This is a genomic window from Sphingomonas sp. Ell38C01 (assembly GCF_055231975.1).
Genome location: NZ_JBUYVA010000001.1, coordinates 1,101,962 through 1,159,632, shown reverse-complemented (window position 1 = coordinate 1,159,632; position 57,671 = coordinate 1,101,962). Strand labels below are relative to the sequence as shown.

Genomic DNA, 57,671 nt, shown 5'->3' with positions numbered 1-57,671 from the left:
GCATGGATCGTCAGCACCGTCGCGTCGCACGGCGCGTAGAGCGTGTCGCCGGTCGGGTCGATCGCGACGCCCGCGCCCATCATTCCGCCCGCGAACACCGGATCGGGCACCTCCGCCAGCGGCATCAGCCAACCCGCCAGCGGTGCGCGCAGCATCGTATCGGCCATCATTCCCCCTTTTGCGCGCCGGCATCGCCCAGCGACACCGGCCCCACGATCCCCGATTCGCGCGCCGCGACGGACTCGACGATCAGGACGATCGTGCGCGCCGCCGCCCCCGGCGGCATCGCCGCGACGATCGCGCCCGTTCCCGGATCCGCCTTCGCCGCGACGCGCCGCCCGTCGATCCACACCTCCGCCGGTCCCGAAACCGCGCGGAACGCGAGCGTCCCGCCCCGCTCCACGACGCGCCGACGCGGCGTCACCACCGCGCGATAGACCCGCCACCCCGCGGTCGCGTCCGCCGGCGTCGGCACCCCGCTGCGCACGAAGGCCCAGCTGTTGTTGTCCCCGTCCGCGGGCGCCAGCGACGCGTCGGGCCGCGGGGCGAGCAGCGGCGAGCGCCGCCACCCCGCCACCGCGGTTTCCGCCGGCACCACCGCCACCTGCGCGCGCGGCGCGGTCGCCACCCGATCGACCCGCAGCGTCGCGGGCGCGAGCCCTGCCGCCCGCGCCACGATCGTCACCGCCCCGCGCCCGACATCCGCCTGCACGATCGCCTGCGCCAGCCCGTTGAACAGTGCGCGCGCGGGCGCCTTCTCGCTCTCATGGCTGTTCGGATCGCCATTGCCGACGCCCAGCAGCGTGCCGCCCTCGACGGTGAACGTCGTCGCGAGATTCGCGGTCGGCACATGCCGCCCCGCCGCATCGACCGCGGAGATCGTCACCGGCTGCGCATCCTCGCCGTCGCCCGCCATCACCATCCGTGCCGGCATCAGCCGCAACGCCACCGGCGCGCCCGCGGTCTCGTGCACCGCGCGCGCGACTTCGCGTCCACCGCGATACGCGATCGCCTCCAGCCGCCCCGGCGCATACGGCACCGACCAGCTGGTCCCCATCACCCGGTCGACCGCCTGCGCGCCGATCGCCTTGCCGTTCAACCGAAGCTCGACGCGCTCGGCATTCGACATGACGAGCACGTCGATCGCCTGCCCCTCGCGCCCCGGCCACGTCCAGTGCGGCGCGATCGACACGACCGCGACGTCGTCGATCCAGTGCGCGCGGTGGATATCGAACGCGGTCTTGGGAAACCCGCACAGGTCCATCGCGCCGAAAAAGCTCGAGATCGTGGGCCACGCATAGGGCGTCGGCTCGCCATGATAGTCGAACCCGGTCCACACGAACGTCCCCGCGACGAAGCGCCGCGCGACGATCGCGCCCCATGTCCGGCGATGCGTATCGCCCCAGCTCGCCGCCTCGACGTCGTACGAACTCGCGACATGCCGCGCCGGATCGCTCACGAACGCGCCGCGCGTCTCGAACGCGCTGGTGTCCTCCGAACTCGTGATCGGCAGCCGCGGGTTCAGCGCGTGGAATTTGTCGTAGTCTCCCTGATAGTAATTGAACCCCATCACGTCGACGACCTGCGAGACGTTGACGGGGTCGTAGAACGCGCCGTTCATCGCCGCGGTCACCGGGCGGCTGTCGTCCAGCCGCTTCACCGCCGCCGCCATCCGCCGCACCATCGCCACGCCCGCGGGCGTCCCCTGCATCGGCTCCTCGTTGAACACCGACCACAGGATGACGCACGGGTGGTTGCGATCGCGCCGCACCATCCATTCCAGCTGCGCGAGATAATCGGGCGCGGGATTGAACTGCCGGTTCTCGTCCATCACGAGGAACCCCATCCGGTCGCCCAGATCGAGGAATTCGGCGGCCGGCGCGTTGTGCGAACAGCGTATCGCGTTGCACCCCATCGCCTTCAGCCGCTGCAACCGCCACGCCACCAGCGCATCGGGCACCGCGACGCCCACCCCGGCATGATCCTGATGGACGCACACGCCCTTCAGCTTCACCGGCGCGTCGTTGAGGAAGACCCCCTCGTCCGCATCGAACCGGATCGTGCGGAACCCGATCGGCACCCGCCGCTCGTCCACCGTTACCCCATCCCGTCTCACGCGCGCGCGCACGGAGTATAAGGTAGGCCGCTCGACCGACCACAGCGCCGGCACGCCCGCCGCCAGCGACAGCGTCGCCATCCCGCGGTCGAGCGCCCCGACCGACGCGTCCGCCGACGCCGTCGCGACCACCCGCCCCGCGGGATCGAGCAACGTCGCCTCGACCGTCACCGTCGCGGCCGCCGCCTCCGCGCTCGCCAGCGTCACGCTCACAGGCACGCGCCACGCGCCGTCCGCTTCCCGCCGCGGATCGCAATGCACCCCGTCGGTCGCGATCGAGACGGGCGCGCGCACCGCCAGCCACGCATGGCGGTACAGCCCGGCGCCTTCGTACCACCAGCCCTCCATCGCCTCCGCATCGACGCGAACCGCGATCACGTTCGCCTCGTCGCCGAACCGCGCGAACGGCGTCATGTCGATCTCGATCGCGGTATAGCCAGACCAGCTGTGCGCGACGACGCTGCCGTTGATCCACACCGTCGCATGCGTCGCGATCGCGTCGAACGTCAGCGCGATCATCTTGCCGCGATCGGCGGGGTCGAGCCGCAGCGTCCGCCGATACCAGCCGATCCCGCGCGGCCGATAGCCCTGGCTCGCGTTCGCGCTTGCGACGAAGGGCTGCGCCGACGCCCAGTCGTGCGGCAGCGACACGCGCGCCCAGTCGCTGTCATCGAAATCGACCGCCGCCGCGCCGGGCGCGGTCCCCGCCTTCACGCTCAGATACGTCTCGTGATGCCCCTTGGGGGGCACCGGAACAATGTCGCCCTCGTGGAACAGCCACCCGCGATCGAGCAGCGTCCGCGACGGATCCTGCACCGGCAGCGGCGGCGGCAACGCGGTTTCGGGCGCAGGCATCGGAAACCCGCCCGGCACGCCCGTCGCTGCCCGCCCGGCGACCGCGACCGACGGCGCCAGCGTCGCCCCCGCCGCCCCCGCCAGCCACTGCCGCCGATCGATCCTCACGCGATCCGCACCCCGCCGATCCACGTCGCCACCGCGCGGAAATCCGCATCGAGCTGCACCCAGTCCGCGCGCCGCCCGGCCGCGAGCACGCCGCGCTCGGCGCTCAGTCCCAGGAACGCCGCCGGGTTGGTCGCCGCCATCGCCGCCACCGTCGCCGGCCCGACGCCCAGATCCGCGACCGCGTTCGCCACCGCCTGTGCCATGTCGAGATCGGACCCCGCCAGCGTGCCGTCGGCATACATGCACACGCCGTTCTCGACACGGATCGCGCGTCCCTGGAGCACGAAGTCCTTGTCGACCGCGCCGACCGACGACATCGCGTCGGTCACCAGCATCATCCGCTCGCTCCCTCGCGCACGAACCGCCACGCGCAGCACCGCGGGGTCGACATGCACCCGGTCCGCGATCAGTCCGCACCACGGCCGCGCATCGTCGAGCGCGGCGCCCACCAGCCCCGGCGTCCGCTGGAGCATCGCGGGCATCGCGTTGAACAGGTGCGTGACGCCCGACAGCCCCGCGTCGAACGCCCCGATCGCCTCGTCATAGCTGGCTTCGCTATGCCCCGCCGACACGCGCACGCCCGCCGCGACCAGCGCCGCGATCGTCGCCACATCGGTCAGCTCGGGCGCGATCGTCACCATCACCCGCCCGCGCCGCGGCGTCGTCAGCAGCGCGATCGTCTCCGCGTCGAGCCGGCGGAACCGCGCCGCGTCGTGGATGCCCTTGCGCGCGACGTTCAGGAACGGCCCCTCGATATGGACGCCGACCACCCCCGGAACGCCCGCCGCGATCGCCGCGTCGACCGCGTCGAGCGCCAGCGCGATCCGGTCGGGCGTGTCGCTGATGAGGGTCGGCAGGAACGCGGTGGTGCCGTATCGCGCATGCGCCGCGCCGATCGCGGCGATGCCCTCCACGCTCGTCTCGTCGTTGAACAGCACGCCGCCGCCGCCGTTCACCTGCGTGTCGACGAACCCGGGCATCAGCCAGCCGCCCGCCAGATCGATATCGCCGCCATCGGCCCAGGGCGTGATCGCCGAGATCCGGTCGCCCTCGAGGTCGATCGCGGCGCCGGCCCACACCGCGTCGCCCGCGACGACGTTGCCGTTCGTGAAGCGCAGCATCGTCATAGCGTGCGCGTCACCTTCGCCAGGAACGGCGGCGAATCGGGATCGAGCCCGCGCCGCCGCGCCAGCTGCTCGGCCATCCCGTAGAAGCTGGCGAGCATCAGGATCGGCTCGATCGCGGGATGCGCCTTTATCGCGGGCAACAGCGACGGGCCGCCCGCGCGCGCCAGCAGCACGTTCGCGCCGCGCGCGGCGAACTCGTCGGTCACCGCGACCACGTCGTCGCCCGCGGCATCCGACGTCGCCAGCGCCAGCAGCCGGAACCCGTCGCGCACGATCGTCATCGGCCCGTGGCGGACCTCGGCGGCGCTGAACGGCTCGGCCTGGATCGCGCAGGTCTCCTTCAGCTTCAGCGCGCATTCCTGCACCACGCCAAATCCGTAGCCGCGCCCGATCACGAACATCTGCGACACGTCCGCCAGCGGCTCGACCGCCGTGCTCCAGTCCTGCGCAACCGCCACCGCCAGCGCCTCGGGCAGCCCAGCCACCGCCGCGGCCAGCGCCTCGTCGCCCGACCACGCCGCGACCAGCCCCGCCAGTCCCGCCATCGCCGCGATGCACGATTTCGTCGCCGCGACCGACCGCTCCGGCCCCGCGCACAGCGCCAGCAGCGTGTCCGCGCGCTCGGCGAGCGGCGACGTCTCGTCGTTGACCAGCGCCGCGACATGCGCGCCGCCCGCCGCATGCGCCGCGACCGTCGCCAGCAGATCCGGGCTGCGCCCCGATTGCGAGATCGCGATCGCCAGCGCGCGCCTGGTCGTCACGGTCCCCTCGAACAGCGACACCACCGATGGCGCGGCGGAGGCGACCGGCACCCCCGTCATCGTCTCGATCAGGTATTTGCCATAGGTCGCGGCATGGTCCGAAGATCCGCGCGCGCAGGTGACGACGACATCGGGCGGTTCGCGCCGCAGCCGCTCGCCGAGCGTCCGGAACGCGTCAGCGTTGCGCGCGAGCAGATCAGCGATCCGCGCGGGCGCCTCCTGCGTCTCCGCGCGCATCAACGTGGTGGTGTCTGCAAGCGTCATGGCGTGGTCTCTCAAAGGTCGGAAAGCTCGGCGACGAAATCGTACGAATCGCCGCGGTAATAGGATCGCGTGAACTCCACCGCGCGGCCGTCGCGCAGGAAGCTGTGGCGCTCGATCAGCAGCCCGGGATGCCCGGTGTCGACCCCCAGCATCCGCGCGTGTTCCGCCCCGAACGGCACCGCGCGCAGCCGCTGGAGGGCGCGCACCGGCCGGTGGCCCGACGCCTCCAGTGCGGCGTAGAGCGAGGTGTCCACCGCCTCGATCGCAGACAGGCAGAACCCCGCGATCGTCGAGATCTCCAGCGCCATCGGCACCTCGTCCGCCAGCCGCAGTCGCTGGAACCGGAACACCCCCGCCCCCGGGGACAGCCCCAGCGCCATCGATTCCTCCGGGCTCACCGCGCCCGCCGCGCGCGATACCCACACGCTGCCCGGCACCCGCCCGCGCGCGATCATGTCCTCGGTGAACGACGACAGCTTCGCGAAGTTCTTCTCGACGCGCCCCGCCACGAACGTTCCCGCGCCGCGTCGCCGGGTCAGGAGCCCGTCCTCCACCAGCCCCTCGATCGCCTTGCGCACCGTGATCCGCGAGACGGCATAGTCGCTCGCCAGATCGCGCTCGGGCGGGATCGCGTCGCCGCGCGTCACCTGCCCCTCCGCGATCGCGGTCCGGATCAGCGCCTGGAGCTGGAGGTACAGCGGGGCCGGATCGTCCTCCCTGAACCTGCCGATCCTGTCCGATAACGCCATCGGCGCCGCCCCCGCTCGCATATCCGCTGGATGAAACCCCGCCGCCGCGCCCGGGCACGTCGGCAGATGATTGGTACTTAATGTCTTGGATTGGTCCTGTTGTCCAATCCGTTCTTGAGCGCACACACCACGCCCGCATCGGTTCGTCGCCGCGGCGCGATCGCGAACCCCATCGACGCGATCACCGGCGCTTCCGGCGCGGCAAGTACGCTGGCCGACGCATGCACCTCGCGCACCCCGGTCGTGTCGAGGATCGCGTCGAGCGTCTCCGGCCGCACCCCCGATCCGGCAAGGATCGCGCATCGCTCGCCGGCCTGCGCGACCATTGCCCGGATCGTCTCCGCCCCCGCAAGCGCAGCCGGCGCGCCACCCGAGGTCAGGATCCGATCGAACCCCAGTGCGACCACCGCATCGACAGCCGCCACCGGATCGTCGACGACGTCGATCGCGCGGTGGAAGGTCAGCGCCACCGATGCGTCGATCGCGATGTCGTCGCGCCACCGCGCGACGCCCACCCAGTCGATCTCGCCGCCCGAACAGGCGCCGAATACCAATCCGTCGACCCCCGCCGCGACCAGCGCGCGCGCCTCCGCGATGGCGGTCGTCAGGTCATCCGCGTCATAATCGAACCCGCCGGCGCGCGGGCGTACCATCGCGTGGACGCGCACGCCCGCGCGCCGGCATCGCGCCACCGATTCCGCGACCAACCCGGCGGAAGGCGTCAGTCCGCCCAGTTCGAGCGCGGAACACAGTTCGATTCGATCCGCACGCCCCGCGATCGCCGACTCGACCCCCGCAACCGAATCGACGCAGATCTCGAGCAGAAAATCCTGACTTCCCCGGCCCCTCGCCTGTTCACCCACCCGCTCGATCATCCCGTTCCCCGCCCCGAAACCGGGGTCCCATATCCGCCAACCGTCTGCAAGCACGATACTATTCATATATGAAACATACTTGCAATTTTTTGTTGGTATCTATGGTCTAGATTGGTTATCCATTGCTCCGTCGACGCGATGCGAACCCCTGCCGCCGTAACGAGCAGGGATCGGCGGGATCGCGGCGACCGCCTCCAGCGACGAGGCGAGGATTTCAGGGGATCGGCGCTGCTGGGCGGATCCCGAGGGGTGGGGCTGACCAATGCACGTACGACACATGATCCTGTTCACGACCGCGCTGACCGGCGCGCTGCCTGGCTTCGCCGGCATCGCGCAGGCGCAGACGACCGCGCCAGGCGGCCAGTCGGCGACCGAAGAGGCCGGCGGCGACATCGTCGTCACCGGCTATCGCAAGAGCCTGACCGACGCGATCGAGATCAAGCGCAACGCCAATTCGATCGTCGACGTCATCAGCGCCGAGGACATTGGCAAGCTTCCCGACAGCAACATCGCCGATTCGCTCGCGCGGCTGCCCGGCATCACCGTCGATCGCCAGTTCGGCGAGGGCGAGCAGCTCTCGATCGCAGGCGTCGAGCCCGCGCTCAACCGTCTCCTGATCGACGGCCATTCGATCGCCTCGGCCGACTGGGGCGGCAACCCCTCGGATCGCTCGAGCCGCTCGTTCAACTATTCGCTGCTGTCGCCCACGATCATCAGCTCGGCGATCGTCTACAAGACCCCCGAGGCGCGTCTCCAGGAAGGCGCGATCGGCGCCACCGTCGACGTCGTCACGCGCAAGCCGCTCGATCTGAAGCCCAACACGATCGCGGCGACCGGCGGCTACGAGTATAACGATCGCGCCAACCGCGGCAGCTTCCGCGGCTCCGCGCTGTACAGCTGGCACAACGACGCCGGCACGATCGGCATCCTGGGCGCGGTCAACTACGACAAGGAACAACTGAGCCGCGCGGGCGTCGCCTCCTACTGGTATCGCACCGGCGCCGCGCTGCTGGAGAACTACCCGAAGGACGCCAACGGCAACATCGTCTATGCCGGCGCGGGCGGCACCGTCGCCACCGGCCCGACGATCAACGGCGCGCGCCCCAACGCCGCCACGATCGCCGCGTTCAGCAACGCGCGCTACGCCTCGTTCCTCGCGCGCGAATTCTTCCGGCAGGAGCGTGAGCGGATCGGCTTCTCGGGTGCGATCCAGGTCAAGCCGACCGACAACCTGACGCTGACGGGCACCGCGCTCCTCATCCGCGGCAACTACGACAACCTGTCGAACTCCGAATATACCTACGGCTTCGAAGGCTCGCGGATGACCGCGGCGACCTTCACGCCGGCGTCGGGCAACAGCCCAGGCATCGTCACCTCGGCGACGTTCACCGGCATCACCTCGGGCACCGGCGCGACCGGCCAGCTCGACACCAACTTCCGCCGCACCCGGATCAAGAACGACACCTATACCGGCCTGCTCGACTGGAACCCGGACGGCTGGAAGATCACCGGCAATGCGGGCTACACCCGGGCGACCGGCGGCAAGCAGCCCGAATATCTGCTCGATTTCCGGACGCAGCAGGGCTTCACCGCGGGCGCCAACGGCCGCGAGACGCTCGTCAACTGGCAGTTCCCCGCCAGCGACGCGACGAAGTGGCTGAGCAACTTCTCGGCCGCCGGCGGTGAGAACATCACGGATGGGAACCGCAGGTTCTTCGGCCGGCAGATCGGCGGAATCCCGCTCCAGTCGGGGTTCACGCTCGATCGCGAGTTTTTCGGCGAGCTGAACTTCAAGCACGAGGTCAGCTTCGGCCCCGTCACCGAGCTGCTGTTCGGCGGCCGCCTGTCGGATCACAAGAACGGCAACACGACGTTCAGCAACGCGATCTACACCAACCAGAACTTCACGCTGAACGACCTGAACCCGTACGTGCTCGATGCCGATCTGTACAACGGGCTCGGCACCTCGGGGAATGGCACGCCCTATGCCACGCTCGATCGCAACGGCATCATCGCCGCACTGCAGAAGTACGGCAACTTCACGGTCGATCGCGGCCTGTCGAAGAGTGAATACTGGCGTGTGAAGGAGAAGATCGCGTCGGGCTATGTCCAGGCGAACTTCGAAATGGGCAAGCTGCGCGGCAACCTGGGCGGCCGCTACGTCTTCACCCGCGACGAATCGACCTTCTACCTTCAGAGCAACGGCATCTTCGGGCTGACCCGCGTCAACAAGGATGACAACCGCTTCCTGCCGTCCGCCAACCTGATCTTCCAGGCGGGCGACGACGTGGTCCTGCGCGGATCGGCGGCGAAGGTCATTGCCCGTGCCCGTTACGGCGATCTCGCCGGATCGCTCTCGCTCGACGACGCGACCCGTTCGGGCAGCGGCGGCAACCCGGATCTGAAGCCCTATGCGGCGACCAATTTCGGCGCATCGGCGGAATGGTATTTCGCACCGGGCAGCTTCCTGTCCGGCGAGGTGTTCTACCGCGACATCTCGAACTATATCGGCAACCAGGTCGATAACGGTCCCGACGGCAACGGGGTCGCCTTCACGAACGTCGTGACCGGCCAGACGCTTCGGTACGCGATCTCGCGCCCGGTCAACGGCGGCAAGGCCTCGGTCACCGGCTTCTCGGTGTCGGGCAACACCGCGCTGAAATGGGGCTTCGGCATCCAGGCGAACTACACCTTCTCGGATGCGGACACGCCGTTCGCCAACGGGCTGCCGTTCCTGTCGCGCAACGTCGTGACGGTGGTGCCGTATTTCGAGAGCGGGCCGTTCCAGGGGCGCGTCAGCTACAACCGCCGGTCGAAATATTTCTACCGCTTCGGTCGCCAGCAGTCGTCGGACTATACGGACGCCTATCGCCAGCTGGACCTGTCGGCCTCCTACTCGATCACCAAGAACGTCCAGCTGACCGCGCAGGCGTCCAACCTGCTCGACGAGACCTATTACCAGTACAGTTCGACGCCGGACGCACCGACGTCGATCTACAAGAACGGTCGCGTCTTCTCGATCGCGGCGTCGGCGCGGTTCTGACGCGGCATCCTTCCCCCGAGGGGCGCGGTCGTCGCGCCCCCCGCTCCTCCAAGGGTTCCGGCTTCGGCCGGAACCCCTTTTTTGCCTGCGCGCCACGGGCATGGCAGGCGATCGCACACGGTGCGATACACGCGGGCCCGCCCCGCCTGGACCGAGGACACGACGCATGATCCGCTCCCTCACGATCCCGTTCGCCCTCGCCTCGACGATGCTTTCGGCCGCTCCGGCCCTTGCGCAGTCCGCGCCCCTTCCGCTGATCCCGATGCCGCAGAGCGTCACGCGCGCCGCGGGCGGGTTCACCGTCGCCGATGGCATGCGCATCGGCACCCCGCAGGGCGATGCCGGCGCCGCCGCCGCCGCCCGCATCCTCGCCGCGCATGTGAAGACGGAACGCGGACTGACGCTCGCGCCCGTCGCCGGCGCCGCCTCCATTGCCTTCGTCCGCGATACCGCGATCGCGGGTGCCGAGGCCTACCGTCTGACGGTCGCCCCCGCGGGCATCCGCATCGCCGCCTCCACCGATCGCGGCCTGCTCTACGGCGCGATGACGCTGGCGCAGCTCGTCAGTCCCGATCGCGCCTTCGGCCGCCCCGCGCTCATCCCCGCCGCCACGATCGACGACGCCCCGCGCTTCGCGTGGCGCGGGCTGATGATCGACCCCGCGCGGCACTTCCAGCCCGTGTCGGTCGTGAAGACGATGGTGGACCAGATGGCGGCGGTGAAGCTCAACACGCTCCACCTCCATCTCACCGACGATCAGGGCTGGCGCGTCGAGATCCGCAAATACCCCAAGCTCGCCGAAATCGGCGGCTGGCGCACCCCGCCCTCGACCGGCGGCACGCCCCCCGCCGCGAAGGTCGGCGGCTTCTACACCCAGGCCGAACTCCGCGACCTCGTCGCCTATGCCGCGGAGCGCGGCATCACGATCGTGCCCGAGATCGACCTGCCCGGCCACGCGCAGGCGCTCGTCGCCGCCTATCCCGAGCTCGGGCTGCTCGGCGACCGCCCCGCGGTCAGCAACAACTGGGGCATCATGCCCTATCTGTTCAATCCGGGGCCAAAGGGCATCGCGTTCGTCAAGGACGTGCTCGACGAGCTGATGGCGATCTTCCCCGGCACCTATATCCATCTCGGCGGCGACGAGGCGGTGAAGGACCAGTGGGAGCGCAGCCCCCAGGTGCAGGCGCAGATCAGGGCGCTCGGCCTCAAGGACGAGAACGCGCTCCAGAGCTGGATGATCGACCAGTTCGGCACCTATCTCCAGTCGAAGGGCCGCCGCCTGATCGGCTGGGACGAGATCCTCGAGGGCGGGCTTCCCGCCTCCGCCTCGATCATGTCGTGGCGCGGCGAGAAGGGCGGCATCGACGCCGCCAATCAGGGGCATGACGTCGTCATGTCCCCCGGCGGCCCGCTGTACCTCAACCAGACGCAGAGCGACCTCGCGGACGAGCCCCCCGGCCGGTTCGGGCTCAACACGCTGGAGGCGGTCTACAAATACGATCCGATGCCCGCCGAGATCGCGCCCGATCGCGCGAAGCATGTGCTGGGCGCACAGGGCAACCTGTGGAGCGAGTATATCGTCACGCCGTACCAGTTGCAGCACCACGCCTTCCCCCGCGCGGCCGCGCTCGCCGAGATCACCTGGACGCCGAAGGGCACGAAGGACTTCGCCGCGTTCCTCCCGCGCCTCCAGCGCCAGTCGGACCGCTGGACCCGCGCTGGCGTGCAGGTCGCCGACAGCGCCTTCGCGGTCGATATCCAGGTCGACGGCACCCGCGGCGACGCGCTGCGCAAGGGCAAGGTGCCGCTGACGATGGCGACGCAAGCCCCCTACGGCACGATCCGCTATACCACGAATGGCACCGCACCGACCGCGCGGTCGATCGCCTATGCGAAGCCCCTCGCGGTCAAGCCCGGCACCGTCGTCCGCGCCGCCGCCTTCGATGCCACGGGCGAAGCGACCGCCGCCCCGCGCGCGTTCGACACCGCGCGCACCGCGCTCCTCTCGCGGATCAGTTCGCAGATGGTCGCATGCCCCGACGGCGCGCTCGGGCTGCGCGTACCGCTCACCTCCGAGTCGCGGGACAATGCGCCGGTGTTCAACATCAACCTGTTCGACACCTGCACGCTCTATCCCGACGCCCCGCTCGACGTCGCGCGCGGCTACCGGGTCGAGGTCGCGCGGCTGGCGCGGCATTACGGGCTGGCGCACGAGGCACGGATGCTGCGCGAGCATTACAACGTCTCCGATCACGGCGAGCTGCTCGTCCAGGTCGGCTGCATCGCCGCCGCCGAGAAGCGCAAGGCCGGCGACAAGACCGCGCACCCGATCGCCGCCGGCGCCTTCCCGCTCCCCGATCCGAAGACCGCGCCGCAACGCTTCGCGTTCGAGGGACAGCTCCCGACGATGGCGGGCGACCGGGACGTCTGCTTCCAGTTCACCTCCCCGCTCGCCGATCCCTATTACACCGTCGAGCGCGTCCAGCTGAGCGAAGGTACGAAATGAAGCCACTCGCGGTCCTGCCGCTCCTCCTCGCCTCCGCGGGCGCGGTCGCCGCCCCCAAGACGGTCGTCCCGCTCGATCGCGGCTGGCAGGTGCGGATCGATCCCGCCGACGCCGCCGCTGCGAAGGCCCACCCGAAGGAAGCGCGCTGGCTCGCCGCCACCGTCCCCGGCAGCGCCCAGCAGGATCTGATCGCCGCCCGCCGCGTCCCCGATCCGTTCACCGGGCTGAACGAGCGCGCGATCCAGTGGGTCGGCCTCGCGGACTGGCAGTACCGCACCACGCTCGACGTCACCCCCGCGATGCTGGCGCGCGATCACCTCGATCTCGTCTTCGACGGCCTCGACACCTTCGCCACGGTCACCGTCAACGGCCGCCCGCTGCTCACCGCGGACAACGCGCACCGCCGCTGGCGCGCCGACGCGAAGCCACTGCTCCGCGCCGGCCGCAACGACGTCCTCGTCATGATCGCGGCGCCCATCCGCCGCCTCCAGCCGATGGTCCTCGCCGAAAAGCACCCGCTGCCCGGCGAATATGACAGCGCATTCGGCGACGAGCCCAAGGGCGTCCAGACTTCCCCCTATATCCGCAAGCCCAAATATCATTACGGGTGGGACTGGGGACCCCGGCTGATCGCGAACGGCATCTGGCAGCCCGTCCGCGTCGAGGCGTGGGACGACGCCCGGATCGACACGCTGCGCGTGACGCAGGAGGCGCTGACCGATGCGGAGGCGCGCCTGACCGCGACGCTCGACATCGTCGCGGACACCGCCGCCACCCGCACCGTCCGCGCCACCGTCACCGCCCCCGACGGCACCACGACCACCGCCGAGCGATCCGTCGCGCTCGCCCCCGGCGCCAACAGCGTCACGATCCCGCTCGCGATCGCGAACCCGCAGCGCTGGCAGCCGGTCGGCTACGGCGCACAGCCGCTCTACACCGTCGCGACGACGCTCGGCACCGACGACACCGCCGCCCGCCGCACCGGGCTGCGCAGCGTGGCGCTGATCCGCGGCGGCGGCGCGTTCGGCTTTCGCGTCAACGGCACCGCGATCTTCGCCAAGGGCGCGAACCTGATCCCGTTCGACAGTTTCCCCGCGCGCGTCACCGCCGCCTCGATGCGTCCGATCCTGCAAGGCGCGCGCGACGCCAACATGAACATGATCCGCGTCTGGGGCGGCGGCACCTATCTCGACGACGCCTTCTACGACATGGCCGACGAACTCGGGCTGATGATCTGGCAGGATTTCATGTTCGGCGGCGCGGTCACGCCCCCCGACGCCGCGTTCCGCGAGAATGTCCGTATCGAGGCGGAGGAACAGGTCGCGCGGCTCCAGGCGCATCCCTCGATCGTGATCTGGGCGGGCGGCAACGAAGTGCTGTCGGGCTGGGAGAACTGGTCCGATCGCAAGGCGTTCAAGAAGGCCATCGGCGCGGACGGGCAGGAGCGCATCGGCACCGGCATGGCGGTGCTGTTCGACCGCGTCCTGCGCGACGCGGTGCTGACGAAATCGCCGGGCGTCCCCTATTGGCCCGGCTCCCCCTCGACCGACTATGAAGGCCCCACCGACACCGACACCAGCGGCGACCGCCATTTCTGGGACGTCTGGTCCGGCTCCAAGCCCGTCGAGCGTTATCTCGACAGCTGCCCGCGCTTCATGAGCGAATACGGCTTCCAGGCGATGCCCGACCTCGCCACGATCCGCGACTTCGCTGGCCCCGGCACCCTCGCCGCCGACAGCCCGGTGATGAAGGCACACCAGAAGTTCCTCGCGGGCGAGGGCAATGCCCGCCTGCAACTCTATCTCGATCAGCGGCTGCGCCCCGCGACGGACTTCGCCGACTTCGTCTACCTGACGCAGGTCAACCAGGCGCAGGCGATCGCGATGGCCGCCCTCCACCACCGCGCGTGCCGTCCGGTCACGATGGGCTCGCTCTACTGGCAGCTCAACGACGTCTGGCCCGCGATCTCGTGGTCGAGCATCGATGACGCAGGCCGCTGGAAGCTGCTCCACTACGCCGCGCGCCGCTTCTTCGCACCCCAGGCGATCGTCGCGGAGCGCAAGGGCGCGATCACCACCGTTACCGCCATCTCGGACGCGACCGCGCCGATCGCCGCGCGCTGGCGCATCCTCGTCCGCGACATGGCCGGCCGCACGCTCTCCACGCGCGAGGAGCCGGTGACGCTCGCCCCCCTCGCGACGACCCCCGTCGCCACGCTCGACGACGCCGCGCTGTTCGGCGACGCGCTCCCCACCGCCAGCTACGCGGTCGCGGACCTCCTGATCGACGGCCGGTCCACCAGCCGCGCGATCGTCGAGCGCGCGCTCCCCAAGGACATGGCCTATCCCGCCCCGGCGCTCACCGCGACATGGCAAGGCAAGCGCGTCACGATCGCCGCGACCACGTTCGCGCGCGCGGTGATGCTCGATTTCGGCGACGTCGCCGCGCACCCGTCCGACGACGGCTTCGATCTCCTCCCCGGCGAGAGCGTGACGCTCGACATCGCCTCCCCCGCCTCCGCCGCGACGCTCGCGAAGGCGCTCACGCTCAGGACGCTCGCCCGATGATCTGGCTCTTCCTCGCCGCTGCTGCCGCCGCCGATCCGATCGCCGTCGCGATCGCGCAGATGACGATCGAGGAAAAGGCCGCGCAGCTGCAATCCAGCGCCCCCGCGAACGCGAAGGCGAAGCTGCCCGCCTATGACTGGTGGAACGAGGGGCTCCACGGACTCGCGCGCAGCGGCCCCGCCACCGTCTTCCCGCAGGCGATCGGGATGGCCGCGACATGGGATCCGCCGCTCGTCCAGCGCATCGGCGACGTCGTCGCGACCGAGGCGCGCGCGAAGTTCAACGCGAAACCCGTCGGTGCGGATCGTCGCATCTACGAGGGGCTGACGATCTGGTCCCCCAACATCAACATCTTCCGCGATCCGCGCTGGGGCCGCGGGCAGGAAACCTATGGCGAGGACCCGTATCTGACCGGCCGGCTCGGCGTCGCCTTCGTCACCGGCCTGCAAGGCCCCGACCCCGATCACCCCAAGACGATCGCGACGCCCAAGCATCTCGCGGTCCACAGCGGCCCCGAGGCGGGGCGCGACGGGTTCGACGTCGATCCCTCCCCGCGCGATCTCGAGGCGACCTACCTCCCCGCCTTTCGCATGGCGGTGACCGAGGGGAAGGCGCGCTCGCTGATGTGCGCGTACAATGCGATCGCGGGCACCCCGGCCTGCACCGCGTCGCTGCTGATGATCGACCGGCTGCGCGGCGACTGGGGGTTTTCCGGCTTCACCGTCTCCGATTGCGACGCGGTCGCCAACGTCCATCTCTATCACCATTACCGGCTCGACGCGGCCGGAGCGGCGGCGGCCTCGATCCGCGGCGGCACCGATCTCAACTGCGGCACCGCCTATGCCGCGCTCCCGCAGGCGGTGAAGCGCGGGCTGGTCGAGGAGCGCGAGGTCGACGTCGCGCTGACGCGTGCGCTGACGGCGCGCCGCGATCTCGGCATCGCGTTCGGCGCCGCCTCGCCCTGGTCGCGGATCCGGCCGTCCGAAGTCGGCACGCGCGACCACCGCGCCCTCGCGCTGGAGGCCGCGCGCAAATCGATCGTCCTGCTCAGAAACGACGCCGACCGCCTGCCGCTCTCCACCACGAGCAAGATCGCGGTGATCGGTGCGAACGCCGACGATCTCGGCGTCCTCCAGGGCAATTACCACGGCACCGCGATCGCGCCCGTCACCCCGCTGGAGGGCATCCGCGCACGCTTCCCTCAGACCACCTACGCGCAAGGGTCGGTCCTCGCCGACGGCGCGCCCGTCGTCGTCCCAGAAACCGCGTTCGCCGATCTGGCCGCCGAGTATTTCGCCACCCCCACCGTCACCGGCACCCCCGTCGTAACGCGAAGCGAACGCCGCATCGACGCGGACTACAACCGCGCCGCCCCCGTCCCGCAAGTCTCCGCCGACGGCTTCGCGGTGCGCTGGACCGGCCGGTTCGTCCCCCCCGCCCCCGGCCGCTACACGCTCGCGATCGACGTCCCCGCCTGCTGGAAATACTGCAAGGCTCACGACGCGGTGCGGCTGTGGATCGGCGACGTCCCGCTCGCCGCCGGCCCGGTCGCCAAGGGTCGCGTCGAAGTGACGTACGACAGCGACGGCACCCCGGCCCCGATCCGCCTCGAACTCGATCACACCAGCGAGGACGAAGGGGTCCGCCTGCTCTGGACGCCCCCCGCCGACGCGCTGCTCGCACAGGCGGTCGCCGCCGCGAACGCCGCCGACGTCGCGGTCGTCGTCGCCGGCCTGTCGCCCGATCTGGAGGGGGAGGCGTTGCAGGTCCAGGTTCCCGGCTTCGTCGGCGGCGACCGTACCGATATCGCGCTGCCGTTCGCGCAGCAGCGTCTGCTCGCCGCGATCCGCGCGACCGGCAAGCCCGTCGTGCTCGTCCTCACCAGCGGCAGCGCGGTGTCGGTCGACCCCGCGCAGGCCGACGCGATCCTTGCCGCCTGGTATCCGGGCGAGGCGGGCGGCACCGCGATCGCGGACACGCTGGCGGGCCTCAGCAACCCGTCCGGCCGGCTCCCCGTCACGATCTACAAGGCGACGACCGACCTGCCCGCCTTCGTCGATTACGGCATGAAGGAGCGCACCTATCGCTACTTCACCGGCACGCCCTTGTGGGCGTTCGGCCACGGCCTCAGCTACACAAGCTACGTCTATGACGAGGCGAGCGCGAAGGCCGGCGACACCGCCGCCCCGATCGCGGTCACCGCGCGCGTCGCCAACACCGGCGCGCGCGCGGGCGAGGAGGTGGTGCAGGCCTATCTCGTCCCCCCCGCGACCGGCGAGGGCACCAGCTCGACCGATCCCGTCCTCCAGCGCCAGCTCGTCGCCTTCACCCGCGTCGCGCTCAAGCCCGGACAGGCGCGTGCCGTCTCGCTCTCGATCGATCCGCGGATGATGAGCGTCGTGCTGCGCGACGGCACCCGCCGCGTCCTGCCCGGCGCGTATCGCCTCTGGGTCGGCGGGGGCCAGCCCGGCATCGCCGCCGGCCAGTGGGTCGACGCCACCGTCACCGGCGCCGCGCGGGACCTGCCGAAATGACCCCCGACCGCCGCACCGTCCTCGCCGCGGGACTCGCGCTCACCGCAAGCCCCACATTCGCCGCCCCCCCGCGCTACCCGGACCGCCGCCCCCCGCTCGCCAAGCGCGCCTTCGTCTCCCCCGCGGTCGAGCGCGAGACCGCACGCGTCGCCGCGCACGTCGGCGACGCCAAGCTGCGCGCGATGTTCGTCAACTGCTACCCCAACACGCTCGACACCACGGTCCGCATGGGCGGCACCCCCGACGCGCCCGACGCCTTCGTCATCACCGGCGACATCCCCTGCCTGTGGCTGCGCGACAGCGCCGCGCAGCTCAAACCCTATCTCCACCTCGTGAAGCGCGATGCCAGGCTCGCATTGCTCTTCCGCGGCCTGATCGCGCGTCACGCGAAGTCGATCCTGATCGATCCCTACGCCAACGCGTTCATGGAAGACCCGACCGCGCCCACCAATCTCGGCTGGGCGCTCAAGGACGAAACCGAGATGAAGCCCGGCGTCGCCGAGCGGAAATGGGAGATCGATTCGCTCTGCTACGCGGTCCAGCTCGCGCACGGCTACTGGACGCAAACCCATGACAAACGCCCCTTCGACGCGACATGGCTCGCCTCCGCCCGCGCGATCGTCCGCACTTTCCGCGAGCAGCAGCGCAAGGACGCGCCCGGCCCCTACAGTTTCCGCCGCGCATCGAACCAGCCGACCGAGACTCTGCTGTGGGGCCATGGCAACCCCACCCGCCCGGTCGGGCTGATCCATTCGGGCTTCCGCCCCTCCGACGACGCGTGCCTCTATCCCTTCCTGATCCCCGCCAACCTTTTCGCGGTCCAGTCGCTGCGCCATCTCGCCCAACTCGCGACCGAGGCCGCGAGCGACACCGCGCTGGCCGCCGACGCCCGCGCGCTGGCCGACGAGATCGCCGCCGCCCTCGACAAGCACGGCCGAATGCGCCGCCCCGACGGCCGCGCGGTCTGGGCCTATGAAGTCGACGGCTACGGCAACGCGATCTTCATGGACGATGCCAACGTCCCCTCGCTCTCGTCGCTCAGTTGGCTCGGCTGCGTCGCCCCCGACGACACGCTCTGGCGCACCACTGCCGACGCGGCATGGAGCGACGCCAACCCCTGGTTCTTCAATGGGTCCGCGGGCCAGGGCATCGGCGGCCCGCATGTCGGCGCGGGCCAGATCTGGCCGATGTCGCTGGTCATCCGCGCCTTCTCGGCCACCGACGACGCCGTGATCCGCGCCTGCCTGCGCACGCTGCGCGACACCGATGCGGATACCGGCTTCATCCACGAGGCGTTCGACAAGGACGATCCTGCCAGGTTCACCCGCAGCTGGTTCGCCTGGGCCAACGGCCTGTTCGGCGAGCTGATCGTCCACCTCGCCGACACCCGCCCGCACCTGCTGAAGGCCCCCCTATGATCCTTGACCGCCGCACCCTGCTCGGCACCGCATCGCTCGCCACCGTCGCGCACGCGCTGCCCGCCAGCGCCGTCTCCGCCCCGTCGGCCCCGGCGAACCTGTTCATCGGCACCGGCGGCCACGGCCACACCTATCCCGGCGCGACGCTGCCGTTCGGGATGGTCCAGCTCTCGCCGGACACCGATGTGGAGCGGTGGGACGCGTGCTCGGGCTATCACCGCACCGACACCTCGATCATGGGGTTCAGCCATACGCACCTGTCGGGCACCGGCATCGGCGACATGCTCGACGTCCTCGTCGTGCCCACGACCGGCCCGGTCCAGCTCGTCCCCGGCCCGCTCGCCGATCCCGATGCCGGCTATCGCCAGCGCTTCTCCGCCGAGCATGCGGAGCCCGGCTATTACCGCGTCACGCTCGAATCGGGCGTCGCCGCCGAACTGACCGTCACCGAACGCACCGGCTGGCACCGCTATCGCTTCCCCGCCGGCGCGGCGCACATCCTCGTCGACCTCTCGCACCTGATCCACGACACCTCGGACACGCAGCCGCTGATCGACGAGGCATCGCTCGCGATCGATTCCGACGGCACGCTGACGGGGTCGCGCCGCGTCTTCCGCTGGGCCAAGGGCCGCCGCATCCACTTCGCGATGCAGCTCTCGCGCGCGCCCAGTCGTGTCGTCTTCTATGGCGACGGCGATGCGGAGCAGCCTGCCGGCACCCGCGCGGTCAAGGGCAAGCGCCTGAAGGCCGCGCTCCACTTCGACGATGCCGGCGCCGCCCCCGTCCTCATCCGCTGCGGCATCTCGGGCGTAGACGTGGCGGGCGCGCGCGCGAACCTCGCCGCCGAGGCCGCGCACTGGGATTTCGACCGCACCCGCCGCGCCGCCACGCGCCGCTGGGCCGATACGCTCGGCGCGATCCGCGTGACCGGCGGCACCGCGGACCAGCGCACGATCCTGGCCTCCGCGCTCTACCACGCGCAGCTGGCGCCGACGCTCTTCTCCGACGTCGACGGGCGCTATCCCGGCATGGACGGCACGGTCCATACCGTCCCCGCGGGCAGCGCGGCGTACAGCACATGGTCGCTGTGGGACACGTATCGCGCGCTCCACCCGCTCGTCACGCTCGTCGCGCCCGCGCGCGCGAAAAGCCTCGTCGACGACCTCATCCGCCAGACGCGGCAGTCGCGCTACGGCCCGCTCGTCTGGCCGTTGCAGGGCAAGGAGACGGGGACGATGATCGGCTGGCACGGCGTCGTCCCGCTCGCGGAGGCGCAGGCCAAGGGCATCCCCGCCGACTATGCCGCCGCCTGGCCCGCGATCCGCAAACGCAGCTTCGATTTCGCCGCCCCCGACCAGGACAACAGCCGCGGCCGCGATCTCTACGACGCGCTCGGCTACGTCCCCGCCGACAAGGTGTTCGAAAGCGTCAGCCGCACGCAGGAATATGCGTATGACGACTGGGCCGCATCGCACCTCGCGCGCGCCGCGGGCGCGACCGCGGACGCCGATCGCCTGCGCAAGCGCTCGGGCAACTGGAAGAATGTCCTCGACGCGCGGATCGGCTTCGCGCGCCCGCGCTTCGCGGACGGTTCTTGGTGGACGCCCTATGATCCGATCCAGCTCGGCCACATGCCCAAACCCTGGTGGCGCGACTATACCGAGGCGAACGGCTGGCAGGCCACCTTCCTCAACCAGCACGACATCTATGGCCAGATCGCGCATTTCGGCGGCGACACCGCGTTCGAGGCGCGGCTCGACGCGCTCTTCACCGTCCCCTCGACGCTCCCCGCCAACGCGCCCCCCGACATCGCCGGCCTCGTCGGCCAGTATGCGCACGGCAACGAGCCCGACCAGCACGCGCCCTATCTCTACGCCTATGTCGGCGCGCCGTGGAAGACGCAGCGCATGGTCCGCCGGCTGTGCACAGAGATGTACCGGAACGACCCCGATGGCATCATCGGCAACGACGATTGCGGGCAGATGAGCGCGTGGTTCGTCCTCTCCGCGCTCGGCTTCTATCCGGTCGATCCGGTCGAGGCGGTCTACGTCCTCGGCTCCCCGCTGTTCGAACGCGCCGAGGTGCAGGTCGGCGCGGGGAAGCGCCTGACGATCCAGGCCCCCGGCAACACCGACGCGACCCCCTATGTCCGGTCGGTGACGTGGAACGGCCGCCCCTGGACGAAGAGCTGGATCGCGCACCGCGACCTGATCCGTGGCGGCACGCTCCGCTTCGCGATGGGCGCGAAGCCGAACCCCGCCTTCGGACAGGCGCTCGCGGACCGCCCCCCGTCGAACGGCCGCATGCCCGGGTGACCGCCCGCCCCCTGATCGAACAAGGACCGCCCCGATGCCCGATCTCTCCCGCCGCACGCTGATCGCCACCGGCCTCGCAGGGACCGCCGCCGCCGCGGTCCCCGCGCTCGCCGCCCCCGGAGCGCCCGCCCCATGGGGCGCGACCCCCTCGCCGCGCCAGCTCGCCTGGCACGCGCTCGAGCAATACGCGTTCGTCCATTTCTCGATCAACACCTTCACCGACAAGGAATGGGGTTACGGCGACGAGAGCCCGTCGCTCTTCGATCCGTCCGATTTCGACCCCGACCAGATCGTCGGCGCGGCGAAGGCGGGCGGGATGCGCGGCATCATCCTCACCGCAAAGCATCATGACGGCTTCTGCCTGTGGCCGACGATGCTCACCGAACACTGCATCCGCAACGCGCCCTACAAACAGGGCAAGGGCGACATCGTCGGCGAGATGGAGAAGGCCGCGCGCCGCGCCGGGCTGAAGTTCGGCCTCTATCTCTCGCCGTGGGACCGCAACCACGCGGACTATGGCCGCCCCGCCTATATCGACTATTTCCGCAAGCAGATCGTCGAGCTGTGCACCCGCTACGGGGAACTCTTCGAATTCTGGTTCGACGGCGCGAACGGCGGCGACGGCTACTACGGCGGTGCGCGCGAGACGCGGAAGATCGACGCGCCGAAATATTACGACTGGCCGTCGATGATCGCGCTCGTCCACCGGCACCAGCCGATGGCGTGCACCTTCGATCCGCTCGGCGCGGACATCCGCTGGGTGGGGAACGAGGACGGCATCGCGGGCGATCCGTGCTGGCCGACGATGCCCAACCACCCCTATGTCCAGTCGGAGGGCAATTCGGGCGTCCGCGGCGCGCCGCTCTGGTGGCCTGCGGAGACGAACACCTCGATCCGCCCCGGCTGGTTCTACCACGCCGACGAGGACGCCAAGGTCAAGTCGCCCGAACGGCTGGTCCGCTATTACGACGAGTCGGTCGCGCGCGGCACCAACATGCACCTGAACCTGCCGCCCGATCGCCGCGGCAAGCTCGCCGATCCCGACGTCGCCTCGCTCCGGTCGTTCGGCGACGCGATGCGCGCGACGCTCGCGACCGATCTGGCGAAGGGTGCGGTCGCGTCGGCCAGCCATGTCCGCGCGCCCGCCTTCGCGGCGGCGAAGGTGCTAGACGGCGATCGCGACACCTACTGGTCCGCCCCGGACGGGGTGACGACGCCGTCGCTGACGCTCGACCTGCCGCCGGGACGCAGCTTCGACCTGATCCGAATCCGCGAGTATCTGCCGCTCGGCGTGCGCGTCACAAAATTCGCGCTCGACGCGTGGCTCGACGGGCGCTGGCGCGAACTCGCGGTCCACGAATGCATCTCGGCGCAGCGCATCGTGCGCCTCCAGCAGCCGATCGCCGCGCGCCGTATCCGGCTGCGCATCCTCGACGCCCCCGTCTGTCCGGCGATCAGCGAGGTCGCGCTGTTCCGTCAGGTCGCGCCCGCCCCGGTCCCCGTCGTCGCCTCAAGCGATCCGACGATCCTGCCCACCGCCGCGTGGACGATCGCCGCCGCCAGCGCGCCCGGTGCGCAGGCGCTGCTCGATGGCGACGCCGCGACCGCGTGGGTCTTCCCCGCCCCGGACGCCGCGCACCCCGCCACGGTCACCGTGGACCTCGGCGCCACGCATCCGCTCGCCGGGTTCAGCCTCACCCCGTCGCGCGCGGTGATGACCGGCGCGGTGCCACCGCGCGACTACACGGTCGAAACCAGCCTCGACGGCCAGGCATGGAGCGCGGGCGCGGCGGGCGAGTTTCCCAACATGGCCTACGCGCTCGCGACGCAGCGCATCGCCTTCGCCACCCCGCGCGACGCCCGCTTCCTCCGGCTTCGCTTCACCGCCCCCGCGGTCCCCGCCCCCCGCCTCGCGATCGCAGGCATCGGCGCGTTCACCTCGCGACGTTGACGCTTGCAGTAAAATCTATTTTGACTGATAAAAGTGATCGAGGGGGAGCGCGATGCGGTTGCAGGGCAAGACGGCGGTGGTCACCGCCGCCGCACAGGGGATCGGCCGCGCGACTGCCGCGCGCTTCCGCGACGAGGGTGCGACCGTCTGGGCGCTCGATCGCGATGCCGAAGCGCTCGCGCTGATCCCCGGCGTCGAACGCCTCGCGATCGACCTGACCGACCCGGCCGCGATCGCCGCCCTGCCCGCGCGGATCGGCGCGATCGACGTGCTCGCGAACGTCGCCGGCTTCGTCGCGGCGGGCGACATCCTGACCGGCAGCGACGAGGACTGGGCGCTGTCGTTCGATCTCAACGTCCACGCGATGCACCGTACGATCCGCGCCTTCCTGCCCGACATGCTCGCACGCGGCGGCGGCTCGATCGTCAACATGAGCAGCATCGCCTCCAGCGTGAAGGGCATCCCGAACCGCTACGCCTATGGCGCCTCCAAGGCCGCGGTCATCGGCCTGACCAAGGCGGTCGCCGCCGATTTCGTCGCGCGCGGCGTCCGCTGCAACTGCGTGTGCCCCGGCACCGTCGAGACCCCGTCGCTGGAGCAGCGCATCGTCGCGCAGGCGGATGCGCAGGGCGTCGCGCTCGCCGAGGCGCAGCGCGCGTTCGTCGCGCGCCAGCCGATGGGCCGGCTCGGCCGTGCGGACGAGATCGCCGCGCTCTTCCTCTATCTCGCCAGCGACGAGTCCGCGTTCACCACCGGCGCGGTCCATGTGATCGACGGCGGCTGGGTCAATTGAGAGTCACACGATGAAGTTGCTGCGATACGGCCCGAAGGGCGACGAGAAGGCCGGGATGCTCGATGCCGACGGCGCGATCCGCGCGCTTCCCGCCGCGCTCGGCGACCTGGCGGGGGCGCGCCTGACCCCCGCCGGCCTCGCGACGATCGCCGCGCTCGACGTCGCCGCGCTCCCGCGCGTGCCCGGCTCCCCACGGATCGGCGCATGCGTCGCCGGGGTCGGCAAGTTCGTGTGCATCGGGCTCAACTATTCGGACCATGCCGCCGAAAGCGCGATGGCGATCCCCGCCGAGCCCGTCATGTTCGGCAAGTGGACCAGCGCGATCCAGGGCCCCGACGACGATGTCGAGATCCCGCGCGGATCGGAGAAGACCGACTGGGAGGTCGAGCTGGGCGTCGTCATCGGCGCCCGCGCCCGCCACGTCGCGAAGGAGGACGCGCTCGCGCATGTCGCGGGCTATTGCGTCGTCCACGACGTGTCGGAACGCGCGTTCCAGCTGGAGCGCGGCGGGACGTGGGACAAGGGCAAGGGCTGCGACACGTTCGGCCCCATCGGCCCGTGGCTCGTCACCGCGGACGAAATTCCCGATCCGCAGGCGCTGCGGCTGTGGCTCGAGGTCGACGGCCATCGCTATCAGGACGGCACCACCGCGAACATGATCTTCGACGTGGCGACGATCGTCTCCTATGTCAGCCAGTTCTGCACGCTCGAGCCCGGCGACATCCTCTCCACCGGCACCCCCGCCGGGGTCGGCCTCGGCCAGAAGCCGCCCGTGTATCTCCGCGCGGGGCAGGTCGTCCGCCTTGGCATCGACGGGCTCGGCGAACAGCGCCAGACGATGGTCGCCGCCGCATGACGACGATCACCGGCCTCACCACCTACGATCTCCGCTTCCCGACCAGCGCGTCGCTCGACGGGTCGGACGCGATGAACCCCGATCCCGATTACTCCGCCGCCTATGTCGTGCTGGAGACGGACGCCCCAGGCCTGTCCGGTCACGGCCTCACCTTCACGATCGGCCGCGGCAACGAGATCTGCGTCGCCGCGATCGAGGCGATGCGCCATCTGGTGATCGGGCTCGACCTCGCCTGGATCGCGGAGGAACCCGGGCGCATGTGGCGCCACCTGACCGGCGACAGCCAGCTGCGCTGGATCGGCCCCGACAAGGGCGCGATCCACCTCGCGACCGGCGCGATCATCAACGCGATCTGGGACCTGTGGGCCAAGGCCGAGGGCAAGCCCGTCTGGCGCCTCGTCGCGGACATGACCCCCGAGCAGCTCGTCGCCGCGATCGACTTCCGCTACCTGACGGACGCGGTCACCCGCGACGAGGCGCTCGCGCTGCTCACTACCCGCGCGCAGGGCAAGGCCGCGCGGATCGCCACGCTCGAGGCGACCGGCTACCCCTGCTACACCACCTCGGCGGGCTGGCTCGGCTATGACGACGCCAAGCTGCGCCGGCTGACCCGCGCCGCCTGCGACGCGGGGTTCGACCATATCAAATTGAAGGTCGGCCGCGATCTCGACGACGACATCCGCCGCGTCCGCATCGCGCGCGAGGAGATGGGGCCGGACCGCCACCTGATGATCGACGCCAACCAGGTGTGGGACGTGGGCGTCGCGATCGACTGGGTCAACGCGCTCGCCTTTGCAAAGCCGTGGTTCATCGAGGAACCGACCAGCCCCGACGACGTCCTCGGCCACGCCCGCATCCGCGCCAACATTGGCGACGTGAAGGTCGCGACCGGCGAGATGTGCCAGAACCGCATCCTCTTCAAACAGTTCATGGCAGCAGGCGCGATCGACGTCGTCCAGATCGACGCCTGCCGCCTCGGCGGGGTCAACGAAGTGCTCGCGGTCCTGCTGCTGGCGCTCAGGTTCGACCTGCCCGTCTGCCCCCATGCGGGCGGCGTCGGGCTGTGCGAATATGTCCAGCACCTGTCCATGATCGACTATCTGTGCTTTGCCGGCACGATGGAGGGCCGCGTGATCGAATATGTCGACCATCTGCACGAACATTTCGTCGACCCCTGCGTGATCCGCGACGCGGCCTATATGCCGCCGACACGCCCGGGCTATTCGATCGAGATGAAGGCCGAAACGCTCGTCGCGCAACGGTTCCCCGGGCGGTTCGGCGCGTGAACCTGGAACTCGCCGGTCACGTCGTGATCGTCACCGGCGGCGGCTCTGGGATCGGCGCCGCGATCAGCCGCGGGCTGTGCACGGAAGGCGCGATCCCCGTGATCGTATCGCGCTCCCGCCCCGCGCCCGATGTCGCCGCCACACTCGGCGAGCATCTCTTCATCGCCACGGATCTTGCCGACGAGGCCGCTTGCGAGGCCGCGGTCGCGCAAGCCGCGGCGCGGTTCGGCCGGATCGATGCGCTCGTCAACAATGCGGGTGCGAACGACGGCGTCGGGCTCTCCGCCACCCCGGCCGCGTTCCGCGCCTCGCTCGACGCGAACCTCGTCCACTATTTCACGATGGCGCACCACGCGCTGCCGCATCTGCGCGCCAGCACCGGCGCGATCGTCAACATCTCGTCGAAGACCGCGGTGACCGGCCAGGGCGACACCAGCGCCTATGCCGCCGCCAAGGGCGCGCAACTCGCGCTCACCCGCGAATGGGCGGTCGCGCTGCGCGGCGACGGCATCCGCGTCAACGCGGTCGTCCCCGCCGAGGTGATGACCCCGCTCTACGCCCGCTGGCTCGAGACGTTCGACGATCCCGCCGCCACCCGCGCGGCGATCGAGCGCCGCGTCCCGCTCGGCCAGCGCATGACGCACGCGGACGAGATCGCGGACACCGTCCTGTTCCTGCTGTCGCGCCGCGCCGGGCATACGACCGGGCAATGGCTGTTCGTCGATGGCGGCTACACCCACCTCGACCGCGCGATCGACGGGTAGGATGAATCGCCTTCCCCCCGTCCGTTCGCACTGAGCTTGTCGAAGTGCTGCCTTTCTTCTCGACGCTGGAAAGAAGGACAGTGCTTCGACAAGCTCGGCACGAACGGAAAAGGGGTGAGGCAAGCGAACAAGAACACGGCACACCCGCAAAGACGGGGGCCACAGGAGAGACACGATGGCCGGGGAGCACGCGAGGGTGACCACCACGAGACGCTATGGGCCTGCGATCGTCCTGACGGTGTCGCTATTCTTCCTGTGGGGCATGGCGAACGCGCTCAACGACATCCTGATCGCGCATTTCCGAAAGGCCTTCACGCTCTCCGATTTCGAGACCAGCTTCGTCCAGCAGGCCTTCTATCTCGGCTATTTCCTGCTCGCCGTCCCTGCCGCGATGGTCACCCGCACGCGCGGGTACAAGGCCGCGATCGTCACCGGCCTGCTCCTCTACGCGACGGGCGCGCTGCTCTTCTATCCGGCGGCGCACTTCGCCGAATATCGCTACTTCCTAGCCGCGCTGTTCGTGATCGCATGCGGGCTCGCCTTCCTCGAAACCTCCGCCAACCCGCTGATGACCGAGCTCGGCTCCCCCGACAGCGCGGCGCGGCGACTCACCTGGGCGCAGGCGGCGAACCCCGCGGGCACCGTCGCGGGCGTGCTGGTCGGGAAATACTTCATCCTGTCGCGGATCGTTGGCGTCGCGACCCCAGGCGCCACCGGCGCCGCGGTCTATCGCGAGCAGATCGTCGCGGTGCAGACGCCCTATCTCGTCATCGGCCTGGTCGTGCTGGCCTTCGCGATCGCCGCTGCGCTGATCCGCTTTCCCGGCGCCAGCGTCGCGCCCGGATACGATATCGGCGACGACACCCGCGACGCGCGCTTCGTGGCGCTCCGCCACCATCCCCGCCTCCTCCTCGCCGCGGTCGCGCAGTTCTTCTACGTCGGCGCGCAGGTGGGCATGTGGAGCTACACGATCCGCTACGCGCAGGCCGCGATCCCCGGCCTCGCCGAGCACGACGCCGCGGACTATCTCTTCGCCAGCCTCGTCCTGTTCGGCATCGGCCGCCTGCTCGGTGCGGCGCTGATGACGCGGATCGCGCCCGCCCGGCTGCTCGCGGCCTGCGCCGCGATCGCGCTCGGGCTGGCGGTGGTCGCGGCGGTCACCGGCGGGACGCCCGGCGTCTGGGCGCTCGTCGCCGCCAGCCTGTTCATGTCGATCCAGTTCCCGACGATCTTCGCGCTGGGGATGGACGACCTCGGCCCGCTCCGCCGTGCGGGCGCCTCGCTGATCGTCATGGCGATCATCGGCGGCGCGGTGCTGACGGGGGCGATGGGCCACGTCTCGGACCGCGCCGGGATCGGTGTCGCGATGCTCGTCCCCGCCGCCTGTTTCGCCATGGTGCTGGCCTTCGCGCTGACGATTCGCCGGTCGGCGCGCAGCTAGAAGGACGGCACCGTCACCCCAAGCCCGCCAACCGGTACGCCGCGCGGGCATTCCCGCCGAACACCGCGTCGCGCGCTGCCGGACACGCGCGCGCGACGAAGTCCGCCGCCAGCGCATGCACCCGCGCATAGGGCGCCGCGAGCGTACACACCGGCCAGTCCGACCCGAAGATCAGCCGCTCCGCGCCGAAGCACGCCAGCAGGTGATCCATATACCGCGCCAGATCATTGGGCTGCCAGTCCGCCCCCGCCTCGGTCACCAGCCCGGACAGCTTGCACCACACCCCCGGATGCTCCGCGATCCGCGCCACCGCATCCGCCCAGGGCTGCCACCCGCCAGCCGCGATCGGGGGCTTGCCGCCATGATCGAGCACGAACCGCCCGTCCCCCACCGCATCGAGGAACGCCGGCACGTGCACCGCCTGCCGCGCGAAGACGAGGATGTCGTACGCCAGCCCCTGCGCCACCGCCGCGCGCAACCCGCGAACGAAATCCGCGCGCAGCAGGAACGCGTCGTCCCTTTCGTCCTGGACGAGATGCCGCAGCCCCACCAGCCGCATCGCGTCGCGATACTCCGCCAGCACCTCCGCGATCGCAGGGTCGGTCAGGTCCAGCCAGCCGACGACGCCCGCGATCCACGGCGTCCGCGCCGCCAGCGCCAGCAGCCAGTCGGTCTCTTCGCGCACCGCCCGCGCCTGCACCGCGATCGTCGCGGACACGCCGGCCGCGCGCATCTCCGGCGGCAGGTCGTCGGGCAGGAAGTCGCGCGCCAGCACCCCGCCCGCCGCGATCCACCCGAACGCCGCGGCGTCGTATCGCCAGAAATGCTGATGCGCGTCGATATCGCCCACTCGTCCCTCCACGCCGCCCGCGCGTTCGTGACAAGCGCGGATCGCTGCGCTAGTCATGCCGGATGCGCCGAACCGCCGCTACCGAAACCCCCGCTCCCGCCGACAGCGCGAAACAGCCCGCCTATTCCGCCCCCGCGCTCGAAAAGGGCATCGACGTGATCGAGCTGCTCGCGACCGAGCCGTCGGGCCTGTCGATCAGCGAGATCGCGACGCGGATGGGCCGCTCGATCAGCGAGCTGTTCCGCGTCATGGTCGTCCTCGAACGCCGCGGCTGGCTCCACAAGGATGCCGCGAGCGACCGCTACCGCGTCACCTACCGGCTGCTGGAAACCGCGCACCGTGCGACGCCCGCGCAGGAACTCGCGCAAGTCGCCGCGCCGCTGATGCACGCGCTGTCGGGGCAGGCGGAACAATCCTGCCATCTGGTCGTCGCCAGCGGGCGCACCGGGCTGATCGTACTGCGCCAGGAAAGCCCGGGGCCGACGGGGTTCGCGGTGCGGCTCGGCACCACGATCGACCTGTTCACCAGCTGCTCGGGGCACGTCCTGCTCGCCTTCACCGCCCCGGACCGCCGCGACGCACTGGCCGGCCCGATCGCGCCTGCGCTCGCCACCCGGCTCGAGCGGATCCGCGCGCAGGGGCACGAATGCATCCCCAGCGCGCGGATGGCCGGGGTGTCGGACATGAGCTGCCCGATCTTCGGGTTCGACGGACAGGTCGTCGCCGCGCTGACGGTGCCGTTCCTCGAAGCCATCGACGGCGCGCCGCACCGGACGGCGGCGGAGACGCTCGACCTGCTCAAGGACGCCGCCGCCGCGATCTCGACCGCGCTCGGCTGGTTCGATCGCAGCGACCAGCCGGTCCCCGCCAGCCTCTCCGCCCCCGCCCCGCCGACCCGCCGGAAGCACACCGCGAAGGCGTAGGCGTCCAGGACGTCACCCCGGCGAAAGTGGTGGACGGCGTCAATCTTCCGCGTCACCCCGGATCAAGTCCGGGATAACGATATAGTCCCCTGCCTTCTCACATCACACACGTGACCGTCGATTCGTCCCGCCCCCGCCTTACTCACCCGTCAGCGTGAAGATCCGCTCCGTCACGGTCCACTTCTCCGCCCCGGCGCGCAACGGCCGCTGATAGGCGTCCATCGCCGCCTCCCACGCCGCCACCGTCGCGGCGAGTGCGGGATCGGCGGCACGCGGGAAATCCTCCGCCACCTCCGCGATCATCACCAGCCGATCCTCGACGTGCCAGATCTCCATCGCCTCGCACCCGCGCGCACGGATGTCGCGGATCACGTCGGGCCAGACTGCCCCCGGCGCATGCCGTGCGCGATAGGTCGCGATCAACGCCGCATCGTCGACCAGGTCCAGGATGCTCACGATGCGTCGGGTCATGCCACCTCCATAGCGCGAAGCCCGGACCATCGCATCACGCGAAACGCATCGGCCGGAGGCTGCGCCCTTGACGATGGGGCACGCGCCCCACACCGTATCCCGGCGCGCGCGCCTGCCGCGCAGGAGACCTCATGCCAGCCACGCTCCCGCCGGCCCCGCGCTGGATCGACGGCGACACCGTCCGCCGTCACCTCCCCTTCGCCGCGTGCATTCCCGTGGTCGCGGACGCGATGCGCGCGCTCTCCGCCGGCCGGACGACGCAGCCGCTCCGCAACGTCGTCGCGCTCGGCGAGGGGCGGCTGTTCGGCATCATGCCCGGCGCGCTCGACGGGGTCGCAGGCGGCGTGTTCGGCGCCAAGCTGGTCAGCGTGTTCCCCGATCCGGCGCGCCCCACCCGGCACCGCCACCAGGGCGTCGTCGTCCTGTTCGACCGCGACGGCGGCGCGCCGGTCGCGATCCTCGACGCCGAGGAGATCACCCGCATCCGCACCGCCGCCGCCAGCGCGGTCGCGACCGACGCGCTCGCCCGCCCCGACGCGCGCACGCTCGGCATCATCGGCACGGGCACGCAGGCGGAAGCGCACATCGCCGCGCTCGCCTGCGTCCGCGCCTTCGACGCCGTGCTCATCGCCGGCCGCGACCCGGACGCCGCCGCCGCACTCGCCGCCCGCGCCGCCGCCGCGACCGGCTTGCCCGTCCGCGCCGCCACCGCGCGCGAGGCTGCGGCATGCGACGTCGTCTGCACCGTCACCACCGCGCGCGATCCCGTGCTGTTCGGCGACTGGGTATCCCCCGGCGCGCACGTCAACCTCGTCGGGTCGAGCGTCGACGGCCCGCGCGAGGCGGACGACGCGCTGGTCGCCCGCGCGCGCTTCGTCGCGGACGGCCGCGCCTCGGTCCTCGCGCAGGGCGCGGAGTTCCGCCACGCGGTCGCCAGCGGCGCGATCACCGAAGATCATCTCGCGGCCGAGATCGGCGACGTCCTGCTCGGCCACGCAGAAGGACGCCGCAGCGCGGACGAGGTCACCGTCTACAAGTCGCTCGGCCATATCGTGCAGGATCTCGCGGCGGGCGCGCATGTCCTCGCCGCGCTCGATCGCGCATCGTTTATGCACACGCTGCCGACGTGACGCCGCGAAACGCATCGATCTCGCCGTCGCGCCGATGATACGCTGCCGCCGACGGGGCAGCATGGGGGAGCGTCAGATGGCATCGACGGGACGGATCGCGCTCGCCGCGCTGTTCGCGGCAACCGCCGCCAGTGCGCAGTCGACGCCGTTCGAGGAACCGCCCGTCGTCACCCGCCACACCGCGCGCGTCGCAGGCAGGCCGCTCGCCTACACCGCCGAGGCCGGCCGCATCGCGATCCGCGACGTCGAGACGGGCGTGCCCCACGCGCACATGTTCTACGTCGCGTACCGCACGCCCCCCGTCCCGAACGCGGCGCCCCGCCCGCTGGTGTTCATCTGGAACGGCGGCCCCGGCGCCCCCTCCGCGACGCTCCACTACGAGTTCGCCGGCCCGAAGAGGCTCGAAGGCCGCGCACTCGTCGACAATGACGACACGCTGCTCGCCGCCGCGGACATCGTGCTGGTCGACATGGTCGGCACCGGGTTCAGCCGCCTCGCGAAGCCCGAGCACGCCCCCGAATTCTATGGCACCCCCGCCGATGCGCGCGCCTTCGCCGAGTTCGTCCGCGCCTGGCGCGTCGCGCACGCCGCGGAGGCTGCCCCGCTTTACCTGATGGGCGAGAGCTTCGGCTCCGCACGCGCCGCCAACGTCGCGTACCTTCTCGAGAAGCAGGCGATCCCCGTCGCCGGCCTCGTCCTCGTCTCGGGCGCGCTGACATTGCCCGACGCGGTCCCGCCGACGCTCGCCACCGCGCTCCACGTCGCGGACCTCACCGCGACCGCGCACGCGCTCGGCCGCCTCCCCGGCGACCCAGAGGCGACACGCGCCACCGCCGAACGCTGGGCGCGCACCACCTATCGTCCCGCGCTCGACGCCCCCGACGCGCTCGCCCCCGCCGCCCGCGCCGCGGTGATCGCGCAGCTGTCCGCCTACACGGGCATGCCCGCCGCGAAGATCGACGCGAAGACGCTGCGCTTCACCCCGCGCGCCTATCGCCAGGCGCTCGGCACCGACGTCGCGCCGCGAAACATGTTCGACATGCGCCGTCTCGCCGATCCCCCGATCGCGGAGGACCGCGCGGTCGCGGACCTGCGCGGCGCGCTGGGCTACCGCACCACCCTGCCCTATCTCGGCATCGAGGCGATGGCCGCCGGGTTCGCCCCCACCGGCACGGTCCCGGAAGGCCCCGGCGAACGCTGGGACTGGTCCACCGCGAAGATGACGCCCGAACAGGTCGCCGCCGAATATGCGCGCGCCAGCAAGGCCGCGGACGGCCCGCCCAAACTCGGCCCGCCCCTCCCCGGCGCGGCGGAGGCGATGGCGATCGACCCCGCGCTGCGCGTGCTCGTCGCGACCGGCCTCTACGATAGCTACAGCAGCTGCGCCGCGAACCGCGAACTCGTCGCGTCGCTCCCGCAGCCGCTCGCGCCGCGCGTCACCTTCCGCTGCTACGAAGGCGGCCACATGATGTACCGCGACGCCGCCGCCCGCCGCGCGCTGTCGCGCGACATCACGGCGCTCGTCGCCACACGAATCCCGGGGAAATGACGATGCGACCGATCCTGCACCTCGCCGCCACGCTGCTGCTCGCGGGGGCCGCGCTTCCCGCTGCGGCCCAGACCACGCCCGCCACGCCCCAGCTCCGCCGCGCCGAGACGCACCATGTCGGCCGGTTCGCGGGCAAGGACGTCCCCTATACCGCGATCGTCGAGGATCATGCCGTCACCGGCACCGACGGCAAACCCGGCGCGTCGATCGTCACGATCGCCTATGTGCGCGAGGACGTGAAGGACCCGGCCAAGCGCCCCGTCCTGTTCAGCTTCAACGGCGGCCCCGGCGCCGCCTCCGCCCCGCTCAACACCAAGGCGCTCGGCCCGATGATCCGCGCCGAGTCCGTGAAGGCGGGCCCGCAGGCGTTCATGGGCAGCGAGACGGGCGCGAACGCCTTCGTCAACAACGAGCGGAGCCTGCTCGACGCGGTCGACCTCGTCTTCATCGATCCGGTCGGCACCGGCGTCAGCCGTGCTTGGCCCGGCGTCGACGCGACGCAGTGGTACACCGGCGAGAGCGACGCCGCCTCGGTCCAGCAGGCGATCCGCGACTGGCTCAGGGTCCATCGCCGCGAGGCCTCGCCCCGCTACGTGATCGGCGAGAGCTACGGCACCTCGCGCGCGGGCGCGCTGATGAAGATCCGCGACGCGCTGTCGTTCGACGGCGTTCTCCTCGTCGCGCTCGTGGGCCGCACCGACGGGCCGGACCTGCCCTTCATCGCCAGCCTGCCGACGATGGCGGCGGGCTGGTGGCACTGGAGCCCAGCGACACGCGGCGGACGCACCGTCGAGCAGGCCTATCAGGCCGGGGTCGACTTCGCGCGCACCGATTATGCGATGGCGCTGATCCGCGGCTCCAGCCTGCCGCTCGCCGAACGGCAGCGGATCGCGGAGCGGATGAGCGCGATGATCGGCGTGCCGCCCGCGCTGATCCTCGAACGCGACCTGCGCGTCGCCAAGAACGACTGGATGTTCACGATCCTCAAGGACAGGGGCCTGCGCACCGGCCTGCTCGACGTCCGCGTCACGGGCCCGCTCGCGCCCGGCCAGGACGGCGCGATCGACGATCCCGCGCTCAACGTCATGCCGACGAACCGCAAGCCCGGCGAACGCCCGCTGACCCCCGCCGAGATCGGCCCGGTCCCCAATCCCGCGTTCGGCGCGTACCTGACGCAGACGCTCAAATTCCCCGCGACCGAGCCCTATATCGCGATCAACTTCTCCGCCAACGCAGCCTGGAAGCAGGATTGGAAGCTCAACACGATCCGCTACGTCGCCGAGGCGATGCGCGCCGATCCGAAGCTGCGCCTGTTCTGGAGCGCGGGCTATTACGATCTGACGACGCCCGCCTACGAGGCGCGCTACACGCTCGACCAGGCCGGCATCCCCGCCGAACGGTTGACCGCGGTAACCCTCGCCGGCCCGCACGGCGTGTACGAAGGACCCGAGAACCTCGCCGCGTTCAACGACGCCGTCCGCCGGTTCGTGACCACGCCGAAGCGGTAAGCGGATCACCCCCGCCCAGCCCCCCATCCGTTCGTTTCGAGCGAGGTCGGGAAACGTGCTACCGGCGGCATGCACGGGCAAATCAATGCTTGCCCTTCCACCGAACCCGCATAATCTATCCCGATGAGCGAAGAACTATCGACGATCGACATCCGTATCCTAGAACAGGTACAGCGCGACGCGTCGCTCTCCACCAGCGAGCTCGCCGACAAGGTCGGGCTGTCGCAGTCGCCGTGCTGGCGCCGGCTCCAGCGGCTTCGCGACGAGGGCTATATCACCGCGCAGGTCGCACTGGTCGATCGCCGCAAGTTCGGCCCCAGCCTGTTCATCTTCGCCACGCTCAAGATGGCGACGCTGACGGACGAACAGCGCGCCGACTTCCTCCGCAAGCTCGAACTCACGCCGGAGATCCTCGAAACCTATTCGATCTTCGGCGACCGCGACCTGCTCATCAAGGTCATCGCGCCGTCGATGGACTGGTATCAGGCGTTCATCTTCAAGACGATCCTCAAGCTCCCCGGCGTCATCGACATCCAGTCCACCGTCACGCTCGCGGAGATGAAGTACACGACGGCGCTCCCGGTCCGCGGCAACCGGGCGCTGTAACCCCCGTCATCCCGGCGAAAGCTGGGATCTCCCGTCCCGAGGGACGACGATCCTATCCGCCAGCGACCCCAGCCTTCGCCGGGGTGACGAGGTCTGGCCCATCCCGCCGCGCGCCGCCCCGATACGCCCGCATCCCCGCCGCGACCGCCGCCAGCGCCTCGCCCAGCTCGCCCGGATCCTGCGCGAACCCGATCCGCACATGCCCCGCCGCGCCGAAATATTCCCCCGGCGCCACGATCACGCCGGATCGCGCCGCCAGCCAGTCGGCGAACGCCGCGGTGTCGTCGATCCCCACGAGCCGCGGGAACGCGATGCACCCGAACTCCGGCACCACCCCCTCGACCAGCCCCGCCGCGCGCCAGTCCGCGAAATGCGCCGCGAACACCGGCCGCGCCGCCGCGACGACGCCCGCGGACCACGCATCGAACCGCGGCGCATCCTCCAGCACCAGCGCCGCCACCGCATGCGACAGGTTCGACACCCCGAACTCGAACCGCTCGCTCAGGTCGCGGATCGGCGCGATCACGTGGGGCGCGCCGACGATCCAGCCGCAGCGCAGCGTGCTCAGCCCATAGATCTTCGTCAGGCTGCTGACGCTCATCATGCTGGGCGACAACGATGCGGCGGGGCACGGCCGCGTCCGCGCGTCGGCATAGTCGCCATACACCTCGTCGACGATCACCAGCACCCCCCGCGCCTCCGCGAGCCGCGCGAGCGCGACCAGGTCACCATGGTCGATCGCCATGCCCGACGGGTTGTGCAGGTTCGACACCACCACCAGCCGCGTCGTCGGGCGCAGCGCCGCCGCGATCGCCGCCACGTCGATGCCGAACCGCGGCGCGGCGCGGACGACATGGTCCACCGCGATGCCGTTCTCGTACGCGATGTCCGCGAACAGGTCGAACCCCGGCGTCTCGACCAGGATGTGCTCGCCCGGCTTCACCAGCGCGCGGTAGATCAGCGACAGCGCCCCCGTCGCCCCCGTCGTGCACAACACCTGATCGCGATCGACGCCATAGCGCGCCGCCAGGTGATCGACGACGAACGGATTGCCCCCGCTGAACGCGCTGACGTAGCGCGTGGTGACCGGCGCAGCGAACGCCGCCGCCACCGCCTGCGTCAGCAACGCCGCGGGCTCGGGCACCGAACTGTCGAACAGCGGCACCAGCCGCCCGCCGCTCGTCCGTGCGCGCGCCACCGTCCGGCGGACCCATTGGGCATAGCTGTCGCCCGGTGCGTGGTACTCAGTCGTCACGGCCGGCGATCGCTCCCCCAAGGCCTCGAAGGATAGCGCCGCGGGGCAGGATTGTTATCCGAAGTGCCACGGCCAACCCCGTGCCCGCGCATAATCTTGCCCCGTCACCGCGCCTTGCCACGCACCCGGTAATAGATCGCGCCCAGCCCGAACCATCCCGCGACCAGCAGGTACGGTCGCCAGTCAGCCTCGACACCCGCGACGATGATCGCGATCGCCGCCGCCACCGCCAGCCACCCCGCCGCGGTCACGAACCGCGGCGCGAACCGCAGCGAGGCCTGCGCAACGATCTCCGGCCGGTGCCCCGCGACGCGGATCGCGCACAGCGAGCAGGCGAGGTATTTCAGCATCGTCGGGATGTTCACCGCCAGCAGCAGGAAGACGAGGCTCGACGGCAGCAGCAGCCCCGCCATCGCGAAGAGATAGCACAGCCCGATCGCGCGGTGCGGCGTCGCGAACCGCGGATGGATCGCCGCGAGCGCGCCCGGAAACACCCCCGCGCGCGCCATCGCGAAGATGCTCCGCGAGAACACCAGGGCGGTCGCGTTCATCGTCTTCAGGATCGAGATGGTCGCCGCCCCCACGATCACCGGCAGCGCCCATCCCCCCAGCGGCGCGCGCGCGGCGTCGAGCAGCGGCGCCTTGCTCGCGGCCAGCGCAGCGGGCCCGATCAGCCCCAGCGCGGTCGCCGCCACCGCGGCATAGATCGTCGCGGTCAGGATGACGGCGATCAGGATCCCCAGCGGAATGGTCCGCTTGGCGTCGCGCACCTCCTCGCCGATCTCGACCGCGGATTCGATGCCAAGGAACAGGCTTATCATCAGCGGCACCGCCGCCAGCACGCCGGCCGTCCCCAGGTCGCCGATCATCGACGTACTCGCGATCGGCGCACCCGCGCCGACGAACACCGCCAGCACCACGATCAGCATCAGCATCAGCGCGGTCTGCACCCGCGCCGCGACCGCCACCCCCAGATAGTTGAGCGCGAACACCAGCGTGATCGCCACCGCCATCACCGGCGTCGCCGGAATCGCGAACGCCATCCCCAGATAGTTGGTCAGCACCCGCGCCAGCACCACCAGCGCGCCGACATTGCCCAGGATGCGCAGCCACGCGATCGCGAACCCCGCGAACGGCGACAGGAACCGCCGCGGCCATTCGTACGACGCGCCCGACACCGGCAGCGCGGAGGCAAGCCACGCATAGACCGTCGCGAACACCACCATCGGCACCGCCGCCAGCGCGATCGCGACGAGCAGCCCCGATCCCGCGACCTCGGCCGCGGGTTGCAGCACCGAGAAGATCGACACCCCGATCGCGGTCCCCGCGCCGAACATGACGACCCCGGTCAGCCCGACCCCCCGATGGAGCGACGCCCCCGTCAACGCCCCCGTCAACGTTTCGCCAGCGGCTTGTAGGCGACGCACTCCACCTCGACGCCCGCGCCCAGCGCCAGCCCGTTCGCGCCCAGCGCACTGCGCGCCGGCAGCCGCCCGGGCTTGAAATAGCCGACATACACTGTGTTGAAATCGCGCCATGTCGCCATGTCGGCCAGCATCACGGTGCACTTCACGACATCGTCGAACGTCGCCCCCGCCAGCTTGAGCGCAGCCCCGACATTGTCCATCGCCGCCTTCGCCTGCTCCCCGATCGCCGGCGGGATCGTCCCGTCCGCGTTCGCGCCGATCTGCCCGGACAGGAAGATCAGGTCCCCGGCCCGCACCGCGAGGGAGAAGGGCGCGCTCGATCCGGGGCGCGCATGAAACACCGGCGCCTGCTGCGCCGCCGCCTCACTCGTCGAGATGAGCGTCAGGATCGGCGCCAGCACCGAACCCAGTACCGAAAAGGGCGAACGCGCCGGGATCATGGGTATCTCCTTTGGGAATGACGGGCACGCGCATCGCGGGCGGCGTCGCGAACGGCGCGATGCCCAGCGCGGTGTAGATCTCGGACGGGAAATAGACCGTTCCCGATCGCATCACCATCCGCGGCCGGGTCACCGCCGCGATGTCGCGCGTCGGGTCGCCCGCCACCAGCACCAGATCCGCCGCCTTGCCACGCGCGATCGTCCCGCGCGTCGCGGTATCGCCCAGATACTCGGCCGCGCCCAGCGTCGCCGCTCGCAACGCATCGGCGGGTGCGATCCCCGCCCTGGCATACAGCACCAGCTCGCGCTGGAGCGTGAACCCGGTCGCGTCGTCGGTCCCCGGCAGCAGCGGCACGCCCGCCTTGTGGAGCATCCGCATCGTCGCCAGCACGGTATCGAACGCCTTGAAATAGCGCGCGTCCTCCGCCGCGTCCTTCAACGGCACGAAGGTCCGCCTGCGATAGCGCTGATACCCGATCGGCATGTGCGACAGATACGCCGCGTCCCCGTCGCCGACGACGCCCGCGCGGCTCAGCATCAGCCGCTCGAGGATCACCGCGGTCGTATCCAGCGACACGCCGCGCGCCTTCATCGCCCCGACCGTCGCGCGCACCCGCGCCGCGCCCAGGTCGAGCCCCGCCGCGCGCGCCATGCCCGTCAGCCGCAGCGGCGTGCGCGTATCCTCCTTCGGATCGAGCACCCAGCCGAGCATCAGCTGGTTGATATGCGCGATCGCGTCATACCCGTCCGCGATCACCCGGTCAATCGAGGAGAAGGCCGGAACGTGCCCGCTCACCTTCAGCCCCAGCCGGTGCGCCTCCGCCGCGACCGGCTTCACCCAGTCGGGCGGAAAGCTGTTGTAGAGCTTCACCTCGAAATAGCCGTGGTCGGCGTACCAGCGCACCGCCTCCAGCGCCGCCGGCAGCGTCTCGGGGATGAAGCCGTTGCGCGCGGAGAACGCGCTGCGCCCCTCGATGAACCCCGCGGGCACGATATACGGCCCCGCGATCTCGCCCGCCTCGATGCGCGGGATCAGGTCGAGCAGGAACGCGTTCCTGTTACCCATGTCGCGCGTCCGCGTGACGCCCGCCGCCAGATAGAACAGCCCCGATTCGATCGACGAATGCGAATGCATGTCGGCGAGCCCGGGATAGAGCGTCCCGCCCTCCCCCTCGACGAGCACCTCGTCCTTCGGCACCGCGCCGCCGTCACCGGCCAGAATCTGGACGATACGGTCGCGCATCGTGACGACGGTCGACAGCGCCCCCAGCTTGCCCGTCGCCGCATCGAACACGCGCACGCCCCGGATCCGCACCGGCACCGCGAACCGATGCGCGACCCTGGCGCTGATCGCGCGCACCCGCTCGCTCGCCAGCTCCGCGCCCAGCGCGGCAAGCGTCGGGGTCTCCATCTCGAACCCCGTACGGATCGTGATGCCCTTCGCGCCGAACTGCGCGAACAGCCGCTTGTCGCCGTCGAGCGCGACATAGTCGGGCGCCAGCTGCGCACCGTCGACGCGATAGACGGTCACGGGCACGCCCCCGATCGCCAGCGTACGCAGCCTCGTTGCGGTGATGCGCCCGCCCGGCAGCGCGTCGACACTTCCGCCCTTCGCCAGCGCGGCGCGCGCGTACAGCCCGGCCGCCCACGGGCTGTCGTCGTTCGCGATATAGAGCTTCGCCCCCGACACCGCGACGTCGCCGCGATCCGCCTGGCTCGTCCATGTCGCCCGCCCGCCGCCCGCCGCGAACCGCTCCGCCACCGCACCGCCCATCAGCGACGTGCCCGTGATCGTCCACGACACCGGCACGCCGTCCGCCCCCAGCACGATCTCCTCATGCTGCTTCGGGCCCCGACCGTTGTCGTCGACGCGGTAGTCGATCGACACCCGGTCGCCCTCGGTCGTCCCCGTCAGCGTCCCCACCACCTCGCCGTTCGCGACCACCGACAGCCGCTCGGGCGTCGCCGCCGGCGCCGTGGCCGCGGTGCCGAGCAGCAGCACCGCGAGAAGCCGACCGACCACCTCCAACCGTTCGCCTCGAGTAGATGTCGAGCGAAGCCGGGAGCCCGTATCGAGAGACCGGCACCGCGCACCCTCTCTCGATACGCCGTCTCGACGTCGCTCGACATCTACTCGAGACGAACGGAGAAAGGGCAATCCCATCGTCATCACAGCGCGCACGCCGTATCGGGCACGCCCGCGACGCGACGCCACTGATACGCGTCCACCGTCTTCCCGCGCGGCAGGTAGGTGATAGGGAACACCCGCCCCTCGCGCAGCACGCTCAGCACGATCCGCTCCGCCTGGTTGCCCTGGATGCCGTCCTGCGGCACCGGCGCGACGATCTCGTCGCCGTCGCGCAGCCCGGCGAGCGCCGCCGCCGATCCCGCGACCAGCCTGCGCACCACCCGCTTCGGCTCGGCCAGCACTGCGGTATCGAACCCCAGTTCGTAGCGCCGTAGCGGCTTCGTCGTCCGCTCGAAGCAGGGCCCGAACGCATCCGACGCCGGCACCGGCATCCGCCCGCCCAGAAACGCCCGGAAATCCGCCACCGCGCCGTCGCCCAGCGCCTTGCGGACCACCGCTTCCCAGTCCGCGTTGGTCGTCGTCCGTCCGCCCTTTTCCAGCGCCAGCATCGCGAACATCAGGTCGTCGAGCGACCGCTTCCCCCCGCTCGTCTTGCGCACCGCATCGTCGACCGTGGCGAAATACAGCATCCCGCGATCATAGGGCAGCGTGCGGATCCGCGTATCCGCCCAGAACCGCTTCGGCACGTCGCTGTTGGGCGCGGTCGCCATGATGCTGGTATAGTAGCGCGCGGCGTGCATGTTGAGATCGTCGAGGAACTCGGACGGCGTCATTTGCCCGAAGCGTAGCGGCAGGCGGCGCTGGTAGAGCGTCGCCAGCCCCTCGCCGAACCACGAGGATTCGAGCCCCGCAGGCTGCGCGATGTAGGGCTGGAAGGTGTGGAACATCTCGTGCGCCAGCGTACTGCGGATTTTTACCACGTTGCTGCCGGCACCTCGCCCGAACGTCGTGACGAACGAGTTGTGCAGCCCCACCCCGCCCCCGGCATTCACGGGGTTGTAGCGCAGGAACACCCCGTAAGGCGGCGGCACCGTCTGCCCGAAGAAGCGCGCGTATTTGCCATACAGCGCGCCCGTCCACGCCATCAGCGCCTTCGCGTCGAACGCGGGCGTGCCCTGCCACGCCGCGAAGAACCCGCTCGCGGGCACCGGCGAGGGATACGTCCCGATCCGCCCCGCCATGTAATAGCCCATCCGCAGCTGCGCCGCCGTCATCGCCTCGCGCGCGACGACATGCCCCGCCCCCAGCGAACTCACCCCCCGAGCACCCCTCGGCAGCGCCGACAGGTCCCAGTCGATCGTCGTGCGATATGCCACCCCGCCCGGCGGCAGCGCGAGGAACATCGTGCCCGCCGCCGACGTCCCCGCGCCGTCGTTGCTGAACGCGAAGGGCGGCGCAGGCCCGCGCGGCGGCAGCGTCGCCTGCGCGGGCACGGTATAGCACACCGTCACCGCGCCGCTGGTCGCGCGCGCCGCGACCCACTCGCGGGAGCGCCCCCCGCCTTGCGCATCGCGCGCCGCTTCCGCGGGCAGGTCGACGTCACGCATCGTCAGCGGCACCGGCCCCGCCGCATCGCTCGCGCGCAGGTCCGTCACGACCGTTGCCACCGTATCGACGTTGCTCGCCACCAGCGGCAACCGCACCAGCGGCGCGCCTGCGGCGGTCGCCACGCCATCGAACCGCAACGTCACCGCCACCGTCCCGATCGTATCGCCCCCGCGGGTTTCCGGCGCCGGCGCCAGCCCGATCGCCACCGAAGGCGCCGTCTGCGCACTCCCGGGCACGGCGAGCGCGATCGCCGCCCCCCCGAGGGCGATCGCACTCCAGCCGGCCCGCCCCCGCATCAGAACCTCACCTTCGCACCGGCATAATAGGACCGTCCGATGATGTCGCCATAGCTGAGCGAGGGGTAGGAGGGCTGCTTGTCGGTCAGGTTGTTGACGCCCGCGCGGAACGTCATCCGGCTGTTGACGTCGATCTGGAACGACACGCTGTGCGTGGTGTTGCCTGCCAGCCGCGGGTTCGGGTTGTTCTCGATCGTCGCGTCGGGCAGCGCGAGGACGGGGCTCAGATAATAAGCCTCGTACGTCGCGCGGAACGGGCCATTGGCATAGCGCACGTCGAACCGGCCGACCCAGTCGGGCTGCGCCGTCCCGGTGATCGGGCTCGCCCCGGTCTTGTCCGATCGCGTGAAGACCGTCCCCGTCACCGAGCTTTCGAGCCGCGAGGTGTGCGTCGCCGCCACCTCGAAGTCGAGCCGGCCCCAGCCCGCGCCGATCAGGTCGGTCAGCGGCATCGCGTAATTCGCCTTGTACGTCTCGCCGCGGAACCGGATCACGCCCGCGTTGAACGTCGTCGTCTGCCCCGTGGCGTACGACCCCGCCTGGCTCGCCGCCGTCGCGACCGACAGTCGGGTGAACGCGTTGCACACCCCCACGGGCGGCGACGGATCGTCGAAGCAGGTCTCCGCGAAGTTCTGCGTCGTGAACGCCGACAGCCCGTCGCTGAGGTCGATCTCGATGCGGTCCGCGGTCAGCGTCAGTCCGGGGACGAAGCGCGGCTGGACGACGACGCCGTACGTCCACGTCTTCGACGTCTCGTTGCGCAGGGTCGGGTTGCCGCCGGTGGTGACCAGCGTCGTCGTGAAGTTCTCGCCCGAATTCTGGAACGCCGCCAGCCGCGCCGCCGCCGACGCGCCCGCCGCCGCGCCGCCCGGCCCGCCGGTGCCATAGGTCGGGTTGGCGGTGAACAGCGCGAGGCACGCCGCCGCACGCTGCGTCGGGTTCGGCCCGCCCGAGATCCGGTCCGCGTCGCACGGATCGAGGTTCCCGCCCGCCAGCGCGGTCGACGACGGCGCGAACAGCTGCGTCAGCGTCGGTGCACGGAAGTTGCGGCTGCGCGATCCGCGGAAGGTGACGTCGGGCACCGGCTGCCACCGCGCGCCGACGTTCCACACGCTCTCCGTCCCCGCGATCGAATTGTCGACATAGCGATACGCCCCCGACAGCTCGAGCGCGTGGACCAGCGGCAAGGTGAAGTCTCCGCCGACCAGCGGCACCAGCACCTCGCCCGCGAACTCGTTGGTGTTGTACCGCCCCTTCTGCGGCAGCACCGCCGCGGTGCCCAGAACGCCTGCCTGGTTCGCCGCGAACGGGGTGAACGACACGCGCTCGTCGCGATGCTCGTACGTCGCGGACATCTTCGCGTCGCCCGCCGGCAGCGTGAACAGCGATCCGCCCACGGTCGCCAGGATATCGACCTGCTCGTTGCGATACCGGCTGCCCGAGCGCGCCGAGACATAGCTGCGCGCCGCGTCGGAGACCGTGCCGGTGCCGAACGGGTTGATCGGCGCGCACGCCGCATCGTCGTTGGTCGTGATCGCATCGGCGTTGATCGAACACACCGCCTGCCCGGCGCCGTTGCGCACCGATGCGATCGCGTTGTTGTACCGCGACAGCACCACGCCCCACGCGTTCACCTGCCCGTCGACGCGCGCATAGCTGCCCGACACGTTCCAGTCGAACCGGCGCCCGCCGACGTCGAACTTGCCGTCCAGCGACAGCAGCCCGCGATACGTCTCGGTCCGCGTGATCTGGTCGTTGCTCGGCGTCAGGTCGGTGAACGCCTTCGACAGGAACAGCGGCGCACCCGCGGCGAAGGCGGGGCGAACGGCGCTCAGCTGCGCGATCGCCGCCGGGGTCAGGAACGCATTCGTGTTGAAGAACGTGATCGCCCCGGTGCCGGTCGCAGCACTCCCCAGCACGGTGTTCGACAGCACCTGCTGCGTCTCGCGCGCATCGGTGCGCGCATAGAGCAGCTCGGTCGACAGCGTAATCGCATCGGTCAGGTCGTAATGCCCGACGACGTTGGCGGTAACGCGCTCGATCCCGGTGCGCAGCGTGCCGACCAGCTTCGAATAGGCATAGCCATCCCCGCCCGACGCGAACGGCACGCCGTATTGGGTGCCGATGTTGAACCCCTGGATCGCCGCCCCGTCCGCGGCGAACTGGCGGTTGAGCAGGAAGACCGAGACCGGCGCGGGCGTCGTGAAGATCACGCCGTTCGTGTTGAACTCCCAGAACCGCGTATCGAAGATCTCGCGGGTGGAGGGGATGCCGTCGGTCGCGCTGACGTTGGCCGCGTTGGGCACCGTGATCCGCCCCAGCTGCGTGCGCGGACGGCTGTCGAACGCCAGCGGCGCGGTCTTCGACCATTCGACGTTCGCCGCGATGTTCCCGCGCCCGCCGCCGAAGTTCGTCCCTGCGGTCAGCCGCGCGTTATAGGTCGGGTAGTCCCCGCGATCGGTGACGCCCGACTGCGCGTCGACCTCGACGCCGCTGAAATCCTTCCTGAGGATATAGTTCACCACGCCCGCGATCGCGTCGGAGCCATAGACCGCCGCCGCGCCGCCCTGCACCACCTCGACCCGGCTGAGCAGCCCGACCGGGATGATGTTCGAATCGACCTGCGAGTCGCCCAGCCCCGACGAGGTCGTGGCGGTCCGCCGTCCGTTGACCAGCGTCAGCGTGCGCCCGGTGCCGAGCCCGAACAGCGACGGCGCCTGGATGCCGTTCCCGCTCGACGTGCCGCTGCCCGAGGCCTGCGCGAGCTGGCGGTTGATCGACGGCTCGCGGTTCAGCGCCTGCGCGACGCTCACGTCGCCGCGATCGGTCAGCGCCTGCTGGTCGATCACCGAGATCGGCACCGGCGTGTCGGTCGCCGCGCGCCGTATCCGCGATCCGGTCACCACCAGGTCCTCGCCCTCGGCCCCCGCCGCCGCCTCGATGCTGCCCGACGTCACCGCCGACGGCGGCGTATCCGCCGGCGCAGGCGCGGACTGCGCCAGCGCGGGCACAGCCGTCCCGACCACCGTCATCGCCGCGGCGACCACCGCCGTCGTCGTCATCATCACCGCCCGCAAGCCGCTCGTCGTCGCACGCATAGATACCCCCAAGGCCAAGATCGTCGCTCGGCGCGACCCGCAGCCCTTCCGGCCATCGCGTCGCACAGCTCCCACGACCACAATAGAGGGTGACGACGGCATTTCCTTGCGAACACCACGCGTGGCAGACGCAATTGTGCAATAATTATTCGCCGCGCCCGTTTCGCGCGACGCAGCGCCGATCCGCATAGATTATGCCGCCCACCCCCGCCGCGCCGCCGAAACAGGCATGGACCTCCCCCCGCACCGGCGTAGCCTGCCGCCATCCTCTCGCCCAAGGTCGACCCATGCGCCGCGCGCCCAGAACCCTCCCCAAGATCCTCACGATCGCCGCCCTCCTCGCCGCCACCCCCGCCCTGGCGCAGACCCGGCCCGCCCCCGCCGCACAGGCCCCGATCGCCAACCCCCACACCGGCACCTTCAACGGCAAGCGCATCGCCTACACCGCCGCGATCGAACCCTTCGCCACACGCGACCCCGCCGGGAAGCCCGCCGCGACGATCGTCGCCATCTCCTACGTCGCGAAGGACGCGACGCCCGATCGCCCGGTGCTGTTCGTCTTCAACGGCGGCCCGATCGGCCCCTCCTCGATCCTCCACATGGGCGCGTTCGGCCCGAAGCGCGTCGCCATCCCAGACGACATCACCGCTCCCCCGTCGACCTTCCGGCTGGTCGACAATCCCCACACCCCGCTCGACGTCGCGGACATCGTCTTCTTCGATCCCGCGGGCACCGGGTTCAGCACCTTCGCCCCCGGCGTCGATCCCAAGACGCAATTCTCGATCGCCGCCGACGCGCGCCAGCTCCAGCAGCTTGTCGTGGAGTGGAGCGCCGCGCACGGCCGCACCGCCGCGCCCAAATATCTCGTCGGCGAAAGCTATGGCACGATGCGCGCGGCGGAGGCGGCGCGCCAGTTGCAGGCCTCGGGCACCCCGCTCGCAGGCGTCGTCCTGCTCGGGCAGGCGCTCAACATCATCGAGATCGCGCAGCGCCCCGGCAACATCGTCAGCCCGGTCATCTCGCTCCCCACGCTCGCCGCGATCGCGTGGGAGCATGGCAAGGTCGATCGCCGCGGCCTTACCCTCCCCGCCTTCGCCGCCGAGGCGAAAGCGTTCGCCGACACCGACTATCTCGCCGCGCTCTACCGGGGCAACACCGCCCCCGACGCCACCCGCCGCGCCGTCGCCACGAAACTCGCGGGCTTCACCGGCATCGCGCCCGACTACTTTCTCACCCACGACCTGCGCATCGCCAAGCCGACATTCCAGAAGACCCTCCTCCCCGGCCAGCGCCTCGGCACCAACGACGCGCGCTATGCGGGCCCCGCCGACGGCCCCGACCCGTTCGACATCGTTCCCGCCGCCTACACCGCGCAGTTCGCCGATTATCTCCGCCGCGACCTCGGCGCACGCGCGCCCTATGTGCAGGCCAATCCGGCCGAGGCGGGCGGTATCAATGGCTGGGGCTGGGGCGCAAACCTCTCGCCGTTCGGCGACTGGCCGTACCCGAAGGCCCTTGGCGAAGTCTTCGCCGCCAACCCCGATTTCCGCGTGCTCGTCGGCAATGGCTGGGCAGACACGCAGACGACGGTGGGCGCGATGGACTATCTCGTCGCGCAGGCGGGCTGGCCGATGGACCGCGTCCGCACCGCGCGCTACCGTGGCGGCCACATGCCCTACACGATCGAAGCCAGCCTCGAGGCCTTCACCGACGACGTCCGCGCGATGGTGACGAAGGCGTGGTGATCCTCGCCCTCCTGCTCGCGGCGGCCACCCCCGCCATCACGGACGCCGCCTTCCTCGCCCGCAACGCGCGTGCCGCGGGGGTGAAGACGATCCCGTCCGTCCAGTACCAGATCCTCGATTCCGGCCCCGCGACCGGCACCAATCCCGCACGCACCAGCGCGGTCAAGATCCGCTACACCGGCCGCTTCGTCGACGGCACCGTCTTCGACACGTCGGAGGGCAAGGGCGACGGCCCGAATGCAGGCACCGCGATCTTCCCCGTCCGCGGCGTCATCCCCGGCTTCCAGGCCGCGCTGATGCTGATGCGTCCCGGCGATCGCTGGCGCGTCACCATCCCCCCCGCGCTCGCGTACGGCGCCACCGGCCACAAGCTGTCCGGCCGCGTCCTCGTCTTCGAGATCACGCTGATCGACCACGCCGAACTGCCCCCCGCCGCCCCTCCGACGATGACCGAACTGCCCAGGCGCTGACGTATATCGACACCAATCCCGTCACCCCGGACTTGATCCGGGGTCCCGCTATGCGTCTCGAGTGCCGCGTGACCAAAGCGGGACCCCGGATCAAGTCCGGGGTGACGATCTGCCCTAAACCCGCGGCAGCGCCGCCAGCAGCCGGTCCACGTCCCGATGGTCGTTCTGCACCGACGGCGTCACGCGGAACCGGTTCGCGCCGATCGTCAGCCGCACCTTCGCTGCCTTCATCGCCTCGGTGAGCTTGCCGCGCGCATCCGCCAGCACGCACGTTACGATCGGCGTGGTCGCTTCGGGCGGCGTCATCAGCGGATAGCCGCGCCTGGGCAGTTCCACCTTCAGCCGCGCGACGAGGTCCTGCGCATGACGCTGGATCGCGGGCACGCCCAGCGCCGCGATCCGGTCGAGCGAATGGCCCAGCTGCGCGATCACCGCGTGGCTGTGCGTCCCCAGCGCGAACGCCCCCGCCGCATCGGCGCGGAACGCATAGTCCGCGACCGTCGCACCCGGCGGGTCGAGCGGATAGACGTGCGTCGCGAACTCGGACATCCCGTAATAGCCATAATTGGTCCGCTTCAGCCGCGGCAGCACGTCCTTGCGGACGTAGAGGAACCCGAGGCCGAAATCCCCCATCAGCCATTTGTAGCTCGCGCACGCCGCGAAATCGACGCCGCTGGCGTGCAGGTCGACGGGCACGCACCCCGCCGCATGGATGATGTCGGCATAGACCAGCGCGCCCGCCGCATGCGCGATATCGCACACCGCCTTCAGGTCGTGCTCGAACCCGTTGACCGTCGAGACGAGCGACAGCGCAACCAGCTTGGTCCCCTTGCGCACCGCCGCCTGCATGTCCGCAAGCCGGATCCGCCCGTCCACCGGACGCACCCACGTCACCTCGCACCCCCTGCGCGCCATTGCCTCGTACAGCGGCAGCGATCCGAAGAAATGAAGCGTATCGGTCACGATATGCCCGCCGCTTTCGGGCAAGCCCAGCGCGCGCAGCACCATCTGCTCGCCCGCGGTGGTGCTCTGGACATAGGTGATCTCGCCCGGATCCGCGTTCACCAGCCGCGCGAATTTCGCGATCGCGCCGTCCTCGTCGAGTTCATAGGCCTGCGCCGCCGGATCGAGCGTCCGCTTCGCCAAATACGCCTCCACCGCCGCCCGCGCGCCGAGACTCACCGGATGCACCGATCCGTTGTCGAGATACGCCAGATCGGTCGCCGCGAACCCCGCCCTGTCGGGCAGCGCGGGCGTCTGCGCGCCCGAAACCCGCGTCGCGAGTGGAAGCGCCGCAGCGGCGGCAAGGTACTGGCGGCGGTTCATCATGGTCATGCGCCAGGATAGCGCCCCCCGCGCCGCCAAATCCATGCGAACTCACCGGGAATATCGAAAGGAAAATGCGCGCGGGACGGGCTAGGGCCAACGGACTACGCTCACTTCCGTTCACACTGAGCCTGTCGAAGTGCTGCCCTTCTTCTCACCCGTCAAAAAAGCGCGGTACTTCGACAGGCTCAGCACGAACGGACGGAAAGCGGCACGACACGATCGAGCACAGGCCCAAACCCGATGCCCCAAACCCCCATCGCCCCCGACGAACCCCTGTTCGCCCGCCTTAAAGATCACGTCGCCGACGGCCTCCTGGCGCTAATGCTCGCCTATCGCGCCGACCCGCGCGCGACGAAGCTCGATCTCGGCATCGGCGTCTACCGCGACACCACCGGCATCACCCCGGTGATGCGTGCGGTGAAGGCCGCGGAGCGCGTGCTGGTCGAGACGCAGCCAACCAAGGTCTATCTCGGCGTCGACGGCGACACCGGCTTCGTCGAGCGCCTCGCCGGAATCCCCTTCGGCGCGAGCCGGATGAAGGACCCCCGGCTGGCCGGCATGCAGACCCCCGGCGGCACCGGCGCGATCCGCCTCGCCGCCGAGCTCGTCGTCGCCGCCAATCCCGCGGGCACCGTCTGGATCGGCGACCCGACTTGGGCGAACCACGTGCCCATCGTCCGCGCGGCCGGCGCGCGGATCGCGATGCACCCGCTGTTCGACCCGGCCACCCAGACGCTGCGCTTCGCCGACATGCTCGCCGCGCTCGACACCGCCGCGCCGGGCGATGCGGTGCTGCTCCACGGCTGCTGCCACAATCCGGCGGGCGTCGATTTCACGCCGGACCAGTGGCGCGCGATCGCGGACGTCGTCGTCCGCCGCCGCCTCCTCCCGATCGTTGACCTCGCCTATCAGGGCCTCGGCCGCGGGCTCGAGGACGACGCGTTCGGCACCCGCTTGCTGTTCGACCGCGCCGAGGCGCTGGTCGTCGCGTACAGCTGCGACAAGAATTTCGGGCTCTACCGCGAGCGGACCGGCGCGCTGTGGGTCCGCGCGCCCGACACCGCCTCGCTCCCCGCGATCCGCGCGACGATGCGCAACCCCGCGCGCGCCGCCTGGTCGATGCCCCCCGATCACGGCGCGGCAGTGGTCCGTGTCATCCTCGAGTCGCCCGATCTCACCGCCGACTGGCGCGCCGAACTGGAAACGATGCGGCTGCGGATCGCCGACCTGCGCACGCTGCTCGCCGCCGCGCACCCCGCGCTCGCGCTGCTGACGAAGCAGACCGGCATGTTCGCGATGCTGCCGGTCGATCACGCCGCGGTCATGGCGCTCCGCCGCGACCACGCGATCTACATCGCCGACGACGGCCGCGCGAACCTCGCCGGGCTCGACACCGACACGATCGGCCGGCTGGTCACCGCACTGGCGCCGTACCTCCCCGGCTGAGCGCCCCGACCCTCGGGGGCCTGCCGATCCGCCCTTGCGCAACCGTGGCGATCGGCACACCTGTACGCGCACACCACCGGAAGCGGCGATCCACGCCGCCCGGTCGACAGGAGACGCGCGCGATGAGCGATACCTATACCCCGCCCGAAATCTGGACGTGGAACAAGGACAATGGCGGCCGCTTCGCCAACATCAATCGCCCCATGGCCGGCGCCACCCACGACAAGGACCTGCCGGTCGGCAAGCATCCCCTGCAGCTCTATTCGCTCGCCACGCCCAACGGCGTGAAGGTGACGGTGATGCTCGAGGAGTTGCTCGCCGCCGGCCACACCGGCGCCGAATACGACGCGTGGCTGATCCGCATCAACGAGGGCGACCAGTTCTCCAGCGGGTTCGTTGCCGCGAACCCCAATTCGAAGATCCCCGCGCTCGTCGATCGCAGCGGCGACACGCCGGTCCGCGTGTTCGAATCGGGTGCGATCCTCGTCTATCTCGCCGAGAAGTTCGGCGCGTTCCTCCCCACCGACCCCGCCGCGCGTGCGGAGTGCCTGTCGTGGCTGTTCTGGCAGATGGGGTCGGGGCCGTTCCTCGGCGGCGGGTTCGGGCATTTCTACGCCTATGCGCCCGTGAAGATCGAATATGCGATCGACCGCTTCGCGATGGAGGTGAAGCGGCAGCTCGACGTGCTCGACCGCCGTCTCGCCGAAAGCGAGTATCTGGGCGGCGCGGACTATACGATCGCCGACATGGCGGTGTGGCCGTGGTACGGCGCGCTCGTGAAGGGCGTGGTCTACGACGCGGGCACCTTCCTCCAGGTGCAGGATTACAAGCACGTCCAGCGCTGGACCGACCAGATCGCCGCACGCCCCGCGGTGAAGCGCGGGCGCATGGTCAACCGCGTGATGGGCGATCCCGCCAGCCAGCTCCACGAGCGTCACGACGCGAGCGACTTCGACACCAACACGCAGGACAAACTCGCTCCGGGGCCCACGGACGCGCAGGCATGATGCGCCTCTACGACAGCCGCCGCGCGCCCAATCCGCGCCGCGTCCGCTGGGTCATGGCCGAAAAGGGCATCGACGATATCGAGATCGTCCAGCTCGACGTGTTCAAGGGCGAGCACAAGATGCCCGACTATGTCGCGCGCGCCGGGCTCGCCAACGTCCCCGCGCTGGAAATCGACGACGACACGACGATCACCGAATCGATCGCGATCTGCCGCTATCTCGAAAGCCTGTACCCCGAACCCAACCTGTTCGGCCGCGATGCGCGCGAAACCGCGGTGATCGAGATGTGGACGCGTCGCGCCGAGATGCTGCTGTCGACCCCGCTGATGCTCTCGGTCCGCCACGCGCACCCCGCGCTCGCCGCGCTCGACACGCAGGTGCCCGAGATCGCGTCGACCAACGCCGCCACCGCCACCCGCGCCATGAAGGTCTTCGAGCGCCGCCTCGCCGAAAGCGCGTTCATCGCCGCGGACCGCGTGACGATCGCCGACATCGTCGCGATCACCGCGATCGACTTCGCGCGCATGGTGAAGTTCGCCCCCGATCCCGCCCACGCCAACGTCACCCGCTGGATCGAGACGATGCGCGCACGCCCCGCCGCGGAAGCCGGGGTGTAATCACGCCCCCGCTCGTCATCCCGGCGAAAGCTGGGATGACGTCGGGACCGTCGCGCTCCTTCACCCGAAAATCCCGGCCCGCGCGGGGGTGACCCTCAAACCGTCCCGCTGAACGGCCCCGCGATCGCCCGGTCCGCCATCCCCCGCGCATCGACGCTCCGGAACCCCCGCACCCGGTCGAGCGAATAGCCCACCCCCGCCGGCAGCCGCATCCCCGCGAAGTCCGCATCCGCCACGTCGTCCAGCCGGATCGCCGCGCGCGCATCGGGTGCCGCGGTCGCCACCTCCACGCCGCGCATCACCAGCCCGCGCGCATGCCGCACGAAGAATCCGGTCGCGGGCAGGTCACCGAACATCGTCGCCTCGGGATAGCCCAGTTCGTTCTCCGCCGGGCGCAGCGCCGCCATCGCCGCGGGCGCGCCGCCGACATGGTGGAAGTGGCTGTCGCTGATCCGCACGTCCTCCACCGGGTGCCCGTCGAGCCCGGCGATCACCGACGGCAGGATCGTCGCGTTCGAGCTCACGACATTGTCGATCGCCACCCGCCGCAGCGTCCCGATCGCGCGCCCTGCCGGCCCGCGCATCCGCTTGCCGAGCCTGAGGAAGATCGGCGCATCGACGATCCCGCGCATCGTGATATTGCTTACCGCCACGTCCTCGATCACGCCGCCGTCGACCGTCTCGAACGCGAGACCCCGGCTGTCCTCGAAGATGCAGTTCGTCACCGCAATGTTGCGGAATCCGCCGTTCGATTCGGTCCCGAACTTGATCCGCCCATGGATCTTGGGCGCGAAGCTGGCGGGCATCTTGCGCCACGTCCCGTCGATCACCGACCCGACGACATAATTGCCCGCGACGAAGCACCCGGTGATCGTCAGGTTCTCGGTCACCCGCGCCTCGCCCAGCGCGAAGCTGCTCTTGGGGCAGATCGCGTCGTCCCACGGCGCGTTGACGGTGCAGTTGCTGACGCGCACGTTGCGGCAGCAGTCGATGTCCATCCCGTCGCGGTTGGTGTCGATCACCAGATTGTCGATCGTCAGCGTGTCGACGCCGGTCGCGAGCAGCGCGAACCACCCGCCCTCCAGCACCTTGAAGTCGCGAAGCACCACGTTGCGGCAATTCTTCAGCGCGATCGCCTTGTTGCCCGTCCCCGGCCCGGTCGGATCGGACAGCCAGTTGTCCTTCCCGTCACCGCGCCCCAGACCCTTGCCCCAGATCAGCCCCGGCCCCAGGATCGCAACGTCGTGCAGCCCCTCGCCCCAGATCAGGCTGTTGCGCCAGTGGCTGTGGCCGAAATCCTGATAGCTCGCATAGGACGCGTCGATCGGCTCGGCATGGTCGTAGCCGCGCGTGCCCGGCGCCGCGGCCAGAATCGTCGCGCCCTGCTCTAGATACAGCGTGATGCGGCTCTTCAGCCGGATCGTGTAGCAGGCATAGGTGCCCGCGGGCACGTACACCGTGCCCCCGCCCTTCGCCGCGACGTCGTCGATCGCGCGGTTGAACGCGTCCGAATCGATCGTGCGGCCGTTGCCCTTCGCGCCGTAGCGCCGCACGCTCCGCCACCCTTCGCCCGCGGCATGCGCCGGCAAGGCGGCCATCGCCGCCAGCGCGGCCCCACCGACGATCAGCGCGCGCCTGTCGAACATGACTTTCCTTTCCTCGCCCCCGAAAAAGACGGGAGGCACGGTCCGTAACACCCGTGCCTCCCGAGGGGGGAACCGTTAGAACTTCAGCGTCGCGCCGAGGAAGAACTCGGTGCCCACGACATCGTAGGTCGCCGAGAAGGTGTTGGCGTTCGGCCCCTGCGTCGTGATCCGCGGATCGGCGTTCAGGACGTTGTTCGCCCCGCCGAAGATCTGCATCCCCTTCACCAGGTCATAGGTGAACGACAGGTCGAAATAGTTGCGCTCCTGCAGCTTGGGATAGACGAGCCCGCTCAGCAGCGGCGTCGCGGCCGATCCCTGCCGCAGCGGCACCAGGAAGCGGTCGGTCGTCACCGGACCGATATAGCGGTGGCGCACGCTGAGGCCGAGGTCGCCCGAGTTCCACGTCACCCGCGTCGTGCCGCGCCAGCGCGGCAGCGGCTGGCCGCACGTCGTCCCGAACGCGCCCGCGCACTTGTTGACCAGCGTCGGGAACGCCGCGACCGGCGTCGAATCGAATTGCGCCAGCCAGGTATAGTTGGTGCCGATGTCGATCGTGCTCGTCGGCCCGAACCCCGGGATTCCGAACCCCAGCGGCAGGCGATAGCGCACCGCGAAATCGACCCCCGACGTCTTCAGCCTCCCCGTATTGGCGTTGCGCACCTGCACCGCGAACGGCTCGTTGATCTCGCCGGTCAGCGTGTTGCGCTGCACCGCGCGGCAGAACTCGCTGCCCGCATTCTGGATCACGTTGTAGCACAGGTTGAGGACGTTCTGGAGCCCGCCACCCAGCGGAGCGATCGCCCCGCCCAGCGAGATGTTGAAGTAATCGACGCTTGCGAACAGCCCCGGAATCCCGCGCGGCGTCAGCACCACGCCTGCGGTATAGGTGTCGGACACTTCGGCCGCGAGGTTGGCGTTGCCGCCCGAATCCGCCGGGAAGAACGCGTTGGGCTGCACCGCGTTGGTGAACACCGCCGCTGCGGGCACGCCCGTCGCGATGCACAGCGCGCGCACCGCCGCGGTCTGCTGGACGGCCGACGCGCGGTTGGAGCACGGATCGGTCGCGGTGATGAACGAGCGGCTCGATCCGCCGAACAACTCCGCCACGTTGGGCGCCCGGATCGCGCGCTGGTACTGCCCGCGCAGCGAGATATCGCGCGACACCTTCCAGTCGAGCCCGCCGAGGTACGTCCACACCCCGCCGATGCCCTGGAGGTTGTACTTGGAATAGCGGAACGCGCCGTTCGCGACGAGGCTTTCGATCAGCGGCGTATCGTGGATCAGCGGCACGCGGATCTCGCCGAACACTTCGTTGACCGAGGTGCTACCGCTCGTCGGCAGGCCGGGGTTGAACCCGACGACGTCGCCCGACGACAGGAAGGTGTCGGGCGAGAACACCGCATTCGCCTTGCGCCACTCGTACCCGACCGAGAAGCCGACCGGCCCCGCGGGCAGCTTGAACGCGGTGCCGGTCAGGTTGGCCTGTGCCACCTGCTGCTCCGCGATCGTCGAGTTGGTCGCGCCGATCGAGATCGCGCTGACGCACGCCGCGGACACGTTCGCGCCGAAGATGTTGCACACCGGCGCCGCCCCGTTCGCCGACAACAACGCCGCCTGCAACCGGCTCCGCGACACCGCATTGCTCAGCCGCAGCGTGTCCTCGCTGCGCGCATAGGTGTAGTAGACGTCGTACTTCAGGTCGGTCAGCGCGTTCTCGGACAGGTCGCCCAGATTGCCGCGCAGCCCCCAGGCGCCGCGGAACACGTTGCGCCGCTCGCTCGCGAAGCGCGGCCCGTTCTCGACATAGCGCCGCCCCGCGGTCAGCACCGCGAGCCCGTCGCCCGCGGTGGTCGTCCGCGAGGTCGTCCCGCTGGCGACGGTGATCGTCCCGGTCTCCGCCAGGTCGAGCTGGCGGAGGACGTTCTGGAGCGCGGGCGTCAGGTACGGATTGTTGACGTTGAACAGCGTCGACGTGCCGACATTGGTCGGCGCCAGCTGCGCGTTCACGACGTTGTTGGAGTAGTGCAGCTCCATATAGCCGGTGATCGACTCGTTGAAGTCGTAATGGCCGAAGCTGTTTATCATCCAGCGTTCCTGCGGCTGGATCAGATAGTTGAACGGCCCCAGGTTGAAATCGTCCTGCGGAGTCAGCGCCGGGCGCGCCGCGGTGCCGCCGTCGTTGAACGTGAACCCGCGCGAGCCCAGCGCGCTCAGCCCCGCCGCGGCATAGGCCGCGTTCAGGTTGGCATTGCTGCCGCCTGCCGAGGGAATGCCCGAGAAGCGCCCGTTGGGGATGTCGCCGCTGCCGCCCGCCACGAAGCCGAGCTGCCCGCCCGCCGCGGTGCAGCCGGTGGTCGAGGTATTGGCCGCGAACGGCGTGCCCGCGCGCGTCGCACTGCCGCTGCCCGGCACCACGCAGCCGTCGACCAGCGAGTCGAACGCATAGCCGCCGCGCTGCCCGCGCGTGATCGCGCCGCGCTTCAGATAGTTGCCGGAGACGACGAGGTTGCCCTTGTTCTCCGCGAAGTTGCCGCCCAGCGTCAGGTCGAAATTATACACCGGCGTGCCCGTCGGCCCGTCCATGTTCAGCTGCGCGCGGCCCTCCACGCCCTCGAAATCGTCGCGGATGATGAAGTTGATGACGCCCGTGATCGCGTCGGAGCCATAGACTGCGGACGATCCGCCGGTGACGATGTCGGTGCGCTGGACCAGCGTCGACGGAATCGTGTTGAGATCGGTCACCTGCTCGGGGCCGAAGATCGCGAAGCGGCGGCCGTTGACCAGCACCAGGTTGCGCGTCGATCCGAACCCGCGAAGGTTGACGTCGGCATAGCCGCCGGGAACCGTGTTCGACGTGGCGCTGCCCAGCGCGGAGCCGACCGCCTGCGGGATCTGCGCCAGCGTCTTCTCGACGTTGACGTTGCCGGACAGCTTGATGTCCTCCTGCCCGACGACGTTGACCGGGGTGGAGGCCTGGAAGCCGTTGCGCGCGATACGCGATCCGGTGACGACGATGTCGCCGTCGGTGCTCGCGGCGGCCTGCCCGTCCGCGCTCGCCGGGGTCGCGTCCGCGGGCGTCTCCGCATCCTGCGCCGCAGCGGCCAATTGCGGCGTCGTCTGCGCGAACGCCGGCGCAGCCCAGATCGTTGCGCCCAGCGCCGCGATCATCGTCGTCCCCAACAGCCGCTGACGCCGGCCCGCGATGAAGTCCTTCATGCCATCCTCCCCTGTGGAGGCGCCCGCCGCAGCGAACGCCGCTCCCGTTGTTTCCCAGACCCCGGCGGGTTTCCCCGCTCTCGTTCGACCGCTCCATGGGAGCGGTATCATTTACGATTGTTCCATCATGTGGAACGAGTGCCTACTTTATGAGAAAGTCCGCGCCGGTGCAAGTGGTATCGTGCCGAAGCGGGCACAAAGGCCGTGCTCGTGCGTCAGCCCACTTCGACCCGGGCGTACCGCGGCGACAGCAGGTGGATCACGCCCAGCCCGATCAGATACGCGCTCGCCGCCACCGCGAAGATCGGTGCGTAGCTCCCGAAATGATCGAGCACGAACCCAGCGTACTTCGCCATCAGCATCCCGCCGATCGCGCCCACCGTTCCCCCGATCCCGATCACCGAGGCGACCGCGCTGCGCGGGAAAAGGTCCGACGGCAGCGTGTAGAGGTTCGCGGAGAACGCCTGGTGCGCCGCGGTCGCGACGCCGATGACGAGGACGGCGAGCCAGAGGTTGTCGATCGACTGCGCGAAGAACACCGGCACCACCGCCAGCGCGCACAGCAGCATCGTCCCCTTGCGCGCCACCTGCACGCTGTACCCCGCCGCCATCAGCCGCGACGACAGCCACCCCCCGCCGACACTGCCCAGATCGGACAGCAGGTAGATCGCAACCA

40 protein-coding genes (2 of these 40 running past the window's edge) are annotated in these 57,671 nt (G+C 70.4%); 22 read left to right on the top strand and 18 right to left on the bottom strand.

All coding sequences use genetic code 11. From position 1 onward, the window contains the following. The 6 genes from ptsP to ACV7NO_RS05410 all read right to left on the bottom strand — a co-directional run. Positions 1-167, bottom strand: the 5' end (the start) of a protein-coding gene (ptsP, locus tag ACV7NO_RS05435) for a phosphoenolpyruvate--protein phosphotransferase (protein WP_463405001.1). The gene continues 2,296 nt to the left of window position 1, outside the view; only the first 167 of its 2,463 coding nucleotides appear in the window; its start codon is at positions 165-167; its stop codon lies beyond the left edge, outside the window. Then, positions 167-3,079 carry a beta-galactosidase GalA gene (galA, locus tag ACV7NO_RS05430; protein ID WP_463405000.1) on the bottom strand — a complete coding sequence of 971 codons (2,913 nt, stop codon included), beginning with the start codon at positions 3,077-3,079 and terminating at the stop codon, positions 167-169. Before galA ends, ptsP begins: the two co-directional genes overlap by 1 nt. Beyond that, positions 3,076-4,206 (bottom strand): N-acetylglucosamine-6-phosphate deacetylase, encoded by a 1,131-nt coding sequence (gene nagA / locus ACV7NO_RS05425; protein ID WP_463404999.1) that lies wholly within the window; start codon positions 4,204-4,206, stop codon positions 3,076-3,078. Before nagA ends, galA begins: the two co-directional genes overlap by 4 nt. Next, positions 4,203-5,231: an SIS domain-containing protein gene (locus ACV7NO_RS05420; RefSeq protein WP_463404998.1), complete on the bottom strand. Its 1,029-nt coding sequence runs from the start codon at positions 5,229-5,231 to the stop codon at positions 4,203-4,205. The genes nagA and ACV7NO_RS05420 overlap by 4 nt, the downstream gene beginning before the upstream one ends. 11 nt (positions 5,232-5,242) lie before the next feature. Beyond that, positions 5,243-5,980, bottom strand: coding sequence for a GntR family transcriptional regulator (locus tag ACV7NO_RS05415; protein WP_463404997.1), 738 nt, complete (start codon positions 5,978-5,980; stop codon positions 5,243-5,245). Positions 5,981-6,057: 77 nt separating this feature from the next. Then, positions 6,058-6,921, bottom strand: coding sequence for a copper homeostasis protein CutC (locus ACV7NO_RS05410; RefSeq protein WP_463404996.1), 864 nt, complete (start codon positions 6,919-6,921; stop codon positions 6,058-6,060). Between the two features lie 211 nt (positions 6,922-7,132). On the opposite strand from ACV7NO_RS05410, the gene ACV7NO_RS05405 reads away from it, so the two are divergent. The 12 genes from ACV7NO_RS05405 to fucP all read left to right on the top strand — a co-directional run bounded on the left by ACV7NO_RS05405 (position 7,133) and on the right by fucP (position 28,329). Beyond that, a complete protein-coding gene (locus ACV7NO_RS05405; RefSeq protein ID WP_463404995.1) occupies positions 7,133-9,898 on the top strand; it encodes a TonB-dependent receptor in 2,766 nt (921 codons plus the stop codon). Positions 9,899-10,064: 166 nt separating this feature from the next. Beyond that, positions 10,065-12,404 carry a beta-N-acetylhexosaminidase gene (locus ACV7NO_RS05400; RefSeq protein WP_463404994.1) on the top strand — a complete coding sequence of 780 codons (2,340 nt, stop codon included), beginning with the start codon at positions 10,065-10,067 and terminating at the stop codon, positions 12,402-12,404. Further along, a complete protein-coding gene (locus ACV7NO_RS05395) occupies positions 12,401-14,971 on the top strand; it encodes a beta-mannosidase (RefSeq protein WP_463404993.1) in 2,571 nt (856 codons plus the stop codon). The genes ACV7NO_RS05400 and ACV7NO_RS05395 overlap by 4 nt, the downstream gene beginning before the upstream one ends. After that, positions 14,968-17,505, top strand: coding sequence for a glycoside hydrolase family 3 C-terminal domain-containing protein (locus tag ACV7NO_RS05390; RefSeq protein WP_463404992.1), 2,538 nt, complete (start codon positions 14,968-14,970; stop codon positions 17,503-17,505). The genes ACV7NO_RS05395 and ACV7NO_RS05390 overlap by 4 nt, the downstream gene beginning before the upstream one ends. After that, entirely contained in the window at positions 17,502-18,923 is a 1,422-nt protein-coding gene (locus tag ACV7NO_RS05385; protein ID WP_463404991.1) for a glycoside hydrolase family 125 protein, read from the top strand. Before ACV7NO_RS05390 ends, ACV7NO_RS05385 begins: the two co-directional genes overlap by 4 nt. Beyond that, positions 18,920-21,238, top strand: coding sequence for a GH92 family glycosyl hydrolase (locus ACV7NO_RS05380; protein WP_463404990.1), 2,319 nt, complete (start codon positions 18,920-18,922; stop codon positions 21,236-21,238). The genes ACV7NO_RS05385 and ACV7NO_RS05380 overlap by 4 nt, the downstream gene beginning before the upstream one ends. 34 nt (positions 21,239-21,272) lie before the next feature. Next, on the top strand, positions 21,273-23,189 hold the full coding sequence (locus tag ACV7NO_RS05375) for an alpha-L-fucosidase (protein WP_463404989.1): 1,917 nt from the start codon (positions 21,273-21,275) through the stop codon (positions 23,187-23,189). A gap of 52 nt (positions 23,190-23,241) precedes the next feature. Beyond that, positions 23,242-23,982, top strand: coding sequence for an SDR family oxidoreductase (locus ACV7NO_RS05370; RefSeq protein WP_463404988.1), 741 nt, complete (start codon positions 23,242-23,244; stop codon positions 23,980-23,982). Positions 23,983-23,992: 10 nt separating this feature from the next. Further along, entirely contained in the window at positions 23,993-24,838 is an 846-nt protein-coding gene (locus ACV7NO_RS05365; RefSeq protein WP_463404987.1) for a fumarylacetoacetate hydrolase family protein, read from the top strand. Beyond that, complete coding sequence (locus ACV7NO_RS05360; RefSeq protein ID WP_463404986.1) at positions 24,835-26,124, top strand: L-fuconate dehydratase; 1,290 nt, start codon at positions 24,835-24,837, stop codon at positions 26,122-26,124. The genes ACV7NO_RS05365 and ACV7NO_RS05360 overlap by 4 nt, the downstream gene beginning before the upstream one ends. Beyond that, the gene (locus ACV7NO_RS05355; RefSeq protein WP_463404985.1) at positions 26,121-26,888 is read left to right on the top strand and encodes an L-fucose dehydrogenase; all 768 of its coding nucleotides are present in this window, start codon (positions 26,121-26,123) and stop codon (positions 26,886-26,888) included. The genes ACV7NO_RS05360 and ACV7NO_RS05355 overlap by 4 nt, the downstream gene beginning before the upstream one ends. A gap of 262 nt (positions 26,889-27,150) precedes the next feature. Continuing rightward, entirely contained in the window at positions 27,151-28,329 is a 1,179-nt protein-coding gene (fucP, locus tag ACV7NO_RS05350) for an L-fucose:H+ symporter permease (protein ID WP_463407283.1), read from the top strand. Between the two features lie 13 nt (positions 28,330-28,342). On the opposite strand, the gene ACV7NO_RS05345 is transcribed toward fucP, so the two are convergent. Continuing rightward, positions 28,343-29,236 (bottom strand): amidohydrolase family protein, encoded by an 894-nt coding sequence (locus tag ACV7NO_RS05345; protein ID WP_463404984.1) that lies wholly within the window; start codon positions 29,234-29,236, stop codon positions 28,343-28,345. A 5-nt stretch (positions 29,237-29,241) separates the two neighbouring features. Between ACV7NO_RS05345 and ACV7NO_RS05340 the strand changes: the two genes are divergently transcribed. Beyond that, positions 29,242-30,102 (top strand): IclR family transcriptional regulator, encoded by an 861-nt coding sequence (locus tag ACV7NO_RS05340; protein ID WP_463404983.1) that lies wholly within the window; start codon positions 29,242-29,244, stop codon positions 30,100-30,102. Positions 30,103-30,240: 138 nt separating this feature from the next. On the opposite strand, the gene ACV7NO_RS05335 is transcribed toward ACV7NO_RS05340, so the two are convergent. Continuing rightward, the gene (locus ACV7NO_RS05335; RefSeq protein ID WP_463404982.1) at positions 30,241-30,573 is read right to left on the bottom strand and encodes an L-rhamnose mutarotase; all 333 of its coding nucleotides are present in this window, start codon (positions 30,571-30,573) and stop codon (positions 30,241-30,243) included. 131 nt (positions 30,574-30,704) lie between these two features. Between ACV7NO_RS05335 and ACV7NO_RS05330 the strand changes: the two genes are divergently transcribed. From ACV7NO_RS05330 to ACV7NO_RS05315, 4 genes are all read left to right on the top strand, one after another. Then, positions 30,705-31,703, top strand: a complete 999-nt coding sequence (locus ACV7NO_RS05330; protein ID WP_463404981.1) for an ornithine cyclodeaminase family protein — start codon at positions 30,705-30,707, stop codon at positions 31,701-31,703. A gap of 76 nt (positions 31,704-31,779) precedes the next feature. Further along, the gene (locus tag ACV7NO_RS05325) at positions 31,780-33,252 is read left to right on the top strand and encodes a S10 family serine carboxypeptidase-like protein (protein ID WP_463404980.1); all 1,473 of its coding nucleotides are present in this window, start codon (positions 31,780-31,782) and stop codon (positions 33,250-33,252) included. Between the two features lie 2 nt (positions 33,253-33,254). After that, positions 33,255-34,760 (top strand): S10 family serine carboxypeptidase-like protein, encoded by a 1,506-nt coding sequence (locus tag ACV7NO_RS05320; protein ID WP_463404979.1) that lies wholly within the window; start codon positions 33,255-33,257, stop codon positions 34,758-34,760. A 123-nt stretch (positions 34,761-34,883) separates the two neighbouring features. Continuing rightward, on the top strand, positions 34,884-35,366 hold the full coding sequence (locus tag ACV7NO_RS05315; protein WP_463404978.1) for an Lrp/AsnC family transcriptional regulator: 483 nt from the start codon (positions 34,884-34,886) through the stop codon (positions 35,364-35,366). Between the two features lie 52 nt (positions 35,367-35,418). Here the strand turns inward: ACV7NO_RS05315 and ACV7NO_RS05310 are convergent, their stop codons facing one another. The 6 genes from ACV7NO_RS05310 to ACV7NO_RS05285 form a co-directional block, all read right to left on the bottom strand. After that, complete coding sequence (locus ACV7NO_RS05310) at positions 35,419-36,621, bottom strand: pyridoxal phosphate-dependent aminotransferase (RefSeq protein WP_463404977.1); 1,203 nt, start codon at positions 36,619-36,621, stop codon at positions 35,419-35,421. A gap of 104 nt (positions 36,622-36,725) precedes the next feature. Beyond that, positions 36,726-38,006 (bottom strand): APC family permease, encoded by a 1,281-nt coding sequence (locus ACV7NO_RS05305; protein WP_463404976.1) that lies wholly within the window; start codon positions 38,004-38,006, stop codon positions 36,726-36,728. Between the two features lie 8 nt (positions 38,007-38,014). Beyond that, positions 38,015-38,488 carry a RidA family protein gene (locus tag ACV7NO_RS05300; RefSeq protein WP_463404975.1) on the bottom strand — a complete coding sequence of 158 codons (474 nt, stop codon included), beginning with the start codon at positions 38,486-38,488 and terminating at the stop codon, positions 38,015-38,017. Beyond that, entirely contained in the window at positions 38,412-40,511 is a 2,100-nt protein-coding gene (locus tag ACV7NO_RS05295) for an amidohydrolase family protein (RefSeq protein WP_463404974.1), read from the bottom strand. The genes ACV7NO_RS05300 and ACV7NO_RS05295 overlap by 77 nt, the downstream gene beginning before the upstream one ends. A gap of 146 nt (positions 40,512-40,657) precedes the next feature. Beyond that, the gene (locus ACV7NO_RS05290; RefSeq protein ID WP_463404973.1) at positions 40,658-42,421 is read right to left on the bottom strand and encodes a M61 metallopeptidase family protein; all 1,764 of its coding nucleotides are present in this window, start codon (positions 42,419-42,421) and stop codon (positions 40,658-40,660) included. Next, positions 42,421-45,519 carry a TonB-dependent receptor domain-containing protein gene (locus ACV7NO_RS05285; protein WP_463404972.1) on the bottom strand — a complete coding sequence of 1,033 codons (3,099 nt, stop codon included), beginning with the start codon at positions 45,517-45,519 and terminating at the stop codon, positions 42,421-42,423. Before ACV7NO_RS05285 ends, ACV7NO_RS05290 begins: the two co-directional genes overlap by 1 nt. 287 nt (positions 45,520-45,806) lie before the next feature. Here ACV7NO_RS05285 and ACV7NO_RS05280 point away from each other — a divergent pair, with 287 nt between their 5' ends. Further along, a complete protein-coding gene (locus ACV7NO_RS05280; RefSeq protein WP_463404971.1) occupies positions 45,807-47,264 on the top strand; it encodes a S10 family peptidase in 1,458 nt (485 codons plus the stop codon). Continuing rightward, positions 47,261-47,734: an FKBP-type peptidyl-prolyl cis-trans isomerase gene (locus ACV7NO_RS05275; RefSeq protein ID WP_463404970.1), complete on the top strand. Its 474-nt coding sequence runs from the start codon at positions 47,261-47,263 to the stop codon at positions 47,732-47,734. Before ACV7NO_RS05280 ends, ACV7NO_RS05275 begins: the two co-directional genes overlap by 4 nt. Before the next feature lie 114 nt (positions 47,735-47,848). Here ACV7NO_RS05275 and ACV7NO_RS05270 read toward each other — a convergent pair whose 3' ends face one another. Next, positions 47,849-49,069 (bottom strand): aminotransferase class V-fold PLP-dependent enzyme, encoded by a 1,221-nt coding sequence (locus ACV7NO_RS05270; RefSeq protein ID WP_463404969.1) that lies wholly within the window; start codon positions 49,067-49,069, stop codon positions 47,849-47,851. A gap of 234 nt (positions 49,070-49,303) precedes the next feature. Between ACV7NO_RS05270 and ACV7NO_RS05265 the strand changes: the two genes are divergently transcribed. The 3 genes from ACV7NO_RS05265 to ACV7NO_RS05255 all read left to right on the top strand — a co-directional run bounded on the left by ACV7NO_RS05265 (position 49,304) and on the right by ACV7NO_RS05255 (position 52,133). After that, the gene (locus ACV7NO_RS05265) at positions 49,304-50,509 is read left to right on the top strand and encodes an aromatic amino acid transaminase (RefSeq protein ID WP_463404968.1); all 1,206 of its coding nucleotides are present in this window, start codon (positions 49,304-49,306) and stop codon (positions 50,507-50,509) included. 122 nt (positions 50,510-50,631) lie between these two features. After that, positions 50,632-51,516, top strand: a complete 885-nt coding sequence (gene yghU, locus ACV7NO_RS05260; protein WP_463404967.1) for a glutathione-dependent disulfide-bond oxidoreductase — start codon at positions 50,632-50,634, stop codon at positions 51,514-51,516. Then, positions 51,513-52,133 (top strand): glutathione S-transferase family protein, encoded by a 621-nt coding sequence (locus tag ACV7NO_RS05255; RefSeq protein ID WP_463404966.1) that lies wholly within the window; start codon positions 51,513-51,515, stop codon positions 52,131-52,133. The genes yghU and ACV7NO_RS05255 overlap by 4 nt, the downstream gene beginning before the upstream one ends. A 95-nt stretch (positions 52,134-52,228) precedes the next feature. Here the strand turns inward: ACV7NO_RS05255 and ACV7NO_RS05250 are convergent, their stop codons facing one another. The 3 genes from ACV7NO_RS05250 to ACV7NO_RS05240 form a co-directional block, all read right to left on the bottom strand. Continuing rightward, complete coding sequence (locus tag ACV7NO_RS05250) at positions 52,229-53,779, bottom strand: rhamnogalacturonidase (RefSeq protein WP_463404965.1); 1,551 nt, start codon at positions 53,777-53,779, stop codon at positions 52,229-52,231. Between the two features lie 75 nt (positions 53,780-53,854). Continuing rightward, positions 53,855-56,995: a TonB-dependent receptor domain-containing protein gene (locus ACV7NO_RS05245; RefSeq protein WP_463404964.1), complete on the bottom strand. Its 3,141-nt coding sequence runs from the start codon at positions 56,993-56,995 to the stop codon at positions 53,855-53,857. A gap of 215 nt (positions 56,996-57,210) precedes the next feature. Continuing rightward, positions 57,211-57,671, bottom strand: the final stretch of a protein-coding gene (locus tag ACV7NO_RS05240) for an MFS transporter (protein ID WP_463404963.1). 802 nt of this gene lie beyond the right edge of the window; the window shows 461 of its 1,263 coding nt (coding positions 803-1,263); the start codon falls outside the window, past its right edge — the gene reads right to left on this strand; it ends in the stop codon at positions 57,211-57,213.

Bases quoted from the DNA above. Each gene is read 5' to 3' on its own strand.
- ACV7NO_RS05245 (WP_463404964.1), bottom strand. From the start codon at position 56,995: ATGAAGGACTTCATCGCGGGCCGGCGTCAGCGGCTGTTGGGGACGACG.
- ACV7NO_RS05335 (WP_463404982.1), bottom strand. From the start codon at position 30,573: ATGACCCGACGCATCGTGAGCATCCTGGACCTGGTCGACGATGCGGCG.
- ACV7NO_RS05415 (WP_463404997.1), bottom strand. From the start codon at position 5,980: ATGGCGTTATCGGACAGGATCGGCAGGTTCAGGGAGGACGATCCGGCC.
- ACV7NO_RS05345 (WP_463404984.1), bottom strand. From the start codon at position 29,236: ATGACTAGCGCAGCGATCCGCGCTTGTCACGAACGCGCGGGCGGCGTG.
- ACV7NO_RS05340 (WP_463404983.1), top strand. From the start codon at position 29,242: ATGCGCCGAACCGCCGCTACCGAAACCCCCGCTCCCGCCGACAGCGCG.
- ACV7NO_RS05250 (WP_463404965.1), bottom strand. From the start codon at position 53,779: ATGTTCGACAGGCGCGCGCTGATCGTCGGTGGGGCCGCGCTGGCGGCG.
- ACV7NO_RS05255 (WP_463404966.1), top strand. From the start codon at position 51,513: ATGATGCGCCTCTACGACAGCCGCCGCGCGCCCAATCCGCGCCGCGTC.
- ACV7NO_RS05390 (WP_463404992.1), top strand. From the start codon at position 14,968: ATGATCTGGCTCTTCCTCGCCGCTGCTGCCGCCGCCGATCCGATCGCC.
- ACV7NO_RS05290 (WP_463404973.1), bottom strand. From the start codon at position 42,421: ATGCGGGGGCGGGCCGGCTGGAGTGCGATCGCCCTCGGGGGGGCGGCG.
- ACV7NO_RS05325 (WP_463404980.1), top strand. From the start codon at position 31,780: ATGGCATCGACGGGACGGATCGCGCTCGCCGCGCTGTTCGCGGCAACC.
- ACV7NO_RS05410 (WP_463404996.1), bottom strand. From the start codon at position 6,921: ATGAATAGTATCGTGCTTGCAGACGGTTGGCGGATATGGGACCCCGGT.
- ACV7NO_RS05320 (WP_463404979.1), top strand. From the start codon at position 33,255: ATGCGACCGATCCTGCACCTCGCCGCCACGCTGCTGCTCGCGGGGGCC.
- ACV7NO_RS05285 (WP_463404972.1), bottom strand. From the start codon at position 45,519: ATGCGTGCGACGACGAGCGGCTTGCGGGCGGTGATGATGACGACGACG.
- ACV7NO_RS05360 (WP_463404986.1), top strand. From the start codon at position 24,835: ATGACGACGATCACCGGCCTCACCACCTACGATCTCCGCTTCCCGACC.
- ACV7NO_RS05395 (WP_463404993.1), top strand. From the start codon at position 12,401: ATGAAGCCACTCGCGGTCCTGCCGCTCCTCCTCGCCTCCGCGGGCGCG.
- ACV7NO_RS05365 (WP_463404987.1), top strand. From the start codon at position 23,993: ATGAAGTTGCTGCGATACGGCCCGAAGGGCGACGAGAAGGCCGGGATG.
- ACV7NO_RS05420 (WP_463404998.1), bottom strand. From the start codon at position 5,231: ATGACGCTTGCAGACACCACCACGTTGATGCGCGCGGAGACGCAGGAG.
- ACV7NO_RS05405 (WP_463404995.1), top strand. From the start codon at position 7,133: ATGATCCTGTTCACGACCGCGCTGACCGGCGCGCTGCCTGGCTTCGCC.
- ACV7NO_RS05265 (WP_463404968.1), top strand. From the start codon at position 49,304: ATGCCCCAAACCCCCATCGCCCCCGACGAACCCCTGTTCGCCCGCCTT.
- ACV7NO_RS05300 (WP_463404975.1), bottom strand. From the start codon at position 38,488: ATGATCCCGGCGCGTTCGCCCTTTTCGGTACTGGGTTCGGTGCTGGCG.
- ACV7NO_RS05375 (WP_463404989.1), top strand. From the start codon at position 21,273: ATGCCCGATCTCTCCCGCCGCACGCTGATCGCCACCGGCCTCGCAGGG.
- ACV7NO_RS05370 (WP_463404988.1), top strand. From the start codon at position 23,242: ATGCGGTTGCAGGGCAAGACGGCGGTGGTCACCGCCGCCGCACAGGGG.
- ACV7NO_RS05380 (WP_463404990.1), top strand. From the start codon at position 18,920: ATGATCCTTGACCGCCGCACCCTGCTCGGCACCGCATCGCTCGCCACC.
- ACV7NO_RS05280 (WP_463404971.1), top strand. From the start codon at position 45,807: ATGCGCCGCGCGCCCAGAACCCTCCCCAAGATCCTCACGATCGCCGCC.
- fucP (WP_463407283.1), top strand. From the start codon at position 27,151: ATGGCGAACGCGCTCAACGACATCCTGATCGCGCATTTCCGAAAGGCC.
- ACV7NO_RS05315 (WP_463404978.1), top strand. From the start codon at position 34,884: ATGAGCGAAGAACTATCGACGATCGACATCCGTATCCTAGAACAGGTA.
- ACV7NO_RS05270 (WP_463404969.1), bottom strand. From the start codon at position 49,069: ATGACCATGATGAACCGCCGCCAGTACCTTGCCGCCGCTGCGGCGCTT.
- ACV7NO_RS05330 (WP_463404981.1), top strand. From the start codon at position 30,705: ATGCCAGCCACGCTCCCGCCGGCCCCGCGCTGGATCGACGGCGACACC.
- nagA (WP_463404999.1), bottom strand. From the start codon at position 4,206: ATGACGATGCTGCGCTTCACGAACGGCAACGTCGTCGCGGGCGACGCG.
- ACV7NO_RS05385 (WP_463404991.1), top strand. From the start codon at position 17,502: ATGACCCCCGACCGCCGCACCGTCCTCGCCGCGGGACTCGCGCTCACC.
- yghU (WP_463404967.1), top strand. From the start codon at position 50,632: ATGAGCGATACCTATACCCCGCCCGAAATCTGGACGTGGAACAAGGAC.
- ACV7NO_RS05400 (WP_463404994.1), top strand. From the start codon at position 10,065: ATGATCCGCTCCCTCACGATCCCGTTCGCCCTCGCCTCGACGATGCTT.